General features: G+C 67.8%; 44 protein-coding genes. 10 read left to right on the top strand and 34 right to left on the bottom strand.

Annotated features, from left to right (window positions below):
* Positions 1-86: 86 nt before the first annotated feature.
* The 15 genes from V2S04_RS14295 to V2S04_RS14225 all read right to left on the bottom strand — a co-directional run bounded on the left by V2S04_RS14295 (position 87) and on the right by V2S04_RS14225 (position 13,981).
* Positions 87-674 carry a hypothetical protein gene (locus tag V2S04_RS14295; protein ID WP_251448588.1) on the bottom strand — a complete coding sequence of 196 codons (588 nt, stop codon included), beginning with the start codon at positions 672-674 and terminating at the stop codon, positions 87-89.
* A gap of 5 nt (positions 675-679) precedes the next feature.
* On the bottom strand, positions 680-1,396 hold the full coding sequence (locus tag V2S04_RS14290) for an SOS response-associated peptidase (RefSeq protein ID WP_285814521.1): 717 nt from the start codon (positions 1,394-1,396) through the stop codon (positions 680-682).
* A gap of 21 nt (positions 1,397-1,417) precedes the next feature.
* A complete protein-coding gene (locus tag V2S04_RS14285) occupies positions 1,418-3,118 on the bottom strand; it encodes an ATP-binding protein (protein ID WP_251448585.1) in 1,701 nt (566 codons plus the stop codon).
* Positions 3,115-3,786: a hypothetical protein gene (locus V2S04_RS14280; protein WP_062635333.1), complete on the bottom strand. Its 672-nt coding sequence runs from the start codon at positions 3,784-3,786 to the stop codon at positions 3,115-3,117. The genes V2S04_RS14285 and V2S04_RS14280 overlap by 4 nt, the downstream gene beginning before the upstream one ends.
* Positions 3,783-3,995, bottom strand: a complete 213-nt coding sequence (locus V2S04_RS14275; RefSeq protein ID WP_062635331.1) for a hypothetical protein — start codon at positions 3,993-3,995, stop codon at positions 3,783-3,785. Before V2S04_RS14275 ends, V2S04_RS14280 begins: the two co-directional genes overlap by 4 nt.
* A gap of 7 nt (positions 3,996-4,002) precedes the next feature.
* Positions 4,003-4,725 carry a hypothetical protein gene (locus V2S04_RS14270; RefSeq protein ID WP_062635330.1) on the bottom strand — a complete coding sequence of 241 codons (723 nt, stop codon included), beginning with the start codon at positions 4,723-4,725 and terminating at the stop codon, positions 4,003-4,005.
* A 96-nt stretch (positions 4,726-4,821) separates the two neighbouring features.
* Complete coding sequence (locus tag V2S04_RS14265; protein ID WP_062635328.1) at positions 4,822-5,250, bottom strand: hypothetical protein; 429 nt, start codon at positions 5,248-5,250, stop codon at positions 4,822-4,824.
* 157 nt (positions 5,251-5,407) lie between these two features.
* On the bottom strand, positions 5,408-5,983 hold the full coding sequence (locus tag V2S04_RS14260; protein WP_062635327.1) for a hypothetical protein: 576 nt from the start codon (positions 5,981-5,983) through the stop codon (positions 5,408-5,410).
* The gene (locus tag V2S04_RS14255; RefSeq protein WP_413639049.1) at positions 5,983-11,004 is read right to left on the bottom strand and encodes a CHC2 zinc finger domain-containing protein; all 5,022 of its coding nucleotides are present in this window, start codon (positions 11,002-11,004) and stop codon (positions 5,983-5,985) included. Before V2S04_RS14255 ends, V2S04_RS14260 begins: the two co-directional genes overlap by 1 nt.
* A 223-nt stretch (positions 11,005-11,227) precedes the next feature.
* On the bottom strand, positions 11,228-11,494 hold the full coding sequence (locus V2S04_RS14250; RefSeq protein ID WP_157523976.1) for a hypothetical protein: 267 nt from the start codon (positions 11,492-11,494) through the stop codon (positions 11,228-11,230).
* A gap of 479 nt (positions 11,495-11,973) precedes the next feature.
* The gene (locus tag V2S04_RS14245) at positions 11,974-13,020 is read right to left on the bottom strand and encodes a hypothetical protein (protein WP_062635321.1); all 1,047 of its coding nucleotides are present in this window, start codon (positions 13,018-13,020) and stop codon (positions 11,974-11,976) included.
* Between the two features lie 2 nt (positions 13,021-13,022).
* Complete coding sequence (locus V2S04_RS14240) at positions 13,023-13,175, bottom strand: hypothetical protein (protein ID WP_197462131.1); 153 nt, start codon at positions 13,173-13,175, stop codon at positions 13,023-13,025.
* Between the two features lie 10 nt (positions 13,176-13,185).
* Complete coding sequence (locus V2S04_RS14235; protein ID WP_157523974.1) at positions 13,186-13,344, bottom strand: hypothetical protein; 159 nt, start codon at positions 13,342-13,344, stop codon at positions 13,186-13,188.
* Positions 13,341-13,706 (bottom strand): hypothetical protein, encoded by a 366-nt coding sequence (locus V2S04_RS14230; RefSeq protein WP_062635320.1) that lies wholly within the window; start codon positions 13,704-13,706, stop codon positions 13,341-13,343. The genes V2S04_RS14235 and V2S04_RS14230 overlap by 4 nt, the downstream gene beginning before the upstream one ends.
* Complete coding sequence (locus tag V2S04_RS14225; RefSeq protein WP_062635317.1) at positions 13,703-13,981, bottom strand: hypothetical protein; 279 nt, start codon at positions 13,979-13,981, stop codon at positions 13,703-13,705. The genes V2S04_RS14230 and V2S04_RS14225 overlap by 4 nt, the downstream gene beginning before the upstream one ends.
* Positions 13,982-14,071: 90 nt before the next feature.
* Here V2S04_RS14225 and V2S04_RS14220 point away from each other — a divergent pair, with 90 nt between their 5' ends.
* Positions 14,072-14,236, top strand: coding sequence for a hypothetical protein (locus V2S04_RS14220; protein ID WP_157523972.1), 165 nt, complete (start codon positions 14,072-14,074; stop codon positions 14,234-14,236).
* A 3-nt stretch (positions 14,237-14,239) separates the two neighbouring features.
* Here V2S04_RS14220 and V2S04_RS14215 read toward each other — a convergent pair whose 3' ends face one another.
* From V2S04_RS14215 to V2S04_RS14125, 19 genes are all read right to left on the bottom strand, one after another.
* Positions 14,240-15,121, bottom strand: a complete 882-nt coding sequence (locus V2S04_RS14215; protein ID WP_413639045.1) for a hypothetical protein — start codon at positions 15,119-15,121, stop codon at positions 14,240-14,242.
* 18 nt (positions 15,122-15,139) lie between these two features.
* Complete coding sequence (locus V2S04_RS14210; RefSeq protein WP_413639044.1) at positions 15,140-15,406, bottom strand: hypothetical protein; 267 nt, start codon at positions 15,404-15,406, stop codon at positions 15,140-15,142.
* 227 nt (positions 15,407-15,633) lie between these two features.
* Positions 15,634-16,389: a hypothetical protein gene (locus V2S04_RS14205; RefSeq protein ID WP_413639042.1), complete on the bottom strand. Its 756-nt coding sequence runs from the start codon at positions 16,387-16,389 to the stop codon at positions 15,634-15,636.
* A gap of 115 nt (positions 16,390-16,504) precedes the next feature.
* Positions 16,505-17,107: an A24 family peptidase gene (locus V2S04_RS14200; protein ID WP_062635310.1), complete on the bottom strand. Its 603-nt coding sequence runs from the start codon at positions 17,105-17,107 to the stop codon at positions 16,505-16,507.
* 2 nt (positions 17,108-17,109) lie between these two features.
* The gene (locus V2S04_RS14195; RefSeq protein WP_413639041.1) at positions 17,110-20,433 is read right to left on the bottom strand and encodes a hypothetical protein; all 3,324 of its coding nucleotides are present in this window, start codon (positions 20,431-20,433) and stop codon (positions 17,110-17,112) included.
* A 16-nt stretch (positions 20,434-20,449) separates the two neighbouring features.
* Positions 20,450-21,463 (bottom strand): hypothetical protein, encoded by a 1,014-nt coding sequence (locus V2S04_RS14190; protein WP_062635306.1) that lies wholly within the window; start codon positions 21,461-21,463, stop codon positions 20,450-20,452.
* Positions 21,457-22,071, bottom strand: coding sequence for a hypothetical protein (locus V2S04_RS14185; protein WP_062635304.1), 615 nt, complete (start codon positions 22,069-22,071; stop codon positions 21,457-21,459). The genes V2S04_RS14190 and V2S04_RS14185 overlap by 7 nt, the downstream gene beginning before the upstream one ends.
* An 11-nt stretch (positions 22,072-22,082) precedes the next feature.
* Positions 22,083-22,493 (bottom strand): pilus assembly protein TadG-related protein, encoded by a 411-nt coding sequence (locus tag V2S04_RS14180; RefSeq protein WP_062635302.1) that lies wholly within the window; start codon positions 22,491-22,493, stop codon positions 22,083-22,085.
* The gene (locus V2S04_RS14175; protein WP_062635300.1) at positions 22,490-22,939 is read right to left on the bottom strand and encodes a hypothetical protein; all 450 of its coding nucleotides are present in this window, start codon (positions 22,937-22,939) and stop codon (positions 22,490-22,492) included. The genes V2S04_RS14180 and V2S04_RS14175 overlap by 4 nt, the downstream gene beginning before the upstream one ends.
* A gap of 2 nt (positions 22,940-22,941) precedes the next feature.
* Positions 22,942-23,355, bottom strand: a complete 414-nt coding sequence (locus V2S04_RS14170; RefSeq protein ID WP_062635298.1) for a TadE/TadG family type IV pilus assembly protein — start codon at positions 23,353-23,355, stop codon at positions 22,942-22,944.
* Between the two features lie 15 nt (positions 23,356-23,370).
* On the bottom strand, positions 23,371-23,565 hold the full coding sequence (locus V2S04_RS14165; RefSeq protein ID WP_005052697.1) for a hypothetical protein: 195 nt from the start codon (positions 23,563-23,565) through the stop codon (positions 23,371-23,373).
* A gap of 98 nt (positions 23,566-23,663) precedes the next feature.
* On the bottom strand, positions 23,664-24,545 hold the full coding sequence (locus tag V2S04_RS14160; protein WP_062635296.1) for a type II secretion system F family protein: 882 nt from the start codon (positions 24,543-24,545) through the stop codon (positions 23,664-23,666).
* Positions 24,542-25,408 carry a type II secretion system F family protein gene (locus tag V2S04_RS14155; protein ID WP_062635294.1) on the bottom strand — a complete coding sequence of 289 codons (867 nt, stop codon included), beginning with the start codon at positions 25,406-25,408 and terminating at the stop codon, positions 24,542-24,544. Before V2S04_RS14155 ends, V2S04_RS14160 begins: the two co-directional genes overlap by 4 nt.
* A gap of 1 nt (position 25,409) precedes the next feature.
* Entirely contained in the window at positions 25,410-27,035 is a 1,626-nt protein-coding gene (locus V2S04_RS14150) for a CpaF family protein (protein WP_413639038.1), read from the bottom strand.
* On the bottom strand, positions 27,032-27,859 hold the full coding sequence (locus V2S04_RS14145) for a hypothetical protein (RefSeq protein ID WP_005052708.1): 828 nt from the start codon (positions 27,857-27,859) through the stop codon (positions 27,032-27,034). Before V2S04_RS14145 ends, V2S04_RS14150 begins: the two co-directional genes overlap by 4 nt.
* A 6-nt stretch (positions 27,860-27,865) precedes the next feature.
* A complete protein-coding gene (locus V2S04_RS14140; RefSeq protein WP_005052710.1) occupies positions 27,866-28,558 on the bottom strand; it encodes an SAF domain-containing protein in 693 nt (230 codons plus the stop codon).
* Between the two features lie 118 nt (positions 28,559-28,676).
* Entirely contained in the window at positions 28,677-29,276 is a 600-nt protein-coding gene (locus V2S04_RS14135) for a hypothetical protein (RefSeq protein WP_005052713.1), read from the bottom strand.
* A 1-nt stretch (position 29,277) separates the two neighbouring features.
* Positions 29,278-29,952, bottom strand: a complete 675-nt coding sequence (locus V2S04_RS14130; protein WP_005052715.1) for a ParA family protein — start codon at positions 29,950-29,952, stop codon at positions 29,278-29,280.
* An 856-nt stretch (positions 29,953-30,808) separates the two neighbouring features.
* Positions 30,809-31,573, bottom strand: a complete 765-nt coding sequence (locus V2S04_RS14125) for a hypothetical protein (RefSeq protein ID WP_005052717.1) — start codon at positions 31,571-31,573, stop codon at positions 30,809-30,811.
* Between the two features lie 312 nt (positions 31,574-31,885).
* Between V2S04_RS14125 and V2S04_RS14120 the strand changes: the two genes are divergently transcribed.
* The 9 genes from V2S04_RS14120 (at position 31,886) to V2S04_RS14080 (ending at position 40,793) form a co-directional block, all read left to right on the top strand.
* Positions 31,886-32,122 carry a hypothetical protein gene (locus V2S04_RS14120; protein ID WP_005052720.1) on the top strand — a complete coding sequence of 79 codons (237 nt, stop codon included), beginning with the start codon at positions 31,886-31,888 and terminating at the stop codon, positions 32,120-32,122.
* Positions 32,122-33,111 carry a conjugal transfer protein gene (locus V2S04_RS14115; protein ID WP_005052723.1) on the top strand — a complete coding sequence of 330 codons (990 nt, stop codon included), beginning with the start codon at positions 32,122-32,124 and terminating at the stop codon, positions 33,109-33,111. Before V2S04_RS14120 ends, V2S04_RS14115 begins: the two co-directional genes overlap by 1 nt.
* Positions 33,112-33,127: 16 nt before the next feature.
* A complete protein-coding gene (locus V2S04_RS14110; RefSeq protein ID WP_005052725.1) occupies positions 33,128-33,451 on the top strand; it encodes a hypothetical protein in 324 nt (107 codons plus the stop codon).
* A 10-nt stretch (positions 33,452-33,461) separates the two neighbouring features.
* Entirely contained in the window at positions 33,462-34,037 is a 576-nt protein-coding gene (locus V2S04_RS14105; RefSeq protein WP_005052728.1) for a hypothetical protein, read from the top strand.
* A 2-nt stretch (positions 34,038-34,039) separates the two neighbouring features.
* Positions 34,040-34,255 carry a hypothetical protein gene (locus V2S04_RS14100; protein WP_005052730.1) on the top strand — a complete coding sequence of 72 codons (216 nt, stop codon included), beginning with the start codon at positions 34,040-34,042 and terminating at the stop codon, positions 34,253-34,255.
* 14 nt (positions 34,256-34,269) lie between these two features.
* The gene (locus tag V2S04_RS14095) at positions 34,270-36,792 is read left to right on the top strand and encodes an ATP-binding protein (protein WP_005052733.1); all 2,523 of its coding nucleotides are present in this window, start codon (positions 34,270-34,272) and stop codon (positions 36,790-36,792) included.
* Positions 36,789-38,819, top strand: coding sequence for a hypothetical protein (locus tag V2S04_RS14090; protein WP_413639036.1), 2,031 nt, complete (start codon positions 36,789-36,791; stop codon positions 38,817-38,819). Before V2S04_RS14095 ends, V2S04_RS14090 begins: the two co-directional genes overlap by 4 nt.
* A gap of 6 nt (positions 38,820-38,825) precedes the next feature.
* Positions 38,826-40,073 carry a M23 family metallopeptidase gene (locus V2S04_RS14085; RefSeq protein ID WP_005052737.1) on the top strand — a complete coding sequence of 416 codons (1,248 nt, stop codon included), beginning with the start codon at positions 38,826-38,828 and terminating at the stop codon, positions 40,071-40,073.
* A 126-nt stretch (positions 40,074-40,199) separates the two neighbouring features.
* Positions 40,200-40,793, top strand: a complete 594-nt coding sequence (locus V2S04_RS14080; RefSeq protein ID WP_005052738.1) for a hypothetical protein — start codon at positions 40,200-40,202, stop codon at positions 40,791-40,793.
* Positions 40,794-40,867: the final 74 nt, after the last annotated feature.

Below are 40,867 nucleotides of genomic sequence, written 5' to 3'. Positions count from 1 at the left end.
GTGGGTGCTGTTTGTCGTGGCAGGGCCCGGCGCCGGCTCGCTGCGCTCGGCCGACGCCTCGGATCGCGGTCGGCTGCTCCCCCGCGTCAGCGGGTGTGGCGGTTGCGGGTGGTGGCCGCGTGGATGCGCTCGAGTGCGGTTTCGACGGGAGTCCACGGGCGCACGATCTCGTCGACGGTGGCCTGGGTGATGCCGTGGCTCTCCATCTGCCAGGTGACGCAGAGTCGGCCGTCCTCGAGGTACATCGGCCTGCCGTCGTCCCAGCTGGCGTAGCTGCCGATGGCGCGGGTGGCGTCTCGGGTGCGCATGAGGACGTTGGTCTCGACGATCTCGGTGATGATGGCGCCGGGCGCGCGCCAGGAGACGTTGTGGCCGGCGAAGTCGGGATCTTCGTCGACCGGGCCGGTGGGGGCGACGGCGTAGAGGGTGCCGCGGGATGTGAGCGTGCCGGAGGGTGTGGTGATCTCGGTCTGGAATGCGAAGGCGCGGGCGAAGTCCTGGTTGGTGGAGAAGTAGACGCGGTCGGTGCGTGAGACGATGCCGAGCTCGGGGCGCTCTCGGGGTGTGTACGGGATCCGCAGGCCGGCGGCCGCGGCGTCGCGTGGGCTGAGCAGTCGAGTGCCGATCTCGAGTCCTGGGCAGCCGCCGTGCCAGTAGGTCGGTGCGGATGTCATGGGGCTTACTGCGGCAGGGGCTCGAGGAGCTCGGGACCGTTGGCACGGATGCCGAACGGGGCGACGGCGTCGAACTCGAGGCCGGATGCCTCGGCGACGCCGGCGTGCACGGCCTCGTCGACGAGGCCCTGGTCGCCGACGAGGGACGGATCGAGCCAGTGCAGCCACATGTGCTCGGGGAGGATGACGGGGTTGCGATCGTGGATGCCAGCGAGGGTCTGCACGGCATCCGATGTGACGATGGTCGCGGTGAGCACCCAGCGGTCGGGGTCGTCGTCAGGCTTGGTGCGGTCGGGCCACCAGGAGTAGAGACCGGCGAGGCCGAGGAGCTCGCTGTGCGGGTCGTGGATGAACCAGGGCTGCTTGGAGCCCTTCTCCCCCGTCCACTCGTAGAATCCGCGAGCGAGGATGATCGCTCGTTGGGTCTGCAGCGGCTTACGCCAGGTGCTCTTGCTGGTCAGCGTCTCGGCGCGGGCGTTGAACGTCGGGTACTTGAGCTTGAGGGTGTCGCTCCATGCCGGCACGAGGGACCAGTGCGCCTGCTCGAAGCGGAGCTCGCCGGTTTTCGCGGAGTCGATGAGCATGGGGATCCGCTGTGTCGGTGCGATGTTGTAGTTGGCTTCCCAGTCGGCGCGCCAGTCCTCGGGCTTGCGGCCGGTGCGCGTGACGAAATCGGTGATCTCTTCGTTCACCCGTGAGTCCATCGCGAAGCGCCCGCACATCGTTGCAGCGTATCTCCGGTCTCAGACACCTGGCGAGGATGTCGCGTGCTCGAGCTCGGCACCGTTCATGAGGATGTCGGTGGCGACCAGGCCGGTGTCGGTCTTGCGGGCGAGACCGTTGCGGGTGAGGTCGGAGAGGTAGGTGGAGAAGGTGCCGCCGGTCGTGGCGATGTCGGCCGCGGCGCCGAGGTCTTCCCTGCTGAGGCTGTCGGGGTAGGCGTTGATCAGCGCGTCGAGCATCGCGGCTGCGCCGCGGCGGAGGACGGAGCGGTAGTGGTCTTGGAGCTCGCGTGGGGTGAGGGGGTCGGGGCGACCGCCGAGGTAGTCGAAGCCGGCGTCGGTGAGGGTGTAGCCGGCTGTGTTCTCGTCGAGGAAGCCGGCGCGGCGGATGTCGGAGAGGTAGGTAGACCAGGTTCCGCCGGTGGTCTTGAGGCGGGCGACGGTCCCCCACTGGCTCTTGGTGAGGCGTAGCGGTGCCATGCGGCCGAGGGCGAGGATCATCCGCTGCGCGCCGCTGCGCAGCGCTGGCGCGTCTGCCTTGGTGCCGTTCGTCGAGGCCGGTTCTTCGGCCGGAGATGTCTTTGGCTTCGTGGTTGGGGGAACCGCGCGCACAGCGCGCGGCGTGGGGCCGGCGGGAGGATCGGCGGCGAGCTGGTCGACCGCGGCCGAGAGGTCGGCGATCGCGCGGCGGAGGGCGTCGATCGTGGCGGCGTCGACGGGGGCGGGGACGGGGATCTCGACGATCCTCTCGCGCGGCGGCGCCGACGTCGCGGCTGCGAGCTCACGGCGCAGTCTGATGTTCTCGGCGCGCAGGTGTGCGGCGTCGTCGCTGCTGGTCTCTCGCTGGGGGGTGATCGCCGCGGCGATCGCGTCGAGGTCGACGTCGGCGAGCGTGGTTCGGGTGGGCGAGGACGCGATCTCGCCGATACGCGGTGTGGTGCCGGCGTCGAAGGTGTGGCGCATGCGGAAGCGGAACTTGAGAGGCTCGCCGCGCTCGGGCTGCCAGAGCCAGCATTCGCCGGTCTGCAGCGTGGGCAGGTCGGCGAGGATGCTCTTGGAGTCGGCGTGCACGTCGATCCACGCCTTGATCGCGTCGCGGTCCTGCGGTGCGGTGGTGCGCAGCACGAACAGGTTGTCGATCTGGGTGAGGACGTCCTTGTTGACCGCTGCGCTGCGCTGGGAGGCCATCGTGATCCCGAGGCCCTTGAATCGGCCCTGCTTGACGATGCGCTGCCAGGTCTCGACGAGCGCAGCGTTCTCACCGCGGACCTGCTGCGGCAGGTACTCGTGGCACTCCTCGAGGAAGAAATGTGTGGGGGTGCGATCGGCACGGCGGTAGAAGCGATCGCCGAACGCTCTGAGGAAGCGCCGCAGCTCGGCTTTGGTGAACTCGCTGACGTCGAGGATGGCGGAGAGCTTCTGGTCGACGAGCAGGTCCGCGACGAGCTCGCCGGCGGTGGAGTCGAGCGGGACGTCACCGTGACGCCCGCCGAGCACAGGGATCGGCAATCCTGGCCGATCCCCGTCTACCGACGTGCGGATGCCGTACCAGTCGCCCTTGGGGTCGACGACGATGACGGGCACGCCCACCTGGTGCATCTCCTCGAGCAGCACGACGGCTGCGCTGGTCTTGCCTGCACCCTTCTTGGCCAGGATGCCGTTGGAGCTGGTGATGAGCTCGAGCGGGAGGTCTACGCCCTCGGCGACATGCAGGCCGTTCATGATGTCTCGTCGGGGTCGGGGTCGGGCCTGCGGTAGCGGATCTCGCGGCCGTCTGCGCTGAACGTGACGCCTGGCTCAAGGGGAGGCAGGAGCTCGGGGATGGGCTGGAAGTTGTGAGGGGTGAAGTTGCAGTCCAGGGTGCCGGCGTCGATGCGGTGCTCGAGGTAGTACTGCAGGCGCGCCGTGGCGGTGGGTGAGGCGTCGAGGATGCGGGTGGAGATCTCGACGAGCGGCTCCGCGCCGGCCTGGGGCGTGAGACCGAAGATCCCGAAGGTGATCTGCGGATCGTGGTCCCACAGCTGGATCCTGAGCGTGCCGGATCTGCTGAACGGGCTGATGTACCAGGTCGCAACGGTGGCCTGGTCGAGATTGACGGTGGTGACCGGCTCGGCGGGTCGGAGGAACCTCTTCGCGGAGAGGGTGAGGTTGTGACTGTCGTCGATGGCGATCGCGCCGCCAGCTTCCCAGATTGGGTCCGCGCGCCACATGATGTGCAGGACGAGGAACCACACACCGATGATCATGGCCATCGCGGCGAGGAAGATGCCGGGAGCGAGGAGAGCATCAGCCCAGGGCATCCCGGTGAGCGGGGCGAAGATCGCGCCGCCCGCGGCGAGACCCGCGAGCGCGACGAGGCCCGCGAGCGCGACGAGCATCCGTTCGCTCATGGGATGTCCTCTCTGCCGACCGCTTCGGCTTCGGCGCCGGTAGCGAGGATCCGCAGCGCGTTGGCCTGCTGTGTGGGAGTCATCCTGATCGAGGCGTCGACGATGTTGTGGATGCTCAGGCTGTACTCCCCTGCCGCGTCGAGCGCGATCGTGGCGACGGCGAGCAGCTCGTGATCGTCGGGGAGGTCGATGGGGATCTGTGCGAGCATCCGGCGGTCACCCCCTGGCCTCAGCCGCGGTGGTCTTGCGGACGGTTGTGCGTGCCTGCTTCCGGTAGGAGCGCAGCGGCTTTCGGGGGGCTTCGTCGAGGAAGGCTTTGCCGGCGCCGCTGGCGAGCTTGGTGTTACGCAGCTGGACCCGGTAGGGGTAGACGTCTTCGAGGAGCTCGCTGCGGGCGACGACCGCGGCCCAGTAGCTCGGGAAGGTCGAGATCTCCACGAGCTTGCCGCCGGCGGTGAGGCGCTTGTCGGCGGCGCGATCGCGGTCGGTGCGGGCCATGCGGACGGTGAGGACCGGCATGTCCTTGATCTTGATGACTGCGAGATCCCACTGCTCGAGGTACCCCTTGTATCCCCACAGCGCGACGGCGTTCTTGGGGTCGGATGAGATCTTGGTCACTGCGCTGCGGGCGTAGACGAGATCTTTCCGCTCCTGCTCGAAGGCGCCCTGTGGGGGGCGGACGAGGCTGATGACGTGTCCGATCCGGCGCGGTGGGACGCCGTCACGGATCCATCGGCGGATGGTGCCCTCGGAGACGCCGAATGTCTCGGAGGCGGTGCCAGCGTCGACGTGGCCGAGTCGGTTGAAGCTGCCGAGGGCGGCGCCCATGACTTGGCCGAGCTTGCGGGCTCCCCAGGCCTTCTCGAGTGCTTCGACGTTGGCGCTTTCGGGGGTGAACCAGAGCGGGGCAGGGTCGGTGTAGGTCGACGAGACGTCCATGACCAACCTCCTACCTAGTGAATGTGACATTCACAGCATAGGCGACGGCGGCAGTCGTGGTCAACGACGCGCGGGTGCCCGTGCTGTCGCTGCGGCCTACTTTCCGCGGAACCGGAGAACGTGCCCGACGAAGGCTGAGCCGGTCTCGTCGTACAGCTTCTTGAGCGCCGGGGTGGAGACGGAGAGGTTTTCTGTCTTCGGCAGGCCGAGCTCGTCGAAGAGGGCGCTCTGCAGCTGCTCGCGGCTGCGCAGGTTGATCTCGCGGCCGAGCTCGGCGTAGGCCTGCTTCGCGGCTTCCTCCTGCTCGGTGTTGCCGGCGGTCTCCTCGAGGCGCCGCTTGATGAAGGCGTCGGCGTCCTTCTTGTGGAACAGCGGCGAGCGTGCGCCCTCGGGGAGCGCGGACTTGGGGAACCCTTCTTTGCGCTGCTTGGTGCCGGTGGCGTAGACGCGCACGGTCTGCTGAGAGACGTTGAGCTTCTCGGCGATGTAGGCGTAGTCGACGAGCTCGGGCATGGTGGCTGCCATCGGCTGGTCCTCTCTCTGATCGTCAGTCCGGTCACGCCTGATAAAAGCGTGACATTCACTACATAGAGCGTATCGCGCCGGTCGACGGATTCGAGCAACGGCGCGGGTGGGAGCTACGCAGTGGGAGGGGTGGTTCGTCTCGCGGAGGCCGGCGGTATCAGCGCCACTCGACGCCCTTGATGCCGTGGAACTGCCAGCCGTCGACGTAGCGGGTGTCGTAGATGCCGGTGAGGTAGTCGGTTGCGCCGGCGTCGCCGCCCTGCACCCATGCGTCGTAGAGCTGCTGCTGCTCGAACGGGGACATGTCGAGGTTGCTGAACCGCTCGGCGACGTACTTCTTGTCGTTGGGGTCGGAGGAGGGGCCCTGCAGGGCGTTGATGCGGATGGTGCGCTGCCGGGTGGGGAGCTGCGCCTGTACGCGCTTGGCGAGCTGCCCGCGGCCGCGCTGGGTGGTCACGGACTGGCGGACGCGCTTGGTGATCTCCTTGGTGATCGCGGCACGCGGGTTCTGCGCGCCGCGGATCCAGCGCTGGACGGTGCCCTGGGAGACACCGAGCTTCTTGGCGGCGAGGCCGGTCGCGATCGGGAAGCGGTCGCTCTTGCCAGGGAAGAGGAACCGGAGCATGGCGCGGGTGTCGGGGTGCTCGGCGGTGTAGTCGGGGATCTTCTGCCCGGTGAGGCCCTCGAACATCGCTTTCATCTGGCGGGCTTGGGCGCCCTTGCTCAGTGCCATCAGATCAGCTCCTCGAGGTACTTCTTGCCCTTGTAGGAGCCGTCACCGTTGAGGAACTCGGCGTGATGCGCGAGCGGGTCGGATCCTTCGTACTTGTACTGCCCCAGGCCGCGGCCGAACCAGGAGGGGTCTCCCGGCCAGGCCTCGAGCGGGTCGATGTGGTCGCTGGTGTAGACGACGGTGTCCTTCTCGATCGCGACGGGCCACCGGCCGGTGCGCTCGGCGTTGGCGAGGACGCGGCGGATGATGTTGGCGCGGGACTTGGCGACGATCATGTCGTGGCGGTGCGGGGCCCACACGGCGAGGGTGTCGTGGTCGCCGCGGTAGTCGAGCATGCCGATCGCGGCGGCGTAGACGATCTTGAGCAGGTCGCGGGCGGCCTGGTCGTCGACGTCGGTGGTGTCGAGGGTGGTGCGGGCGTCGCGGATGCGCTTGTACCAGGCCTCGAAGACCTTGGCCTTGCGATCCCACAGCCAGGCTTCGTGGATCTCGAGCTCGAGGCCCATTTCGCTCGCGAGCTCGAGGGTGGGTGTGCTGACCCAGATCTGAGAGCCGGCGAACCCTTCGCGGACGATGCCCTGCGCGGCGAAGATGTCGGGCATGAGCCAGCTGCCCGGTTCGGGGGCGGTGATCAGCCAGTAGCCGGGCTTGTTCGTGGCCTTGGTGAACTGCAGCGGCCCGTCGTAGTGGGTGGGCGCGCCGACGCCGACCTCGGTGCTTGCAGCGGCGAGGTAGGAACCGCCCCGGTCGAACCCATGCGCCCACTTCTGCTCGATCTCGTCGCCGAAGAGCTTGCGCTGCCAGTTGAAGTCGCCCTCGGCCATCATCTGGTCCTTGACGGGCGCAGGCCGGTCCTGCGGGTAGTAGATCTCGTCGTGCTTGTCGCGGGGCAGCAGTGCGCGCATGAGCTTGGTGCCGGTAGTGCCAGCGCTGCTGCGGTAAGGGAACTTGAGCGCCGCGGTGAACTTGCCCAGGCGGCGGGCGATCGTGGCCGGGTCCGGGTCGCCGTCGAGGATCGTGCTGATGAAGCGGAAGTCCTGGGCGGGCAGGAGCGCGATGTGCGCACCGATGCCGCGGTTGTCCTCGCGCCACACGTCGATGCTGCCGGTCATGGAGCCGTCACCGCTGAGCGAGAATCCGGCCTCGGTCGCCAGGGTGATGAACGGGTGCCCCTTGGTGGCCTCGCGCAGCAGCTTGCCGTAGTCGGAGTCGGTGGATTCGGGCAGGGTGTCCAGCGGGAGGCCAAGCGCGAGGGCGGCTTCCATCGTGAGGTAGATCTGGCCGCGCTCGGTCTTGCGTGCACCGTTCGTGCCCTGGTTGATGCGGGTGCCCAGGTTCAGGTCCGTGGCCAGCTGCGCGAGCTGGCCGGCGTGCTCGAGCTGACCGCGGATGGTGATCAGCTCACCCGTGGACAGCCAGAGCCCGTCCGTGTGGAGCACGCCCAGCGGTGCACGGAAGTCCTCGGCCGACGTCGTGGTGCTCGGACGTGCGGGCGCGGTCGGGACGGGGGAATCTGCAGCTGCAGGCTGCTCGGGCTCGGGCTCGGGCTCGGGCTCGGCCGGGGCCGGCGGCGCCGACTGCGGGGTCTGCTCCGCCGGCTGAGTGGGCGTGGGCGCTTCGTCGACGGTCGAGGCGTCGAACAGCGCCGGGAAGTCCACGGGCGAGTCGTCCGGGCCTGCTCCCCCGTCTCCGCTGGTGGGTCCACCGGAGGGCTCATCGGGGTTGCTGCCGGTGAGGGCTGACAGCGGAATGTCCCACACGCGGTGCTGCATCGAGCGTCCGGTGCGACGGACGACGCTGCGCTTGCCGGCGCCGTCGACGAGGAGCCACCCGTGGGAGAGCATCGACGAGGACAGCGAGGTCTTGGTGTCGCTGAATGCTTCGTCGGCGCGCTGCGACATCTGGCGGGCGACGGCGACTGCGGTGGTCGGGAACAGGTAGAGGCGCTGGTCGCGGATGATGCCGACCCGCTGGCCGTTGGGGCGCCACTGCGGGTGCATGCCGGTGGAATGGTCGGTCCATCCCAGCGAGCTCGCGTCTTCGGGGACTGCACCATCCATGCCGGCCAGGTGGGCGTTGCCGTTGGCGATCGCCTCGCGCAGATACTCCATCAGCTGCTCGGCGGGGTCGGATGCGGACGAGTCCTGCAGGCTGATCGCCTCGGCGATGCCGGCACGCGCCCAGGCGTAGAAGTCCTTGGCCTCTTCGGCGGTGATGACGTCGAGGTCGCGGAGCATCATCAGCATGATCACGATGCCGCGATCCAGGACCACAGCGGATTGCACGAGGCGGTCGTGGAGGCCAGCGTGCCCGTTCTGGCTGGGGATGGTCTTACGCCAGTAGGCCTGCGTGCACAGGCGGTGCTCGCTGTCCTCCTCGGCCTCGGTGAAGTCGTCGACGAGCTGCTGCCGCCGCGCCGCGGTCCACTGCACGAGTGAGGAGCCGATGAGGGCGCGGGCGTGGCGGGCACGGCGGGACTCGAGGCGCCCGAAGATCTCACCGCCGTTCTTGAGAGTGGCGGGGTCCAACGGCAGGTTGACGATGCGGGAGTCGGCGGAGCCCTGGGCGGACAACTCGCCGGACGTGATGATGCTGGCAAGGATCGGACGGTCGGCCTCGGCGCCGCCGCGCTGCTTGCCGCGGATGCGTCCGATGCCGTTGAACACGGTGCGGCCGAGGGTGCTGATGCGGCGGATCGCGTCGCTGGCGTTGCCGTCCGGGGCGAAGTCATCGACAATCACCGGGACGTTGCTGATCGCGGAGAGGGTGCGCTGCAGGCCGATCGCGGTGGATCCGCCGGCAGCGCCGGAGATCAGGCCCTTGGTGTTGTGGGTGAGGTTCGGTGCGAAGTACTGCACGGCCAGACGGCTGTGGGAGGTCTTGTAGGACGCGAACCCGCCCACCAGGTGCAGCAGGATCGGGCCGGGCAGGACCGGGGCGGTCCAGGAGTGGCCGAGCAGGGGGGCGATCACGCGGGCCGGGAGCTCAGATTCGCGCAGCGCCACGGTGCCGTCGATCCATGCCTGACGCAGCGCGTCGCGGTCTGTGGTGGGGGCGGGCATTGCATAGATGTCGGAGGTCTTTGCCACGTCCACGTCGACGTCGACCGCGCCGCCCTTGGCGATCGCGCCTGCGGCGTGTACGAAGTAGTCGCCGGTTTCGGCGGTGCGCCATCCGACCGTGGTGTGGACGATGCTGTTGTTCCGCGGCGGTTTGATCGCGTTCATCGCATCCCACGCCTGATCCGCGCCGCGGCGGCTGTTCGACTCGAGGAACCCCGGCCAGGGCATCGCCTTTGACCATGACCCGTCGCGGATCTGGTCTTCGGTGTACTTCAGGGTGACCGACTCGGTCTTGAACTGGCCCGTGTCCGGGTCGCGGGTCGGGTAGCCGCGGTCGTTCGGAACCCACCGGGAGAACTTGATCACGTACAGGTGCGGGGGTCGGGCGATCTCATTGTCGGTGCCGTCGTCCTCGATGGCGACGGTCTGAACCTCCGCCCACCCGCGCATGACTCGGAAGTACTTGTCGTCCTCGTCGCCAGGGGTGTGCTTGATGAGCACGGTCTGCCCCTCGACGACGTCGTAGTGGTTGCCCTGGATGAACGGGCGCTTCTCGGGCTGGTCCTCGGGGTTGTCGTTCCCGAAGAACACTCCCCCGTTGCCGCCTCCGCTGCCGGTCTGCGTGCGGGGTGCGGCAGGGGTGATCTCGACGGTCTCAGCCGGCGGCTGCTCCTCGACGTCGGGACGGATCGCGACGATCGACGAAGCGACCGCCTGGGGCACGTCGAGGCCCGCGACGATGTAGGTGTCACGGGAGATCCGCGCACCCTCGGCGACCGCGGCCGCGTACTCCTGCAGGGCGGTGCGGCCGCGATCGCCGAGCTGCTCCGGGGTCAGGACAGGGTCGATCGCTTTGATCCGCTCGAGGCGGTTGAGGGACTCCCGCGCCCACGCCTCGGCGTGCTGCTCGGAAGTCGCCCGGTCCTGCTGGCTCTGCTCGAGCTGCGCGGTCGCTTCCTTGAGGCACACCGCAACGCCGGTGCGCCCGTGCACGAGCTTGTCGGCCTCGGCCGCGGCGACGATCGCACGGGCGTCGTCGACGGTGATCTCGACGAGCGTCGCGACCGTCCCACCAGCGTCCATGTGGTCTGTGAAGTCCGACTTGCGATCGTCGAGGTTGGGCAGGAAGATCCGCGCCGGGATGCCGAGCTCGGCCAGCTGCGCACCGACACCCGCAGCACGCTGTGCGCCGGCGGGATCGTTGTCGACGACCAGGTTGACCGAGGCGCCCCGGAAGTGCTCGAGCAGCTCGGCGGGGAAAGCCGTAGCGCCGCCGGCATTGGTGGTCGCGGCCAGGCCCTCGGCGATCGCGCTGTCGGCGTCCTTCTCCCCCTCGAGCAGCCACACATCCCCGCCGGCGGCGACCGCTGCGCGGATCGCGGCGAGGTTGTAGAGCAGGGGGGCGAAGCCTTCCGGCTTGCGCTTGACCCATCGGCCATTGGCGCCACGGTAGCTCTGGGTGAACCGCTTGTGCCGCTGCCCGTCCAGGGTGGTCTCTTCGCGGTGGACCCGCTGCAGGACGACGCCGTTGTCGTCGACGTACTCGTAGACCTTCACCTGGCGCCACGTCGCGCCCGTCAGGTCCGGGGTCTTGGGGGCGAGCTCATCCTGCGTCAGCCGCGGGGGCAGCGAAGGCCGCTTCGCCCTCGGGGTGCGCTGACTGGTGCGGCGGTCGGCGGGCAGTGGCGCGTCGAACAGGTCACTGACGGTCAGGCCGATCGCGCCGCACACGTCACGGAGGTCGAAGGCATCACCGCAGCCGAAGCAGTGCATCATCACCTTGCCGCCGGCCCGGTCGTAACGGATGCTCAGCGACGGCATCGCGTCACCGTGCACGGGGCACAGCGCCATGTGCTGGCTCCCGTTGCGGCGAGGCTTCCACCCACCGCGCTCGAGCGCCTCGAGAACGCGGTCCATGGAGTTCGTAGCCGTCGCCGTGCCGGTGTACTCAAGCGTCATCGCTGCAGCACACCCCCTCGGGTGCACGCTGCATCGCCCAGCGGGTGCGACACGACGGCCACACCAACGCTAGACATCCGCAATATCGCGGCTATAATCATGAACGTCCTAACTGACGAACTCTGATGCAGCATCAGAAATCTGATCAGCCTCTTGCAGGAGGCTGTGACCCAAAAGCACTCAAGACCCCCGATGGTTTGCAGACCAGAGGGGGTCGAGTCGTTTATGCCGATCGTGGCAACTCAAGCTCCTGTTCTGTCGCACGGATAGCACGCTCATGCTCGGCCTTCTTGAGCTCGTCCTGGACGTAGTCAGGGATCTCGAGGCCGGCCTGCTTGGAAACAGCCAGCGCGAGCCAGCTGCTGAGAGGGATTCCTGCTTCCTCGGCGAGGCGCTCAAGAATCGGTTGATACGCCTGCGGGTACCGCACGGTGCTCGTCGCACGAGGGCCGTAGTTGCGGCGTCCCGGCTTGTTAGCTGTCGCTGGCATGTCCCCGTTCTAGCACGATCCTGAATCAGAATCACGGATTGCCGCGAAGTGTCCCGCCGCCGTGTCTTCTCGCCCATGTCAGGTATAGGCCCAACCTCGGACCCTTCGCGGACATCGGTTCCCGGAAAAAGTTCGACATCGCCGTTGGTACACCTTTCTCGCCTCGCGCGGGCGCGCATGTGTGAGGGCTTGCGCTGAAAAGGTGTACCAGGTGTACCGGAGACGGAAAATAGCCTGGTCAAGAGTCAAAAATTGCTGGTACACCTTGCCAGATCACAGGTGTACCGCGAGAAGCAAAACCCCAGATCAATGGCTTATTCGTTGGTACACCTCAAAAGTGTACCGATGCGCGTGGCGGGGCAGGTTCCCGTTACGTCTACGTTCGCACGGGATCCGTGGGGATATCGACGGCGTCGCTTCGAGAGGGGCTCTTTGGCCCCGTCGGGGAGAGATCCCGCCCTGCTGTTCGGCGTGTCGCGTTAGAGCTCGCGGTCGGTGGGGATCTTCCAGACGCGGGTCGGTTCCCCACCGATCCGCACGCTCACAGTCCCGGTCTTGGATGTGATCAGGTACAGGCGCCGCAGCGCCGCGGTGATTGCTTTGATACTGAGATTCGGGTCGCCGTGGGCGGCTCGGATGAATGGCAGCGCCTCGGTTGGCCGGATGTACAGGTAGTCGCGATCGGCACGGCCGATCACCCATTCCTTGCTGTCGCTGGCGTTGTCGGCGAGTTCTCCGCCGTTTGCGAGGAGATACCTGACGGCATCGCGCAGAGCCCAGACGATCTGGTCGTCTGGGCTGAGCCATGAGGTCGCCGGGGCAGCTGGGGTGTCGAGCCCGAGGGAGCGCAGGATCGTGTCGCCGAGGTAGAACGCTGCGCCGAGGCGGCGGGGCTTGTCGTAGTCGGGATGGCGGGCGATGTTGATCGCGTGCTCGTTGAGGTCCAGGTGGCGTGTGCTCTGTTGCAGGTAGCTCGCGATGATGCGTCGGCCGGCGGCTGCAGGTTCGCTCGCCATGGCGCGTAGCGGTTGAACGCTGCGCGGTCTCTGGGGCAGCTCGATCGTGATGGAGCGATTCGCGCTGAGTGGCTGGATTGTCTGAGAGCTGGCGACGATCAGGGCGGATGCTTTGCTGAGTGGGGTTGAGAACGAGATGAAGCTCTCTACCTCGATCTCGTCGAGCCCGCTAAGGGGAGAGCGGGGGCTGACGTGGGGGGCGCTGTTGAGGACGAGTGGCTTGTTGGGGACTACGGCACGGCGGATCCCGGCGAACGTGAGTGGGTCGATGCGTGGTCGTTCGACTTCACCGGCGAGCTCGGCGAGCGCATCGGCAAGGGTGTCTCTTGTCGATGGTGTTCCGCCGACGATGAAGATCGGGGTGGGGAGGGGCTCGATGTGTGAGTAGGCGATCGCGCGGATGAGCCTGTCGGCGTGGAGGGGGAATGCTTCGCGCAGGGGCTCGATCCCTGCGGCCCAGGCGCTTCGCGCGTGAGCTGCAGGGATCGGGTCGGTGGCGAGTGTGTCCATGGTCAGGTGTCGGCGTCTGTGTCTGTGCGGATGGCGATGAGCTCGTGGCCTTCGGGGATCTGTGTCTCAAGCAGCTCGCGCGCCTCCTGGTAGCTGCTTGCCTCGACGGTGATCCGCTCGGTGGCGGTGCTGCGGATGGTCCCAATGACACGCATGGCGCGGACCTTAGTCGGTGTCTCCGACATCGACGCGCTCGTACTCCGAGACCCGCTCGCCAGAGTCGGCCGCGATCTCGGATGACATGATCTCAGCGCTCATCCCGTCCAGGCCTTGGTCGATGAACTGCTCGTACAGCTCGGCCTCGAGCGGTCCCCGGCGGCTCATGCGCTGGCCTGCAGATGCCGTTGCACGTACTCGTCGAGTGCTGCCCGGACGACGTCGGAGTCGCTCTTCATCCCCAGTTGGGCGCGCAGCTGGTCGACCTCGCGCTTGCGGGTCGGGGTGACGCGGGTGCGGATCGTCGGGGAGGAGCCGGCGCCTGCTGCCGTCCCTCCCACGCGGGGCCGTCCACCGACCGCTCGCGCGACGGCCTGCGTGCTTCCGAGGGCGTCGAGGAGCATCTGCTGCCCGATGGCTGCGGCGTCGGCGCCGTGGGCGCTCTCCCCCGGCGTCGACGTGCCGGTGGGCTGTTCCTCGAGCGCGGCGAGGGTGGCGTAGCGCTCCTGGTCCTTCTTGCTGAGGGTCATCCGTTCTCCTCCTCCATCTGTCGGCGGTAGTAGGCGCCCAGCGGCATGACGTGGTAGACGACGAAGTTGCCGCCGGGCTTGAGTTCAATGAGCACTTCGATCAGCCGATCGGTCTGCGCGTGTTGCGGGCCGACGAAGACGCGACGCTGGTTGCGGGAGTCGCCCTCGTTGATCTTGACCTTGGTGCTCGTGTAGATCGCGTTCTGCATGGCGTAGAGCGCATCGGCGTGGGGAATGTCGTGCTTGTCAGCTGACTTCGGCCACTCGATCCCCATACAGGTATTGTGCCACAAAACTTAGACCCAGGAAAGGTCATCTGTGGAGAGATGGCCCGCGCGATCGGGCCGGAGGCGTAGCGTCGCGGAATGGTCGACGACGGATTGGCGATCGGCGTTCAGCCGCACTGCTGCGGCGTAGTGATGCGCGATCGCCCCGGCGTGCTGGTGTGCGTGGTGTGCGGCCGCGAGGACGTGTTGCGAATGGTGCCCGCTCCCCCGGTCTTCGTCGGCGCGAGCATCCATGGAGGGTGACCCCTACCTCGAGCTCGTCGTGACCTCGATGAGACGGGGTTCGATCGCTGCCGGCGCCGGAGTGATCGGGTGCTCGCTGAACACTGCCGGCTCGGCTTCACGCCAGATGATCCGTCGCTCGTTGCACCAGGCGCAGTGCCCTGCCCAGTGGTACGGATCGGCGTTGTGCAGCCTGGTGCGCAGCGGCGCCGCGTAGGGGCTCTGGATGCCGGCGCGCCATCGGATGTGCGGGTGGAGCTCGCCCGCGGCGAGGTACAGGCGTCGGCCGATGCCGAGACCCGCGTACAGCTCCCATCGGTTGCCGTCGTCGTGCGGGTTGTTGGGGTTGATCGACGGGATGTCGTAGGGCTTGGAGAACACGTCGCCGAAGCCGTCGACAGGATCGACGGCGAAGCGGCCGCGCAGCCCGCTCGCGGCGTGCTGCAGCACGACCATCGGGCCCCCTTCGGGTGTCGTGGTGTGCAGCAGGTAGATCGTGGGGTCGTCGGCCACGAGCCTGACCCGGTCGACGTTCTCGCGCGCGATCTGCTCCGCGGCCGCGGCGGTGAGTAACGGGTGGAGCAACTCGTCATCGCCGGCCTGCAGAACCGCCTCGGCCGCGGCCTCCTCAGCGAGGTCGGGAAGATGCTCGAGCAGTCGCGGATGCCACTCGTTGGAGTGTCGGGAGGTTCGGGCCCAGGCGTTCGCGATCTCGGTGCGCAGCATCTCGCGCGCCCACAGCTGTGCAACCTCCTCGAGGCCATCGCTCTGCTCGAGCTCGCGGAGCTGGCCGATCGCTCGTCGACGCGACCACCAGCCCGCGGCCGCGACCTCGCGCCGCGCGCGCCGGCGATCCAGCACGCGCCGTAGGTACTCCCCTTCGGGGCTGTAGTACTCGCCTGACATTCACTCGTCCTGGGGAGGTCAACGGGGCAAGGGAGCCGCGGCGACTGAGGATTCATCCAAGATCTCGAAGTCGTCGGCTCCCGCAGTTCGCAGGTCGCGCAGGAGGGCTCCGGTTATGCCGAACTTCCAATGCTGTTCCGCCGGCAGGATGGAAAAGCAGTCGTCGCCGGGGCGCCCGAACACCACGAGCCCGTGATACCGCGGCAGGACGATGCCAGGCGGGTTCTCGATCTCCACCGGGAACGTGGAGTAACCCGTGGCGCGCGATTCGTCGAGGACGCTCACGAATCGCGCGCTGGCGATCTTCGTGGGGCCAGTCGTCCAGAGGAGGTCGCCGAACTTCCGACCCTTGTTCTGGCGAGCGAACCGGGGCTCCGCCGGAAGCTCGTCTAGCCGTCCCCATTGGAGCGCGCGAAGCATCTCCGATCGGTCGACGGGACTCAGACGGGGCGAGGACTTGACGTTTACCCAGGCGTAGCCCCGGCGTGAAGGGGCCTGAATGAGGACCGAGTTCAGCATGTGTAGACGTACAAGCCGACGAGTGACTTCATGTAAGTCAATATCTCGTCTTGGGATGGGCTCGCTGTGGTCGCGAAGAACTGCTCCCATTTCGCGTTGTAGTTCGCTGCTTGGCTCGAGTGGTTGGTGGGAACCCCTGCCTTCGAGCACCACCAGAGCCCGTATCGCGGGTCGTCGATCACCAGGCCTGCCTGCTCGAACGTGGCACGATACATCTGCGGCAGCTGATGGTGGGCCTGGTAGTCGGGATTGTTCTGCTTGGTGAGGGTGGCTAGGTTCTCGCGGAAGTTGGCTGCGGTGAACGGCTTCCCGACCCAGATCGGAACCATCTTCAGCTGGTCCGGCATCCCGGTCTGGGTCATCTTGACCCAGAAGTAGCCGTCTTGTGAGAGCGGAATTGGCCCGGTCGGTTTGGTGCAGGCGGTGGGGACGGCGACCGTCGTTGCTACCCGAGTTAGCTGGCTTCCTCCCGCAGGGCGCGACGGATCCGGCGGGATGACGATGGTCTGCGCTGAGCTTTCCGCCACTGGCCGACCTGGGGAGTTGCACACTATGCCGAAGGTGATGGTGACGGTGGCTGCGCTGGCGTTCGAGTTGTTGCCCAGGCCCGCGCTGACGGGTGCGATCAGCCCTGGGTAGACGACAGACGGAGCGACGAAGAAATGGCCATTGTTCAGAGAGAACGAGCCTGCAGCTTGCGCCGGTGTTGCAACGAGGAGAGAGCTGACGGTTATGAGTGCCGCGGCCACCGCAGACAGTGTGAGACGCCAGGTGCGGGTCCGTGTTTTCACAAGCTGCCCTTTCGGGTTCATGAGTGTGGGCTTGAGGCGGCCTCTGCGGTCGCGGTGCATCTGTCCAGACAGATCACGAGGGAACGATCGCGGCGATCGCGACGACCGCGCCGGCAGCGAGCAGATATGGCCCGAAGGGGAGGTCGTGGGTGTCGCGTCCGCGGCTCTTGAGGATCGCCGCGGTGATCGCGTGCGGGAACGCGAGGACGTACGCGAGCGCGATCGCCACGAACGGGAGGTACCAGGTGTGCCAGCCGGTGAGCAGTCCGACGCTGAGGGCGAGCTTGACGTCCCCGAATCCGACCTGCCCGGCCAGTCCGATCGCGGCCAGCAGAATGGCGAGCCCGATCGCGCCGCTGATCGCGGCGATCGCTTCGGTGCCGGCGCCGGCGGTGAGAGCGAGGGCTAGGACGGCGCCGGTGAGGATCGCGGCGAGGGTGAGGGTGAGCGTGTCAGGCAGGCGACGCTCCTGCAGGTCTGTGCGCGTCAGGAACGCTCCGTAGGCGGCGTAGACGGCGATCATGGCCCAACCGCCCACCGTGAGACGCAGATCGGGGCTCAGAGGCGCTGTGAGGGCCGCTGAGAGCGCGAAGCCCCCCAGAGCTGCGAGCGGGTACCGCAACGCCGGGTATCGTCGCGCACGCACGCTCTGGGGAGCCTCGCGGGTCGTGGTCATGATCAGCTGGCCATCGCGTGCCGCTGGCGCAGCTGCGTGATGAGCTTCTGCGTCTCGGGTTCGGGCTCGTAGTCCTCGTCGACGGCGGCAAGGCTCTGCTCGAGCTGGGTGATCAGCCGCTCGACGCCGGCGTGGTCGCCGGCCTGGTGCTCGGCGCGCAGCCCGTCGCGCCAGAAGACCTCGTTGACGGGGTCGACCATCCGGCCGATCGCGGAGGCGAGGCGTGCGTGGCGGACCTTGCCGGTGGACAGGCTGCGGGTGGCTACCTCATGGGCGACGTCGCCGATGGTCGCGATCATCTCGTTGCGCAGCCGGTCGGCGAACACGTAGCGCTTGTCGGGGACGCCGCTGATGGGCTGTCCCTTGACGAGCTCGAGCGCAGCGAGCAGCCGGTCGGTGGGGGTGTCGGAGATCTCGTCACCGATGAGACCGAGGAAGTCCTGCCAGTCGGAGCGGACGTCCTCGTGCAGCCGGTACTCCCCCGTCGTCACGAGCGGCACATAGAGCTCGCCGTCATCGTTCTGTCCGAGCCAGCGGCGGGTCTTGGAGGTCAGCCCGTTGCGGTCGTCGTTTGCCTTCTTGCCCGAGGCGATCTGGCCGGGCCAGAACACGGCGTGTACCTGCTCGGCGGTGGCGTTCGGGTTCACCGACAAGAACGCGACCAGCTCGGTCCCCTTGCGGATTGCTGATCGCCACTGCGCGGCGGTGTTCGGGTTCACCGGCGCCTCTCCGCGCGCGCCGCGAACCTCGACGGGTCCGAGCAGCTGCAGGTACGGCCCACGGTGCAGCGGTGTGATCGCCGCGAGCGGCTCGTCGTGCTCGGCCGCGGCCTCTTCGTCGACCAGGTTGACCGTGACGGTCTCCGCCGGCTCCTCATCGACGGCGGAGGGTGCTGCCTCGTCCGCCTCGGAGATCTCCGCCTCCGTCTCGTCGGCGATGGGCTCGGAGATTTCGACGTCGGGCTCGTCGACGAGCGGGAGCTGCTCGGCTTCGACCTCGTCGGCTTCGACTGCGGCGGCGGGGATCTCGTCGAGCTCGAGTTCGTCGTCGAGCGCGACGCCGGTAGCGGCGCCCTCTGTGGCGACGTCAAACAGCGCGAGGATCTCGTTGTACTCGCGCGCGCCGACCAGCTGGGGGGTGATCGGGATGGCGACGCCGGTTCCGGGGATCTCGAGCTGGGCTCGGCGGTCCTCGGTGAGTGCCAGGTTCCAGCTGCCTGTCAGGTGGCCGGCGCTGACAGCGGCGATGCCCACCCGCGGGATCCGGGTGACGAGCTCGCTGATGGCTTCACGGGTGGCTTCGTCCGGGTTGTCTCCGAGGATGATGATCTCCGGCGCCCAGGCCTCCGCGTCCGCGCCGGTGGTGCGGGCCTGCTCGAGTCCGTCGACGCCGAGCTCGGCGAGGGCCGATTCGACGGCCGCGGCTTGTCCGTGCAGGTTGCGCAGCAGCGTCTCGGTGTCCTCGACGTGACGCACGCGGCCGCTGCCGAGCGCGAGCGGGAGGCGATCGCCGACACCGACGAGGGTGACCTGCACGTCCTCAGACCAGGTGTTCGCGGCGAGCTCGATCGCGATGGCGGTGAGCACGCCCTGGCGCAGCTCTCCGGTGGCTCCGGTGACGTTGAGCGCACCGATCCGCTCGAGGTCGACGAAGATGTGCCCGTTGTTGTCGTCGTGGCCGATCATGACCAGCGCCGGGTACGGCGCGGACGGGACCGTGTCGAGCGGCTCGAGGTCGGTCAGCGCGACCATCCAGGCGAGCTTGTCGTCGGGGTCGTATTGGGTGAACGGTGCCGGCAGGTCGGTGGGCTCGTCGAGGTAGACGGCGACCGAGCTCTCGTCGAGGCGGAGGGCGTACAGCGCGGGGAGCCGGCTGCCGGTTTCCTGCGCCCACACGGCCAGGTGGCGCAGGGCTGTGTCGACCGCCTCGGCACCCAGCGGGTTCTCCACGGCGCGCAGCTCGAGCTCCACGGAGGACACGGTCTCGTCGGGCATCGCGATCCGCTGGCGGGGCTTGCGGTCGCGGCGCTGCTTGAGACGCCGCCACCCGAGGAGGGTGAGGAGGCCGGCGGCGAGTGTGGCGCCGATGCCTCCGATGGTGGCGACCTGGAAGTAGTCCTCGATGCCGCTCGTGTCGTCCTCATCGACGTCGACGGCCGCGGCCGGAGCTGCAGCCTCGTCGGCGGGCGCCTCGTCGGCGGGCGCCTGGGTGGCATCCGTGGTGAACCCCAGACCGCTCGTGGCCTCGTCCTCGGCCGCGGCATCCGCACCCGACGCGCCAGCGCCTTCGTCAGCGCCGCCGCCAGCACCCGCGGCACCCGCACCCTCGTCGACGTCGACGTCGACGGCGCCGGCAGCGCCCTCGTCCGTGTCGATCGAGCCAGTGCTGCCGGTGGTGCCCGCCGCGTCGTCGGTCGGAGCGATGGGGACGACGGTGGCCACGGGGATGTTGACCTGCTGGCCGGGGTAGATCCAGTTCGGGTCGGTGATGGTGCCGCCGCCAGGCTGAGCGATGTCCTTCGAGGCCTCGAAGATCTCGGGGTAGCGGGCACCGTCGCCGAGTTCCTCGGCCGCGATGTCCCACAGGGTGTCGCCGGAGACGATGTCACGCTGCTCGTAGGTGATCTCGGTGACCGTCTCCGCTTCGGCACTGGCAGGCGCGGCCGCGGCATCCGCTGCGGCCGGCACGACGGCGTCTGCCGGCAGGGTGAGCACCCATCCCTCCTGCAGCCATCCCGACGCGGTCAGCGCTCCCCCATCGGCCTGCTGCACGCCGAGGTTGAGCGCGGAGATCTCCGCAGCGCGGCTGCGGTCGCCCAGCGTGTTCTCCGCGATCCGGGCGAGTGTGTCCGTACCCGTCACCACGTACTGCGGGCCTGCCTCGACGACAGGGGCCTCCTCAGCCGCAGCCTCGGTGGTCGCGACCGAGACGACGGAGGCGCTCATGGACACCGAAGGCTGCGTGGGTACCTCTGACGCGAACGCGGCCGCAGGCGAGAACAGCGCGATGACTGCGGCGAGCAGACCGCCCATGACCTTCTGCTGGACGCCGAGGCCGGGGATCCGAGGCCGCGGCACACCGCGCAGCTGCGCGGGCAGCTCGGCGAGGAAGCCGACAGCGAAGGTCGCCCACGCGATCCACGCGACGATCGGCATGATCGTCCCGATCAGGAAGGATCCGGTGTAGTCGCGCATCGTGAACCCGGCCACGAGCTCGTCCCACGACGGCAGCGGGTTGCCGGCGAAGAACACGAGCCCGGCGGGGATACCGACCAGGAGCACGGCGAGCAGTATCAGCGACCCGAGGCCCTTTCCGATGCGGTTCATGATGCCTCCTTGGGGGTCAGGGGACGATGACGGTCTGCAGCTCGTTGACCTCGAGGTCGACTGCGCTGTTGGTGGTCAGGTTGACGGTGCCGCCAGGGCCGGCGAGAGAGGTCCACGTCACGGTCCAGTTCGTCGTGGCCGTGACCGTGAAGCGATCGCCGGGGTTCCGGCTCGATGTCGACGTGTACTGGTAACCGCAGGTCGGCGACGTCGTCATGCCGTAGCCGACGTTGTACGGAGTGCCAGTGTTGCCGCAGGTCGTCGACGCACCGTCGCCCATTTGCCAGCGAACGGACGTGGCCTGAGCTGTCGCCGTGATCGTCTGCCCACCCAGCGTCGCGGTCTCCGTGTAGGGGCCCCAGGTCAGCGGTTCGGGGTTGTTGACCCAGAGCCAGATCGGAACCCCGACGTAGCCGCGACGGTGACCCCATTCGGGGTTGACCTCGGGAGCCATGCCGATGTCGATGCCGCGCAGGGCGAACGTGGAGATGAGCTGCTGAGCCGCGGCACCCGGAGTGAGCACACGCAGCCCAGGCGGGACCGTCTCGCTCCAGAAGTTGCTCTCCGTGCCCAGACCAGGCGATCCACCCGGCGACGGGTTGAACATGATGCAGCCGTAGTAGCCGGCCTCCTGCGAGTAGCCCGGCGGGCGGGCCGGCCATACGCCGTCCTTCATGAAGACGTAGCACTGCCGGGTGTTCGACCAGTACGAGGTCGAGCCACCGCAGTCGATGATCGCGTAGAAGCGCTGGTAGGTGCCGCCATCGAAAACGCGGATCTGATCATCCGTCCAGCCCAGCTGCAGAAGGCCAGACTGCGAGTTCTCGTAGTAGCAGGTCGGTGCGCCAGGGGTCCACCCGTTGCTGTCCGGGTTCGGCGCCGGATCCGAAGGCATCGAGATCGTGAGGTAGCACCTGTTGTCCGCATCGCAGTAGACGCCGTTGGCGCCCTGCGCGGGCAGGGCGGCGACGAGAGAGGCCGCGATGAGGGCGATAACGGCGGCGAGCGCTGCGATTCCTCGTCTCAGCATGTGGTCCCCAAGTCGATTCGATCGTTGACGAGCCAGGTCTTGGTCTCGGCGTCGTAGATGACGTGGAACTCAACTTCGTTGCGCGGGGTCGGGTTCTGCATTGCAGGCTTGCCATCAGCTGTCGTGGTGATGCGCCCGGAGGCATCCTGGCAACCGGGGACGATGACGAGGCCATTGGCGATGCCCTCGTATTCCTGGCCGTAGGCCGTGGTCGGCTCGAACTCGATGCGACCTTCAACGGTGGCCTGGCCTTCGATGCTCTCTCCGTCCTCGTTCAGGATCGGCCCGTTGGCGGTCCGTGAAGCGTCTTCCTGAACCCGGCTCAGCATGCGGCCGGTGGCGACGATGTCGAAGAGCTCGGGGCTGTTTCCACCTGTGGCGTCGACCTGCTCCCACACATCGAGGAGGAGCGTGATCGTCTGCTGTGCCTTGGTGATCGCCTCATCCTCGTCGGCGGGTGCTTCGCCGGTGATAGGCGCGACAGTCGGCGTGGGGGTCGGGGTGTTGGTGGGGCTGCCGGTGGGGGTCGGGTTGCCGGTGCCCGTGCATGCGGTCAGCGTCAGTGCGGCGGCGATGATGCCGGCGACGGCGAGGCGCTTGATGCTCATGGTGGGGGCTCCTATTGGGTGATCAGCTCTGCGGTGGCTGTGGCTTGGACGGGGAACGGCACGGGGAGGAAGGTGGCCGAGTAGTCGGTGTCTACGGTGACGGTGATGCGGTCGCCGCTGACGGCGACGCTTCCGCCGACGCCGGCGGCGGCGAGGTAGCCGTTGGCGGCGCTGACGGCTCGGCTGCTGTCGATCGCGGTGGTGCCGTCGCTGATCGCTTGGCCGCTGACGGCGTTCGCTGCGGCGCGGGCGGCGCTGGCGGCGGTGGTGTAGGCCTGCTGGTTGGCTTGCACCTTGCCGGCGCCGTCGACGACGAGTCCGACGATCGCGAGGAACGCGACGGTCATGATGACGAAGTAGATCGTCGCGACGCCCTTGTCGTCGCGGAACTTGGCTCGGAGCCTCTGGACCATGGTGTTCATCGCCGCTCCCTGTAGGCGTCGACGGGAGAGGCGGCGGTGCCTGTGAGGACGCGGGTGCCGGGCAGGCCGATCATGGCGGCGTCGCTGAGTGCGACGGTGCAGGAGACGGTCGCGCTGACTCGGCCGGTGGTGCCGATCGGGGCGCTCAGGCCGGAGGCGTCGATGTTGACGGAGAGTGTGGTGCAGTTGACGCCGGACTGTTCCATCGAGATCCGCGCCATGTCTTCGGCTGCTTCCTGCGCCTGGGCCGTGGTGCGCGCGAGCGATGCTTCGCGGGCCGCGGCCGACGCTGCGGACTCGACGGCGTTGCCGGCCAGCGCGAGACGTCCGGAAGCTGCGAGCAGCACGAGCACCGCGGCGAGCGCCGGGGCGAGGATGGCGATCTCGAGGCCGGCGGAGCCGCGTTCGTCGCGGAGCTTGGCGATGAGGGTTCGGATGGCGCGCATGGTCAGTTCACCCACCTTTCGGTGGGGCCGGTCACGGTGACGTCGATGTTGGTGGTCAGTCCGGGGACGAAGGAGGGGGCGGTGCCGGTGACGGTTACGGTCACGGTGTTGGCGCCGCGGTCGACCGCGACGGATGCGCCGCTGATCGGTGAGCCGGACTGGTTGAGGACTGCGAGGCCGGCGGTGGAGCCGTCTGTGCCGCTGGCGTTGTAGGCGCGGGCGGCGTTGTAGGCGCTGGTGGCGGCGGCGTGGGCGAGGTTGTTGGCGTGGAGGATGATGCCCAGGTGCAGGAAGACCGCGAGGACGAGCAGCAGCACCGGGGCGATGATCGTGTTCTGCAGCGTGGCCGCACCCCGATCACCGGCGAGCGCTTCTCTGAGGCGCTGCCGGTGACCGGTGTTGGAGGTGCGGACCATCTGCGGGTGGCTCTTTCAGCCGGTGGGGATCTGGCCGGCGTAGGCGTTGATCGCGGTGACGATGATCGCCACGACGGCCACGGCGGCGAGCGCGATCCCGGCGGTCCAGATGACCTGCTCGAGGGTGATGGAGCCACGTTCGGGCTCTTCGGTGAAGCGAGCTGCCCGCCCGCGCATGCGGGACAGGAACTCTCGGCTCAGGGTCGACATAGGATCCTGGTTCCTTTCTCTCTCTGGGTGGGTGGTGCTTGGTCTATTAGGTATAGGCCTCGGTTTGGGGCCTTCGCGGACAATCGACTTCCAACGTCTCAGAAGAATGCGTTGAGCACGAAGGGAGTTCCGAGCAGGAGCATGAAGAGGACGCCGGTGAGGGTCATCGGGATGGTCATCTTGTTGGTTGCTTTGTTCGCCTCCGTCACTTCGTCATTCAGAAGTCGGTCCCGGAGGTTCTGCCCCCGTGCCCTGAGTGTCTCATATACCGATGCTCCTTGCTCCCCTGAGAGCCTGATCACCTTGGCGATTTCACCCAGGTCGGGGACGTTGATCTCGAGGGAGAGCTGCTCGAGCGCGTCCCAGGGTGCGGTGCCGGCGTAGCGGGCTTCGGTGAGGGTTTGGCGGATTCGGACGAAGGCCCAGTTGCGTCCGACTTGGGCTGCGGACTCGAGGGCTTTGCCGGGAGGGGCGCCGCTGATGCGTTCGGATCCGACGAGCTCCATGTAGACGGCGACCGAGCGGGAGAACTCCTTGCGGGCGGCTTCGGCTTGGTCGCGGACGAGCAGGTTGGGCAGGTACCAGCCGCCGATGGCGAGGGGGATGCCGAACAGTGCGGGGATGTAGAACGCGGTCAGGCCGAGGACTTGGAAGATCAGTCCGATCGCGATGGGGGCGATGAGGCCGAGGCCGGCGGAGAGCACCTTCTGGTACAGGAACCGGTTGACGCTCATGCCGATCAGGCGCAGATCGCGGGTGGGGATCTTGAGCGAGGGGCTGTCGCCGACGCGACGGAGGACGGCTGAGCCTACCCGGTTCTCGAGGGTGGCGGCGTAGGCGGGGTCGGCGGCGACGGTGGTGGTGCCGATCCGATCGAGCGCTGCGGAGAGGCTGGGCTGGGTGGGCACCAGTGCGGCGATGACCAGCGCGAAGCCGAGCCCCAGGACGAGGCCAGGGAGGACGATTAGTGCGAGGTTCACTTCTCACCAGCTTTCTCGGTGGCAACGAGCAGACGGGGTGCCGGCACGCCGCGGCTGATGCGTCGCATCCACAGCAGTACGAGGGCGTAGCTGACGAGGTACGCGGCGAACAGGAGTTGACCGATCGGGGTGCCGTAGGGGGCGGAGTACTGCTGGGCGAGGACCAGGAGTACGAGCAGCGCGACGGTGAAGTAGACGACGAACCTGGCCTCGTTGCGCGGGGTGGCGCGGTCGGCTTCGATCTGTCGGCGCATCTTGACCCGCTCGAAGATGCTCTTGGCGAGATCCTCGAGCGAGGCGGCGAGGCCGGATCCGCGGAGCTCGGCCTTGCGGAGAAGGTGCATCACGAGCACGTCCGCGGTCTCGTCGTTGAGGTCGTCGGCAAACGCCTGCAGCGCCGCGGTGGTGGTCCACCGGGCGTTGATGCGCGCGACGAGCTGCGTGACCTGTGGGCGGATCGCTTCGGGGCAGCTGCTCAGCGATGCGGCGATGGTGCGTTCGAGGCCGGCACCGGAGACGGTGAGGCCGGCGAGGCTGCGGGTCCAGGACTCGAGGGCGTCGAGCTTGGCGATCGTGTTCTCCTCGGGGCCCTTCTGCAGCAGCCATGGCAGGCCGACAGCGGCGACGGGCACGGCGATCACGAGCAGCCACCATCCGGTGATCAGCGCGAACACCAGACCGACCGCGGCGCCGCCGACGAGCTGGATCTGCTGCGTGCGGGTGAAGTCGCGTGTCGCCTTCCCGCGAAGTGCGCTGCGCGTGGGCAGCCCACTGGTGCTGGGCTTGTGGGCGGCGCCGAGGATGACCAGGATCGCGCCGGCGACCGCGACGATGATGCACAGGGCGAGGGTTGCGGTAGTCATCTCACACTCCCAGGTTCGCGGGGTCGAAGCCGTAGAACTTGAGCTCCTCGAGGAGCCGCGGCGATGGCATGTCAGCGGTGATGAGGCTGCCGGTGGATCGGTCGAAGCGGAACACCTGAGAGGCCACGGGGCGGGAGTTGTTCTGCTCCTCGCCGGGCAGGATCTCGGCGATCTCGGTGACGACGCGGCGGGGCTTGCCGGTAGCGGGGTCGATGATCTTCGAGATCTGCACCACGATCTTGATGTTCTGCTCGATCATCCGGTAGGCGTACACGGGGGTCGTGTTGTTGCCGCGGGACAGCATCAGCGCCGACATGCGGTCGATCGAGTCGTCTGCGCTGGCGGCGTGCAGGGTGGACAGCGACCCGACACCGGACTGCATGGCCTGCATCATGGCGTAGATCTCAGGCCCGCGGACCTCACCAACGATGAAGCGCTGGGTGTCCAGTCGGAGGGTGTCGTAGACCAGGTCTTCGGGGGTGATCTCACCGGGCAGCCGCCCATCGGCGCCACGCTCCCCCTCCCCCGGCTTCGCCTCGAGTGAGACCACTCGAGGGTGGCGGTCGTTGATCTTGTGAAGGTAGAGCTCACGCTCCATCTCGATTGTGACGATCTTCTCTTCGGCCGGGATGCAGTCGGCGAGTGCGCGCAGCAGTGTGGTCTTGCCTGCGCCGGGGAAGCCGCTGGTGACGACGGAGACCCCGGCGATGACGGCCGCGCGGAGGAAGGCTGCCGCCTGGCGGGTGATGGTGCCGCGCTCCACGAGCTGGTCGAGGGTGACGTCGACGAGGCGGTGGATACGGATGACGATCGTGGGGCGGGTGGCGACGGGTTCGGCGATCGCTGCCAGGCGCGCTCCGCCGGGCAGGTCCATGTGCAGTCGCGGCCGGGCGCTCGTGAACGATCGTCCGCCCTCACCCGAGCGGGCGGCGAGCAGGTTGATCTCTCGCTCGAGCTCACGGTCGTTCTCGGCGATCGGGTACTGGTACTTGACCACGCGGCCGTCCGCGTAGGAGATCCAGACGTCGTCGAACCCGTTGATGTGGATGTTCTCAACGTCGGGCTCGTCGACGAGCGGCTGCAGCCGACCCAGGCGGAACAGCTGGTCGAAGACGGCCTGCCGGATGGCGGTCTGCATCGGCGCCGGCCAGCGGCCCTCGCCGGGGCGTCGGGTCTGGTCGTCGACGCGAGCTCGGACCCGGTCAACGATGTGGTCCTGCGCTGTCTGTTCGCGCTGCTCGGCGGTGATGTCCATGGACTCGCTGAACACTGCGGCGAGCTCACGGGAGACCTCGTCGCGAATGGCGGCGATGTCGGCCCAGGGCAGATCGCTGCGGGCGTCGAGGGTGGTTGGCGGGGTGACCTCGGGTGCAGGCCGTTCGGGGATGGTGGGCGGTGTCGGCACGATCGGAGCTGCGGGTGCCGTGGGGACTGCCTCGGCCGGGGCGTTCCGCTGTGCCGCACGGGTCAGGTGCGCGGCGGCGTGTCCCAGGTTGCGCAGGCCCGTGTCGGCCGGTGCGGTCGTTGGTGCCTGCGGTGTTGCCGGTGCCGGCGCGGTGGCCGGTGCTGGCGCGGTGAAGAACGGGATGTTGCCCAGGTCTGCAGGGTCGGGCGTGGAGTCGCTCACTGCTGTCCCTCCCAGTCGGTGGTTGTGTATGTGCGGGTGTTGAGGACATCGCTGTAGCTGTGCAGCAGTGCGCCGATGGCCCGCGAGTAGGGGGTGCGCTGGGCACCGAGGGTGGGTGCGCCGACCGAGTAGATAGCGGCGCCCTTCGGATCCCAGGGGATGGTGCCCAGCAGGTTCATGCCGATCTGCTTGGTGACGGTCTTGAGAGGCCAGGTCTCCTGCGTGGTGGAGCGTTCGGTAACGAGGAGATCCACGTAGCTGGCGTGCCCGATCTCGTTGAGCGTGTTCAGCAGCCACTCGGGGACGGTGTTGCGGTTCTCGTCGAGGGATCGCCAGTGTGCGAGCACGGCTGCCACGGAGGGCAACGTGCGATCGGTGAACAGGGTGATGCTGTCCGCCTCGCGCAGTAGCGGGAGACGAGGGTCGTTGACGTGGAGGCGCCCGCCGTCGACGAGGATGTCGTAACCGGCGGACTCGTAGGGTCGCAGCGCGTCGAGCAGTGCCCGCCAGAAGTGGGGGCCCGCGCCGGCGGCGCCCTGCAGGCTCTTGAAGCCGGGGATGAGCACTGAGCGGGGGCTGAGCTCGACGGTCTGCTCCCAGAGCTTGTCAGGGGTCAGAGCGCCGTACTGGTCTGCGACGGCCGCTTCGGTCAGTCCGGTGCTGTGGTAGACCTGCCCGCGGATGAGTCCGGGGATGATGCTGCTGGTCTTGGTGGTGTCAGCCTCGACGAGGATCACGGGCTTGGACCAGTTGAGGGCCAGGGCGCCGGCGGCGGTGGTCACGCCGGGGGCGCCGGACGCGCTGGCAAGGAAGATGATCGCCATGCGGGGTCACTCCCCCGTCGAGTCGATGACCAGCGCGACACGGCCGGTGGCGGCACGAGCGGCGATGTCGGGTGCTTCACGGTTCGGCACGACCAGGTCGACAACCCACACCTGGGTCTCAGTGTCGTAGGTGGCGGTGAACACCGTGGCGTCGAAGCTCTTGGGGGTTTCGACGGGCGGGTCGCCCTGAGTGACGGGGGTCTCGACGACACGGACGTTGTCGCCTGCTGCGAGCTGGTAGCCGGGCATCTGCGCCTGGGTGAGCGTGACGCCCACGATCGAGGAGCCGGACGGCACCGCGAGGGTGTCGCCGGTGTTGGCCGACGTGATGAGGGTGCCAGCGGGCAGGTCGACCAGCGCGGTGGTTCCGACGAGGTCGGCGGCATCCGCGGCGGAGACGGCGTCGACCTGCTGCCCGCCGGCGAGCTGGATGGTCGTGAGGTCGTCTGTGGTGATCGTCTCCCCGCGTGAGACATCGACGCTGGTCGCCATGACGCTGACGGTGCGGGTGAGGTTCGTGGTGACCCACCACACGCCGATTCCGCCGAGGAGGACAAGCGCGATGCCGAGGGCGATGATCGCGGGGCGCCGGCGAGACTTCGTCGGCTGCAGGACTGCAGGAGTGAGTCCTTGCTTCTGCTCGCCCTGCTCGGTGGTGTCTTTCGTGCGCTTGCTCTTGCGGTCAGTGGTGGTGGTCATTGGAAGTCAGTCCTTCAACGTGGGCGGATGTGGCGTAGGTGTCTAAGCAGTTCGGTGAGTGTCTCATATACCGCTGTCGCGACAGCTGGTCTTCTGCTGTAGCTGGACACCGCACCGTCTATTCGAGAGGCGGAAGGAATGCCTCGTAGGCGGTGATGATGACGAAGTTCCGGGAGGGAGCATCGAGTTCAGCGGTGACGCGATCGAGGATCGCGCGGTACGACGGGGCAACGCGCACGGTGTGCTTGACGCGAGGCCCCGCATCAGTGACGGGGGCGGGACGCTTCTGCCGGTTGAACAGATCCGTCCAGTCCTCGTCAGTCTCTTCTCCGCCGGCGGTGGCCTGGCGGATCAGTTCAGGAAGACGCTTATAGGTGGCCGAGACGGCGTCCAGGAGGACCGTCTGGTGGCTCTTGCGCGTCTTGGCCATGTACGCCTGCAGTCGGTCGTTCAGCGGGACCGGAAGGTGGACAGGGACGCCCTTGGTCGCGGTCTCCCGCTCCTCCCCCTCTCCCCCGTCTTCGTCCTCCGCGCGGGTCGTGCGAGTCGGCTGCTTGCGCGGCGCCTGCTTCTTCGCAGGAGCGGCCGCAGGTTCGACCGCCGCTGCAGGGACGGGCTCGGTGGGCGGAGCCTGGTCGACGGTGGGCTCCACGGGTTCTGCGGGAGCCGGCGTCGGCACGGCGCGGCGGGTGAGTTTTCCGAGATCCTGGCGTGCCACGTCAGGCCTCCTTCATCTGGTTGGCCCACAGCGATGTGAGCTCCAACGCGACACTGGTGTAGTCGGAGATCGCTGCTTGGTTCTTGCGGGAATCGGTGTACTGCGTGACGACCTTGCCGTCGTAGGGAGCGTCCTCGATGCTCGCGGACAGGCGGATGTGACGCTGGAACCGCGGGAGTCCGATCTGTCCTTCGATGAACTCGACGGTGTCGAGCTGCTCTTCCCAGTCCTCGAGTCGCCGCCCGCCTCGGCGGGTGTCGATCTTGTTCAGCAGGAGTCGGTAGGGCACCCCAGTCGGGATGATGTGCTCGGCGAGCGTGTCCGCGACGGACTCGATGGCCATGGTGGCCGCTTCGAGCGGCAGGACGATGAAGTCGGCGACCTGCAGGACTGCGGTGAGAACGCCGGTGTTCTCATGGCTGCCAGGTGTGTCGACGAGGACGATGTCGTATCCGTCGAGGTCACGCAATCCCATGATGTTGTTGGGGTCGACGTCGGCGGCGAAGTCGAACGGAAGGTCATCCCCCGCGCGCTCGGCCCAGCGTGCTGCGGACTGCTGCGGGTCGACGTCGACCACGAGCACATTGTTAGCGCGGGACAGCGCGGCCGCGAGGTTCATGACGGTGGTGGTCTTGCCCACCCCGCCCTTCTGGTTGCAGACGCCGATGATTCTCACGATCGGCCTCCACGGCTGAGGGCGTTGGCAGCGGTCGCGCCAGTCGAGCGCGCGGTGTGCGGATGTGTGGCGCGGGTATGGGGCAACTGTGGCGGGTTCATGGGCGCCAGTATAGCGTCACATTCACGCCTATATGCAACAACAATCGCGCGTGTCTGGCGCGACACATGCGCTAGAGCATGTGGAGCTACGGCGCTAGAACTGTGCGATGAACGCGCTCTGTCGGTGCAAGAACAACGCAAGCAGAGCGCTTGACAGTGCGCATCATCTAAAACAAGACCCGCGCCATAGTGGCTACATACGGGCACAAGCAATGCGCAAGTAAGGGGCCGTACAGGCGACAGCCGGGCGCTCGTAATGCGCACGTTAGAGCGCAACAGCATGCGCGGGTAGGGCGATGTAATAGCGCGAATATTGCAGTTGATATTGCGGATGGCTGGCGCGGGTATGGCGCGGGGGTTGCTCAGCGTATCGCGCAAGTGATGCGGTGATCTGGCGGGGGAGTGGCGGAGGCTATCGCGGTGTTGCTGCGAGGGTACAGCGCAGAGCATGGCGGCGGGGTGGCGCGTGTGTAGCGCGGCGCTGGCGATGGTGGGGTGCGCGGTGTCGCGAGGGCTGGTCATGGAGTCGTGGTGGGGCATCCAAACGATGGATGCGGGCGTAGACGGGCCTGTGCGGCCTGCTGAGGCGATTTCGGCCATGAGGAGGGCTCCGAGTGAGGCGGAGGGGAAGACAGGGCCCCTGGGGGCCATCCAGAGGCCCTGTCTGTCTGGGGGGGCGGAGCGGGAGTGTTGCTCCGGCCTGTGGGGAGCGCTCGACTCGTCGACTGCGCTTGCCCCCTGGATGGCGGGTTGGCTCAGCTGCGGCGCGGGGCGTAGGAGACCTTGGCCTCCATGTCGCCGCTGACGGCCTGCATGAGCTTGGTGCGGATTCGGCACACTCGGCGGTTGAGCGTCTCCCGGCTGACGCCGAGCTCGACAGCTGCTTCCTCACGCGCCACACCGGGATCACCCTCCGCGAGCTCGATGCGAGCAAGCAGCTGGACCTCGTCGCGGCGGAGGGTGCCGGAGTCGATCGCCCAGGTGAGGATCGTCACCAGATCCCGGAAGACGTCATCGCTCTCGTCGGGGCCTGCGATCTTCTCGAGCAGCTCGTCTTCGACCGGCATTGCGTCGACGCTGTGCTCGCTGCCGAACCAGACTCCGAGGTTCTTGATCGTCTCGAGGCGGATGTTTCCGGAGACGGAGTGGACCCGCTCGAGCGGGTAGGTGTGAATGACCTCCCAGAGCACGCCGATCGTCGCGGTACGGGCGTCGGCGGGGGAGTGCTGCCACAGGCTGCGCATGCTGCTGCAGCTGCTCGGCAGCCGCAGCGCGAGCGGCATGAACGACTTGAGCAGGACGCGGCCGGCGATGGTATCGCCGGCGTGCTCGAGGGTGAGCAGCTCGAGCAGGAGCGCGTCGCGCTGTTCGGGAGCTTGCGGCTGCCGGATGAGGTTCACGGCCTCATCGCCAGTCAGCTCGCCGAGCGTTCCGAAGTGGTGAGTGGTGTGGGAGTGGAAGCTGTTCCACTCATCGAACAGCTGGTCGGCAAGAGGTGATGTCTTCGCCCAAGCAGTCATGAGAAATGGCCCTTCGTCGTGACGTCGGTTGACGAAGGGCCACGTTCCTCAGCACCCCTGGTTCAGATCCTGGAAAGTTCCGGCCGGGCAGGAGAGCGCCCGATCGGCGGATGCTGGCTTCGGTGGATCTGAGTTGCGATCCGATGCTGTAAATACCTGTTCAGGGGCGGTTTCCATGCCTCGCTGCATGGGCGCAATATCCACGCAAGATTTCTTCGATCCGCGATGTCCGCGAAGGGCCGAAAACCCGGCCTATACAGATATGCCCCCGTTGGTCGGGAGGCATCAGGACTCCGCGGAAGGGACAGAAACGTGAGCGAGAGCAGCACCGCAGACAGCGCCGACGACGCCATGTGGGAAGGATTCAAGCCCGACGCTGCACGCGCGATCCGTGCGCGCCAGGGGTTCGAGGAAGCAGTGGCGAGCACTCTCGACGCACCCTTCGACCCCTCCACGCATGGTCGCGTGGTGAAGGCGGTTGAGGAGCTTTCGGCAGCGGTGCCGGCAGCTCTGCGGGTGGCGCAGCTGCGAGTGGGAGGAGCTGCATAATGGCGCGTCGTGAGAAGACGTCGAAGCCGGCCAAGGAGACGAAGACCGTCCCGGCACAGGGGAGCAGCTGGACCCATGGTCGGCAGCTGGGCGGCAAGCTGCTGTCCGCGCTTCTGTTCGCCGCGATCGCGTGTGGGCCTATCGCGCTCTTCGCCGCGGCCGCACGTCCGGCGCCCGTCGTCGCCGCAGCGCCCGAGGCGCAGGCAGCGGGGCTGAGCACGCAGCAGCAGGCTGCCGGCGGTTACGCGGAGGGCTTCGTCTCCTCGTGGCTGAGCGCGACGAAGGACGCACCGGGCGACCTGGCTACCTACGTCGACCTGGCGGCGCTGCGGCAGCTGTCGGTCACGGCCTGGGAGTACCGCGACCTGTCCGTGGTCTCCATCACGCCCGTCGACGGCTCGGACTTCGTCAACGTCGTCGTCGCGGCGAACATCAAGGAGCTGTCGGTGACGGACTCCGACGACACCAGCACGACGAGCTGGCCGCGCCGCTACTTCCAGGTGGCGATCGCGGTCAACGGGGACACGGTGAGGGCAGTCGGTCTCCCGGCCCAGATCTCCGCTCCCGTCCAGGGCGAGACAACGTCGCTGGTCTACAAGCAGACCATCGGATCCTCTGACCCGTCCGCGGAGACGGTGTCGGCGTTCCTCGGCGCGTACCTTGCCGGCTCGGGTGACCTGTCCCGATACAGCGCCCCGGACACATCTTTCGTGGCGATCTCGCCCGCCCCCTACGTGATGGTCAACGTCGAGGAGATGCGGTCGGACCTGACGCCTACGGAGTCCCCGAGCGATGGCGACACCCTCAAGGTGCTCGCGACCGTCTCACTGCTGAGCCCGCTGGACCAGCAAGTGACCTCGACGTACACGCTCACCCTCACCGCGCGTGCCTCCCGCTGGGAGGTCAGCGCCATTGATCTTGCACCGCAAGCGGTCTCCGACAAGGGATCGACAACCCCCACGCCGACACCGTCCGGTAACGGCAACTAAGGAAGGAACACCAACCATGTTCGATTGGATCAACGGGATCACCGCTGATGCGACGACTGCTTTCCGGGCGGTCGTGTTTCTCGCAGCAGCAGTGATCTTCTTCGTCGTCGCCGCCAAGGTGCGGTTCGCCATGGCGACGACCATCATCACCGGCATCGCGTGCGGCCTGGCCATGTTCCTCGCCGCCGGCGGTGGCGAGTGGGTCATGGGCCTCATCCAGACCGAGACCGTCGACGCCATCGGAGTCACGATCCATCAGATCGCAGCTCCGGCGGACGCCCTGGTGCTCAACGAGACCACCACCGCGGCCGGCGACACGGTCTACCGGCTGGTCGCGTAAAGGGGCGAACGTGGCCGATCGCGACGAAGAGAGAGAGGTTGCGCGCTTCTACACGCGCAGCCGCCGGTTCCCAAAGTTCATCGGCCGTCTCCACGACGGCACGAAGATCCCCGGGGGCCCCTACACGCTGACGCAGGGCGTCGTCCTGGCGATCGTCCTGGTCGTCGCCCTGCTGACGCAGAGCGTGTGGGGGACTGGCTCTCCGATCGTCGATATCCCCGTCGCTGCCTTCGTGTCCTGGGGAGCAGCGTGGGGAGCCGGAAGGATCCCGGCCACACGCCGGAACCTGCTGAGCATCATCACCAGCGGCCTGTCCGCGATGACCCGCCCCGCAGCCGGCCGCTACCGCGGAGTGACCATGCGGGTTCGCCCGCCCCACTTCGCAGGCGGCGGAACAACGATCGCCGAGCCGGTCGGAGCCACGCTCACCACCCCGGATAGCGAGACCACCGCACCCGCACCGGAAGCGCCCGTCGTGGCGCAGCCGGTCCTGCAGCCGCGCTCGACGCCGCTGCCGGCGCACGCACCCGCACACGCGGTCAGCGGCGTCGAGCGCCTGCTGCAGCAAGCCCGAGGAGGCAACTGACCATGAACAACACCGACATCCCGCTCGGCATCATCGGCCGAGGCCGCGGCTACGTCATCAAGACCCTCGTGGTCAAGGCGGAGACCGCGCGTGGGCCGATCTGTGCGGACCCCGCTACCACGAGCTACGCAGCCCTCCTCCCCATCCTCGGCGGCACGCCGATCACGGCACCCCTCAGCGGCGGTCGCGATCTGCTGCTGGCCACGCCGACCGACTGAGAAACGAGACGACGATGCAGATTCCGGCAACAGCGATGACGAGCAACCTGATGTGGACCCGCTCGGGCGTGGTCTGGGCTACGTGGCGGCTGCAGCCGCTCCCGTATGCCTACGCCACCACGGCGGCAAAGCAGCTCGTCAAGGCGCACCACCAGGCGCTCTTCCAGGCGCACCGGGGCGAGGGACTGCTGCTGGGGCTGTGCGCTGACCTGGATCCGGTGTCTGTCGTGGAGCGGATGCTGGACGGTGTTCGCATCGACGAGTGTCCGGACTGGGCGCGCGAGGTCGAGCTGACCCTGGACGCGCTCGAGCAGATCCCGCTTGGAACGCGCGCGTTCTGGTTCTCGGTCCCGCTCGCGGCCGGTTCGATGAAGGCTCGCGCGAGGTCGGCAGTGCGCGCCGCCGACACCAAGCTGCGCGACACGTTGGCTCTTCCCCGTCAGCTGCCTACCGACTCCGAGATCGCTGCGGCCGCGCGGATGGCCAAGGAGATCGAGGTTCGCATCCCGGCCGCGTTCCAGCCGACCCGTGCAACGCCGGCCGAGCAGATCTGGATCGCCCTTCACTCGCAGCAGCGCGGCCTCTCCGCAGATCTCGCCGCCCCTGTCCCGCCCGCCGAGGGTACCGAGGACGGATTCGGCGTCGACGAGCTCGCGCACTTCCAGATGCCCTCCGCGATGCCGAACCCATGGCTCGACGAAGGCGGACAGAGCGACCTTCCCAAGGGGCAGCAGTTCCTCCCGTTCAAGCGCCGCTACCTCAAGGTGCACAGCCCCTACGCGGACGAGACGTCGTCCTACCAGGTGGTGCAGGCCATGGTCGCCGCACCCAAGGCCGGCTGGGTTTCGCCCGGCGTCGAGTGGATCTCACACGTCGACCAGTTCCCCCTTGACGTCGACTGGGGGATCCGTTTCACCGTCACCGGCGCCGACGAGGTCAAGCGTCGCAACAAGAAGGCCGAAACCGCCCTCGAGGAGCAGTACAAGCACCAGGAGGGCACCGCGACGATCACCGGCGGCGGATCCGACCTCGGAGAGATCGCGGAGACGCTGGCCGCCTACCACGCCTCCCTCAACCGCTCCGATAAGGAGGTCGAGGTTCAGGCGACGGTGCTGTTCGCTGTGGGGGCAGATACCGCCGATCTCGCGAAGGCTAAGGGCCGGTTCGTGGCAGACGAGTACAAGCGCGCTGACTTCCTCCTCGAGGCTCCCCTGGGAGGTCAGGAGGAGCTTTGGTGGGCGATGATCCCCGGCACGCCCACCGGGCGCATCGTCCGTGAGCTCACCCAGATCACGACGGGCCGGGAGTTCGCGACCGGCGTTCCGCTTTCCAGCAACGAGCTCGGAGACGAGAAGGGCGCCCGCTTCGGCGAGAACATCAGCACCGCCCGGCACACCCCGATCCTCCGCGACGCGGACGGCAGTATCCAGGCCGACACCAGCGCCAGCTTCGGCGTGGTCGCCGAGCTCGGCGCCGGCAAGAGCGTGCTGCTCAAGGGAGACATGGGCGACACGGTCGACCGCAACGGCCGCGTCGTCGCGATCGACCGCACAGAGGCCAAGGAGTACGCGGTTTTCGCGCAGAGCCTCCGGCCGGACACCACGACGATCGTTGACCTGATGACCCCGGAGTACTCGCTGGACCCGCTGCGGGTGTTCGGCCCTCTCGTCGGCGCACGCATGGTGCAGTCGCTCTTCGCGGTGATGCTCGGCATCCGGGCCCGCGACTCCCGAGGCGTCGCCCTGTCCCGCCTCCTCGAGCCGGAGTACGTCGCCGCGCACGACATCACCAGCCTCGGTCGCCTGCGGGCGCACCTCAAGACGATCTCCTCGGCGGAGAGCGATGAGCTGTCGGGCCTGATCAACCTGGTCGCGTCGAAGGACATCGGCGAGGTTCTCTTCAATGACGGGCTGACCGCTGTCGACCTGAAATCGCGTGCCCTGGTCTTCCTCACCCATGGGCTGTCGCTGCCAGACAAGACCGAGCTCGAGCACGCGCACCTGTTCGAGGAGATGCCCCTGGAAAAGATCTACGGCCGCGCCATGTACGCGATGCTCATGGGGATCTCCCGCGAGGTCTGCTTCATGAACCCCGGCGAGCTCGCCGGCGCCTACTTCGACGAGTGCCACCACATCACCCAGTCACCGGAGGGAGAGCGCGACCTGCGCATCGGCATCCGCGACGGTCGCAAGCACCGCGCGTTCTTCGCCCTCGGCTCGCACGACCCCGCCGACTTCGGAGAAACCCAGACCCGAGGCCTGCTCAAGACCCGCTACGTGATGCGCCAGACCGACAAGGAGCTCGCTCGCCGCGCGATCGAGTGGCTGACCGGCGAGCCCGCGGACCCGGCGATGGTCCAGGTGGTCACCGAAGACCTGTCCCCGCTCGGGGCGGACGGAAAGGTCGCCCCGGAGCGGCGCGGCGAGGGACTGATCCGTGACCAGCGCGGTCGAATCGGGAAGTTCCGCAAGACGCTGCCCGAGCGCCCCGACCGCCGCGAAGCCGTGCTGTCGACCCCGTCTCTGGTGACACCATGATCACCTTCTACCGGCACACCTTCGAGACTCTGGGCGGCGCGTTCTGGCGGGTCCGTTTCTGGGCGCACGATCACCCGCGGTGGAGCAAGGTCATCGCCGTCGTCCTGATCGACCTGTTCCTGGTCCTGTTCGGCAACACGTACTGGGCCTTCGCCGCTGACGGCGGCGGCTCGTCCCCGTTCATGCTCGGCGGCGACATCACTGACAGCGACGGCGTCCCGCTGACCAACTACACGGTGCTTCCACTGGACCGCGGCGATGTGTTCACGATGGGGAAGTTCTTCATCTCCATGTGGATCGACCCGATCTGGACCGGGCATCTGGGTCTGGTGTCGTGGATGATCTGGTTCTGCAACTGGCTGCTCTCCTTCGAGTGGGTCGACATCGTCGCGGCACCGTTCGGCGCGCTGGCCGACCTCTTGCAGGACTTCCTCGGCGAGATCGCATGGATCCCGTTCGCGCTGACGATCGCCGGCGGTGTCGCGGGCCTGGCGATCATGCTCGGCCGGCACTCCACCGGGTGGGCGGAGTTGTTCATCTCTGCGTGCTGTGCGGTGCTGGCGACCGGTCTGCTCGCTAACCCGATCGCCTCGCTCACCGCCGCAGGCGGAGCATTCGACACCGCCCAGGAGTACGGCGGTCAGATCGCTGCCGTCGTCGTCACCGACGACATCAACAGCACGGAGCTCGACTCCGAGAACCTGCTGTCAGCTGCGGTCACGTCGCAGCTGGTCGACATCTTCGTGAAGATCCCTGCGCAGACGATCGCGTTCGGCCACGCCCTCGAGGGGCAGTGCGCCGCGACGTTCACCGACACGATGACCAACTCGGCGCCCATCCAGACCGGCGGCAACGAGGTCCGTGACGCGGTCGGCGGGTGCGACGAGGCGGCGAAGACGTTCAACCAGAATCCGAACTTCGGCCAGGTGCTCACGGCCGTCACGATGACCCCCGGAGCGCTCACCCTGTTCATCCTGCCGATGGCCTTCGGGGTGCTGTTCCTAGTCACGGTTCTCGGCTTCCTGATCTCCGCACTCAAGACCATGTGGAACGTCTACATCGGGATCCTCCCGGTCAACCGATACCCGCTGTGGAAGTCCCTCGCCGACACCTTCATGGGCCTGGTCGCCATCGTCTTCATGGCAGTCGTCATGGCGGCCGTCCTCAAGCTCACCGTCGCAGCGATCACCGGGCTCAGCAGCCTGGGAATCCCGCTCGTCGCGCAGATGACCTTTGCGACGCTGGTGATGATCGTGCTGCTGTTCCTCATCATCCGAGCGCGTCGCATTGCCAAGAAGACCGGCCGGTCGATCGCCGAGCAGCTCTCCAAGTACGGCATCGGCAAGGGCGCGCCGGCGCAGCGCGACGGGGTCAAGACCGTCGCGGCGATGAGCGCCGTATCCACCGTCGCGGCCGCGGCGCTGCGTCGCCCTGACAACAAGGTCGACGCGCGCTCCATCAACTTCGGCGCGGGGGCTGCGCAGGACATCGGCACAATGACCGCTACACGCCCGCCCGCGGCTCCCAAGCCGCCCTCGACGCCCTCTGGCGGCTCACCGAGCCGTCCCGCCCTCCCGTCGCCTCAGATGGGCTCTGGGTGCGGCGCTGGCGCGGGTGCTGCCGCCAAGGCCTCGAAGACCGCGGACCTGGTCTTCACGGCCGCGCGGATCGGCAAGGGTGCCGCAGCGGGCGGTGTGGCCGGCGCCGCCGGCGCCGCGGCGCTCGAGGTCGGTGGCCGAGTCGCGAGCAAGGGAGCGTCGAAGGCTGTCTCCGCGGCCGCGGCAGGCGCGAGCAAGCCGCGAGCTGCGGGCGACCCGAAGGTGGTCTCGATGGTCGTCGACCAGGGCCCGGCGCCCACGCGCACCCCGGACGGTCCTCGACGGATCGTCGTCGACTCCTCGGGCATGGGACACATCGAACGGCGCCCCTCGTCAGGTGTCGTCGACATCTCGTCCCTGCCGGCGCGCGCGCCTCGCTCTCCGCGCAGCGGTGAGATGCGCGCCCGGCTCGCGATCGCACAGAAGTAACCCCGCATGTCCGCATCGGGAGTACTCGAGCGCTCTGCCGACGTCGCCGGCGCCGTCAATGGGGGAGACGACGGGGACGGTGGTGGTTCGCGCAAGGTCGTCCTCTGGGTGATCGCGCTCGTGCTGGTGCCGGTGGTGCTCTTCGCCGGCTACACGATGTTCCTGATGATGGCGATCGCCGGCGCCTCCGGCGGTGGGTCGTCGCAGTGCACCGCGGGGTCGCTGACCACCGACAAGCTCGAGGTCCAGACCACAGGAGGATCGACCCGCACCCTCGGTGCGACGGAGCTCGGCCACGCGGCCACCATCCTCTCGGTCGCCCGCTCACTGGGCGTGTCCGCGCGGGGCCAGCAGATCGCGATCATGACCGCGCTGCAGGAGTCCGGCTTGAAGATGTACGCCAACTCCTCCGTGCCTGAGTCCCTCGATTACCCGCACGACGCGGTCGGCAGCGACCACGACTCCGTCAACTACTTCCAGCAGCGTGTGTCGGGCTGGGGCACCGTCGAGGAGCTCATGGACCCCCTCTACGCAGCCAAGGCGTTCTTCGGCGGCGAGGAGGGCCCCAACGGCGGATCGCCGCGTGGGCTGCTCGACATCCCCGGCTGGGAGGACATGGGGCTGGGGGAGGCCGCGCAGACCGTGCAGGTCTCCGCATACCCGACCGCTTACGACAAGTGGGAGCCCGCAGCACAGCAGATCATCACCGCGGTCGGCGGGTCGATCAGCTGCGACAGCAGCACTGTCGTCGGGCAGGCCGCTTTCCCCCTTGCGGCCGGCTACCAGATGACCTCCGGCTACGGGCCGCGCGACATCACCGTTCCGGGTGCGTCGAGTTGGCATGTCGGAATCGACCTGCAGCGCTGGCCAAACCCGTGCGGCGACCCTGTCTACGCGGTCCTGCCGGGCACGGTGACTCTCAGCAGCTCACTGTGGTTGTCGATCAAGCACCCCGATGGGTTCGTGGTGTCCTACCTGCATATGTACAAGAGCGAGCGGCTCGTCGACGTCGGAGACACCGTCACCGCCGGCCAGCAGATCGGTGTCGTCGGGAACGTGCCGCCCAGTGGGGGATGCCACCTGCACCTGGCCGTCAACAAGAACGGGACGACGAATCAGGCCGTCGCCGGGCTGCAGGAGGCGACTGCACTCGGTGCCCCCTCGCAGTACGCCGGCTACGTGAACCCCGAAGAGTTCCTCCGCCTGTATGGCATCGAGATCTGTCCCACAGACGGCACTTGCCGACGCCTCTGACCCCCCTGGAAAACCGAGTCAACTCGCGGCATGTAACCCTCCTGACGGCCTGGAAACCGGCCTGTAGGCTGGGGGCAGCCCCGGCCCGAAACGGGGCCGAAGCCTCTCCCACCCAGACGGTGACTCGTGCCCTCAACAGATGTCAACGCCGCTGGTGACACCGACCGACCCGCCGGGTCAGTGTCGGCCACCGGCTACCGCTCGATCGCATACTTCCTGCCGGTCGCGCTGCATGCACGGCTCAAGGCTGCGTGGTGGTCGACGAGGGATGAGCCGGAGGGTGCGCCCGCGCTGGCCGGTCTCGTCGAGGTCGCCATCGGCCGCGAGACCAACCGCCTCGAGCAGCTCTACAACGCCGGCTCCCCTTTCCCTCCTGCCCCCGACCGTGCCCAGGGTGTGAACCCAAGAGGAGCCGCGGGATACCGCCATCAGACCTACTACCTGCCGGTCGCGCTGCACGCGCGCCTCAAGGCTGCGTGGTGGTCGACGAGGGATGAGCCGGAGGGTGCGCCCGCGCTGGCCGGTCTCGTCGAGGTCGCCTTCATGCGGGAAGCCGACCGCCTTGAGCAGCTCTACAACGAGGGTGCCCCGTTCCCGCCGGCGCCGGCCAAGGCGCGAGGGATCAGCCGCGCTGCAGCACAACGACAGGGCGAATGGCTGCGAGGCGAGTGGGAGCGCCGGCGACAGGCGCAGACCCCGCCGACCGACTCCAACGACTGACCCGACTCCGCGCCACGGCGACGTGTTGCACCGGGTGTGCGGTGCAGTATGCCGCCGATGTGCGGCGCAGTATT

This window comes from Microbacterium sp. OR21 (genome assembly GCF_047306785.1).
Classification (GTDB): Bacteria; Actinomycetota; Actinomycetes; order Actinomycetales; family Microbacteriaceae; genus Microbacterium; species Microbacterium esteraromaticum_E.
The sequence above is the reverse complement of the archived record's forward strand: the minus strand, read 5'-3'. Positions and strand labels throughout refer to the sequence as shown.

Excerpts from the sequence above, each read along its gene's own strand:
- V2S04_RS14175 (WP_062635300.1), bottom strand. The coding sequence starts at position 22,939 with ATGCGCGCCATCCGAACCCTCATCGCCAAGCTCCGCGACGAACGCGGC.
- V2S04_RS14220 (WP_157523972.1), top strand. The coding sequence starts at position 14,072 with ATGGTCGACGACGGATTGGCGATCGGCGTTCAGCCGCACTGCTGCGGC.
- V2S04_RS14280 (WP_062635333.1), bottom strand. The coding sequence starts at position 3,786 with ATGAGCGAACGGATGCTCGTCGCGCTCGCGGGCCTCGTCGCGCTCGCG.
- V2S04_RS14100 (WP_005052730.1), top strand. The coding sequence starts at position 34,040 with ATGAACAACACCGACATCCCGCTCGGCATCATCGGCCGAGGCCGCGGC.
- V2S04_RS14180 (WP_062635302.1), bottom strand. The coding sequence starts at position 22,493 with ATGAACACCATGGTCCAGAGGCTCCGAGCCAAGTTCCGCGACGACAAG.
- V2S04_RS14185 (WP_062635304.1), bottom strand. The coding sequence starts at position 22,071 with ATGAGCATCAAGCGCCTCGCCGTCGCCGGCATCATCGCCGCCGCACTG.
- V2S04_RS14085 (WP_005052737.1), top strand. The coding sequence starts at position 38,826 with ATGTCCGCATCGGGAGTACTCGAGCGCTCTGCCGACGTCGCCGGCGCC.
- V2S04_RS14095 (WP_005052733.1), top strand. The coding sequence starts at position 34,270 with ATGCAGATTCCGGCAACAGCGATGACGAGCAACCTGATGTGGACCCGC.
- V2S04_RS14140 (WP_005052710.1), bottom strand. The coding sequence starts at position 28,558 with ATGACCACCACCACTGACCGCAAGAGCAAGCGCACGAAAGACACCACC.
- V2S04_RS14290 (WP_285814521.1), bottom strand. The coding sequence starts at position 1,396 with ATGTGCGGGCGCTTCGCGATGGACTCACGGGTGAACGAAGAGATCACC.
- V2S04_RS14155 (WP_062635294.1), bottom strand. The coding sequence starts at position 25,408 with ATGACTACCGCAACCCTCGCCCTGTGCATCATCGTCGCGGTCGCCGGC.
- V2S04_RS14245 (WP_062635321.1), bottom strand. The coding sequence starts at position 13,020 with ATGGACACACTCGCCACCGACCCGATCCCTGCAGCTCACGCGCGAAGC.
- V2S04_RS14165 (WP_005052697.1), bottom strand. The coding sequence starts at position 23,565 with ATGTCGACCCTGAGCCGAGAGTTCCTGTCCCGCATGCGCGGGCGGGCA.
- V2S04_RS14230 (WP_062635320.1), bottom strand. The coding sequence starts at position 13,706 with ATGACCCTCAGCAAGAAGGACCAGGAGCGCTACGCCACCCTCGCCGCG.
- V2S04_RS14200 (WP_062635310.1), bottom strand. The coding sequence starts at position 17,107 with ATGACCACGACCCGCGAGGCTCCCCAGAGCGTGCGTGCGCGACGATAC.
- V2S04_RS14110 (WP_005052725.1), top strand. The coding sequence starts at position 33,128 with ATGTTCGATTGGATCAACGGGATCACCGCTGATGCGACGACTGCTTTC.
- V2S04_RS14235 (WP_157523974.1), bottom strand. The coding sequence starts at position 13,344 with ATGAGCCGCCGGGGACCGCTCGAGGCCGAGCTGTACGAGCAGTTCATC.
- V2S04_RS14190 (WP_062635306.1), bottom strand. The coding sequence starts at position 21,463 with ATGCTGAGACGAGGAATCGCAGCGCTCGCCGCCGTTATCGCCCTCATC.
- V2S04_RS14265 (WP_062635328.1), bottom strand. The coding sequence starts at position 5,250 with ATGGCAGCCACCATGCCCGAGCTCGTCGACTACGCCTACATCGCCGAG.
- V2S04_RS14275 (WP_062635331.1), bottom strand. The coding sequence starts at position 3,995 with ATGCTCGCACAGATCCCCATCGACCTCCCCGACGATCACGAGCTGCTC.
- V2S04_RS14115 (WP_005052723.1), top strand. The coding sequence starts at position 32,122 with ATGGCGCGTCGTGAGAAGACGTCGAAGCCGGCCAAGGAGACGAAGACC.
- V2S04_RS14225 (WP_062635317.1), bottom strand. The coding sequence starts at position 13,981 with ATGGGGATCGAGTGGCCGAAGTCAGCTGACAAGCACGACATTCCCCAC.
- V2S04_RS14170 (WP_062635298.1), bottom strand. The coding sequence starts at position 23,355 with ATGGTCCGCACCTCCAACACCGGTCACCGGCAGCGCCTCAGAGAAGCG.
- V2S04_RS14090 (WP_413639036.1), top strand. The coding sequence starts at position 36,789 with ATGATCACCTTCTACCGGCACACCTTCGAGACTCTGGGCGGCGCGTTC.
- V2S04_RS14285 (WP_251448585.1), bottom strand. The coding sequence starts at position 3,118 with ATGAACGGCCTGCATGTCGCCGAGGGCGTAGACCTCCCGCTCGAGCTC.
- V2S04_RS14255 (WP_413639049.1), bottom strand. The coding sequence starts at position 11,004 with ATGACGCTTGAGTACACCGGCACGGCGACGGCTACGAACTCCATGGAC.
- V2S04_RS14240 (WP_197462131.1), bottom strand. The coding sequence starts at position 13,175 with ATGCGTGTCATTGGGACCATCCGCAGCACCGCCACCGAGCGGATCACC.
- V2S04_RS14125 (WP_005052717.1), bottom strand. The coding sequence starts at position 31,573 with ATGACTGCTTGGGCGAAGACATCACCTCTTGCCGACCAGCTGTTCGAT.
- V2S04_RS14250 (WP_157523976.1), bottom strand. The coding sequence starts at position 11,494 with ATGCCAGCGACAGCTAACAAGCCGGGACGCCGCAACTACGGCCCTCGT.
- V2S04_RS14215 (WP_413639045.1), bottom strand. The coding sequence starts at position 15,121 with ATGTCAGGCGAGTACTACAGCCCCGAAGGGGAGTACCTACGGCGCGTG.
- V2S04_RS14260 (WP_062635327.1), bottom strand. The coding sequence starts at position 5,983 with ATGGCACTGAGCAAGGGCGCCCAAGCCCGCCAGATGAAAGCGATGTTC.
- V2S04_RS14270 (WP_062635330.1), bottom strand. The coding sequence starts at position 4,725 with ATGGACGTCTCGTCGACCTACACCGACCCTGCCCCGCTCTGGTTCACC.
- V2S04_RS14195 (WP_413639041.1), bottom strand. The coding sequence starts at position 20,433 with ATGAACCGCATCGGAAAGGGCCTCGGGTCGCTGATACTGCTCGCCGTG.
- V2S04_RS14295 (WP_251448588.1), bottom strand. The coding sequence starts at position 674 with ATGACATCCGCACCGACCTACTGGCACGGCGGCTGCCCAGGACTCGAG.
- V2S04_RS14145 (WP_005052708.1), bottom strand. The coding sequence starts at position 27,859 with ATGGCGATCATCTTCCTTGCCAGCGCGTCCGGCGCCCCCGGCGTGACC.